The organism is Paenibacillus sp. DS2015, from assembly GCF_050433705.1.
Taxonomy (GTDB): Bacteria; Bacillota; Bacilli; order Paenibacillales; family Paenibacillaceae; genus Paenibacillus_AQ.
In genome coordinates, this window is record NZ_JBNPWS010000037.1 from 1 (window position 1) to 48,574 (window position 48,574).

At 41.5% G+C, this 48,574-nt stretch carries 45 protein-coding genes, 1 tRNA gene, 1 other RNA gene and 2 riboswitches; of the genes, 33 read left to right on the forward strand and 14 right to left on the reverse strand.

From position 1 onward, the window contains the following. The first annotated feature begins 406 nt into the window (after positions 1–406). The 9 genes from guaB (at position 407) to J2T13_RS22670 (ending at position 8,841) form a co-directional block, all read left to right on the forward strand. Positions 407–1,864: an IMP dehydrogenase gene (gene guaB / locus J2T13_RS22630; RefSeq protein ID WP_429374633.1), complete on the forward strand. Its 1,458-nt coding sequence runs from the start codon at positions 407–409 to the stop codon at positions 1,862–1,864. A gap of 269 nt (positions 1,865–2,133) precedes the next feature. Next, positions 2,134–3,486, forward strand: coding sequence for a D-alanyl-D-alanine carboxypeptidase family protein (locus tag J2T13_RS22635; protein ID WP_429374691.1), 1,353 nt, complete (start codon positions 2,134–2,136; stop codon positions 3,484–3,486). A 104-nt stretch (positions 3,487–3,590) separates the two neighbouring features. Next, a complete protein-coding gene (pdxS, locus tag J2T13_RS22640; RefSeq protein ID WP_429374634.1) occupies positions 3,591–4,469 on the forward strand; it encodes a pyridoxal 5'-phosphate synthase lyase subunit PdxS in 879 nt (292 codons plus the stop codon). A gap of 22 nt (positions 4,470–4,491) precedes the next feature. Beyond that, positions 4,492–5,070, forward strand: coding sequence for a pyridoxal 5'-phosphate synthase glutaminase subunit PdxT (gene pdxT, locus J2T13_RS22645; RefSeq protein WP_429374635.1), 579 nt, complete (start codon positions 4,492–4,494; stop codon positions 5,068–5,070). Between the two features lie 191 nt (positions 5,071–5,261). Then, positions 5,262–6,545, forward strand: coding sequence for a serine--tRNA ligase (serS, locus tag J2T13_RS22650; protein WP_429374636.1), 1,284 nt, complete (start codon positions 5,262–5,264; stop codon positions 6,543–6,545). 82 nt (positions 6,546–6,627) lie between these two features. Further along, a tRNA-Ser gene (locus J2T13_RS22655) sits at positions 6,628–6,716 on the forward strand. A gap of 235 nt (positions 6,717–6,951) precedes the next feature. Continuing rightward, the gene (locus J2T13_RS22660) at positions 6,952–7,296 is read left to right on the forward strand and encodes a hypothetical protein (RefSeq protein WP_429374637.1); all 345 of its coding nucleotides are present in this window, start codon (positions 6,952–6,954) and stop codon (positions 7,294–7,296) included. Positions 7,297–7,365: 69 nt separating this feature from the next. After that, the gene (locus J2T13_RS22665; RefSeq protein ID WP_429374693.1) at positions 7,366–7,524 is read left to right on the forward strand and encodes a small acid-soluble spore protein P; all 159 of its coding nucleotides are present in this window, start codon (positions 7,366–7,368) and stop codon (positions 7,522–7,524) included. A 234-nt stretch (positions 7,525–7,758) separates the two neighbouring features. Next, the gene (locus J2T13_RS22670) at positions 7,759–8,841 is read left to right on the forward strand and encodes a hypothetical protein (RefSeq protein ID WP_429374638.1); all 1,083 of its coding nucleotides are present in this window, start codon (positions 7,759–7,761) and stop codon (positions 8,839–8,841) included. Positions 8,842–8,885: 44 nt separating this feature from the next. Here J2T13_RS22670 and J2T13_RS22675 read toward each other — a convergent pair whose 3' ends face one another. Together J2T13_RS22675 and tadA are read right to left on the reverse strand one after the other, a co-directional pair. Then, positions 8,886–9,470, reverse strand: coding sequence for a GNAT family N-acetyltransferase (locus J2T13_RS22675; RefSeq protein WP_429374639.1), 585 nt, complete (start codon positions 9,468–9,470; stop codon positions 8,886–8,888). Between the two features lie 32 nt (positions 9,471–9,502). Further along, complete coding sequence (gene tadA / locus J2T13_RS22680; protein ID WP_429374640.1) at positions 9,503–9,961, reverse strand: tRNA adenosine(34) deaminase TadA; 459 nt, start codon at positions 9,959–9,961, stop codon at positions 9,503–9,505. A gap of 359 nt (positions 9,962–10,320) precedes the next feature. On the opposite strand from tadA, the gene J2T13_RS22685 reads away from it, so the two are divergent. Next, positions 10,321–12,600, forward strand: coding sequence for an ATP-binding protein (locus J2T13_RS22685; RefSeq protein ID WP_429374641.1), 2,280 nt, complete (start codon positions 10,321–10,323; stop codon positions 12,598–12,600). 40 nt (positions 12,601–12,640) lie between these two features. Then, positions 12,641–13,342, forward strand: a complete 702-nt coding sequence (locus J2T13_RS22690) for a pseudouridine synthase (protein ID WP_429374642.1) — start codon at positions 12,641–12,643, stop codon at positions 13,340–13,342. A 114-nt stretch (positions 13,343–13,456) separates the two neighbouring features. On the opposite strand, the gene motB is transcribed toward J2T13_RS22690, so the two are convergent. Together motB and motA are read right to left on the reverse strand one after the other, a co-directional pair. Continuing rightward, complete coding sequence (gene motB / locus J2T13_RS22695; RefSeq protein WP_429374643.1) at positions 13,457–14,299, reverse strand: flagellar motor protein MotB; 843 nt, start codon at positions 14,297–14,299, stop codon at positions 13,457–13,459. Then, positions 14,268–15,065, reverse strand: coding sequence for a flagellar motor stator protein MotA (gene motA, locus J2T13_RS22700; protein ID WP_429374644.1), 798 nt, complete (start codon positions 15,063–15,065; stop codon positions 14,268–14,270). The genes motB and motA overlap by 32 nt, the downstream gene beginning before the upstream one ends. Before the next feature lie 193 nt (positions 15,066–15,258). On the opposite strand from motA, the gene J2T13_RS22705 reads away from it, so the two are divergent. Both J2T13_RS22705 and J2T13_RS22710 read left to right on the forward strand, forming a co-directional pair. Then, entirely contained in the window at positions 15,259–15,552 is a 294-nt protein-coding gene (locus J2T13_RS22705) for a hypothetical protein (protein ID WP_429374694.1), read from the forward strand. 148 nt (positions 15,553–15,700) lie between these two features. Then, on the forward strand, positions 15,701–16,009 hold the full coding sequence (locus J2T13_RS22710) for a 4a-hydroxytetrahydrobiopterin dehydratase (RefSeq protein ID WP_429374645.1): 309 nt from the start codon (positions 15,701–15,703) through the stop codon (positions 16,007–16,009). Between the two features lie 89 nt (positions 16,010–16,098). Here J2T13_RS22710 and J2T13_RS22715 read toward each other — a convergent pair whose 3' ends face one another. From J2T13_RS22715 to J2T13_RS22740, 6 genes are all read right to left on the reverse strand, one after another. After that, on the reverse strand, positions 16,099–16,455 hold the full coding sequence (locus tag J2T13_RS22715; protein WP_429374646.1) for a c-type cytochrome: 357 nt from the start codon (positions 16,453–16,455) through the stop codon (positions 16,099–16,101). 146 nt (positions 16,456–16,601) lie between these two features. After that, positions 16,602–17,096, reverse strand: a complete 495-nt coding sequence (locus J2T13_RS22720) for a GNAT family N-acetyltransferase (RefSeq protein WP_429374647.1) — start codon at positions 17,094–17,096, stop codon at positions 16,602–16,604. 249 nt (positions 17,097–17,345) lie between these two features. After that, positions 17,346–17,813, reverse strand: coding sequence for a C40 family peptidase (locus tag J2T13_RS22725; RefSeq protein ID WP_429374648.1), 468 nt, complete (start codon positions 17,811–17,813; stop codon positions 17,346–17,348). A gap of 3 nt (positions 17,814–17,816) precedes the next feature. Continuing rightward, positions 17,817–17,955, reverse strand: a riboswitch (cyclic di-AMP (ydaO/yuaA leader). Positions 17,956–18,219: 264 nt separating this feature from the next. After that, positions 18,220–18,687 carry a C40 family peptidase gene (locus tag J2T13_RS22730; RefSeq protein WP_429374649.1) on the reverse strand — a complete coding sequence of 156 codons (468 nt, stop codon included), beginning with the start codon at positions 18,685–18,687 and terminating at the stop codon, positions 18,220–18,222. 4 nt (positions 18,688–18,691) lie between these two features. Then, positions 18,692–18,830: riboswitch (cyclic di-AMP (ydaO/yuaA leader) on the reverse strand. Positions 18,831–19,084: 254 nt separating this feature from the next. Then, a complete protein-coding gene (locus tag J2T13_RS22735; RefSeq protein ID WP_429374650.1) occupies positions 19,085–19,906 on the reverse strand; it encodes a hypothetical protein in 822 nt (273 codons plus the stop codon). 11 nt (positions 19,907–19,917) lie between these two features. After that, entirely contained in the window at positions 19,918–21,900 is a 1,983-nt protein-coding gene (locus J2T13_RS22740; RefSeq protein WP_429374651.1) for a M1 family metallopeptidase, read from the reverse strand. A gap of 148 nt (positions 21,901–22,048) precedes the next feature. Between J2T13_RS22740 and J2T13_RS22745 the strand changes: the two genes are divergently transcribed. Next, a complete protein-coding gene (locus J2T13_RS22745) occupies positions 22,049–22,555 on the forward strand; it encodes a YwhD family protein (RefSeq protein WP_429374652.1) in 507 nt (168 codons plus the stop codon). A 164-nt stretch (positions 22,556–22,719) separates the two neighbouring features. Here J2T13_RS22745 and J2T13_RS22750 read toward each other — a convergent pair whose 3' ends face one another. The 3 genes from J2T13_RS22750 to J2T13_RS22760 all read right to left on the reverse strand — a co-directional run bounded on the left by J2T13_RS22750 (position 22,720) and on the right by J2T13_RS22760 (position 27,595). After that, positions 22,720–24,936, reverse strand: a complete 2,217-nt coding sequence (locus J2T13_RS22750; protein ID WP_429374654.1) for a heavy metal translocating P-type ATPase — start codon at positions 24,934–24,936, stop codon at positions 22,720–22,722. After that, the gene (locus J2T13_RS22755; RefSeq protein WP_429374656.1) at positions 24,923–25,327 is read right to left on the reverse strand and encodes an ArsR/SmtB family transcription factor; all 405 of its coding nucleotides are present in this window, start codon (positions 25,325–25,327) and stop codon (positions 24,923–24,925) included. The genes J2T13_RS22750 and J2T13_RS22755 overlap by 14 nt, the downstream gene beginning before the upstream one ends. Before the next feature lie 219 nt (positions 25,328–25,546). Further along, positions 25,547–27,595, reverse strand: coding sequence for a transglycosylase domain-containing protein (locus tag J2T13_RS22760; RefSeq protein WP_429374658.1), 2,049 nt, complete (start codon positions 27,593–27,595; stop codon positions 25,547–25,549). A 215-nt stretch (positions 27,596–27,810) separates the two neighbouring features. On the opposite strand from J2T13_RS22760, the gene speE reads away from it, so the two are divergent. The 5 genes from speE (at position 27,811) to argS (ending at position 33,242) form a co-directional block, all read left to right on the forward strand. After that, the gene (gene speE / locus J2T13_RS22765; RefSeq protein WP_429374660.1) at positions 27,811–28,638 is read left to right on the forward strand and encodes a polyamine aminopropyltransferase; all 828 of its coding nucleotides are present in this window, start codon (positions 27,811–27,813) and stop codon (positions 28,636–28,638) included. 17 nt (positions 28,639–28,655) lie between these two features. Continuing rightward, complete coding sequence (gene speB / locus J2T13_RS22770) at positions 28,656–29,525, forward strand: agmatinase (protein ID WP_429374662.1); 870 nt, start codon at positions 28,656–28,658, stop codon at positions 29,523–29,525. 190 nt (positions 29,526–29,715) lie between these two features. Next, positions 29,716–30,882 carry a WD40/YVTN/BNR-like repeat-containing protein gene (locus tag J2T13_RS22775; protein ID WP_429374663.1) on the forward strand — a complete coding sequence of 389 codons (1,167 nt, stop codon included), beginning with the start codon at positions 29,716–29,718 and terminating at the stop codon, positions 30,880–30,882. A gap of 258 nt (positions 30,883–31,140) precedes the next feature. Next, entirely contained in the window at positions 31,141–31,566 is a 426-nt protein-coding gene (locus J2T13_RS22780) for a DUF1934 domain-containing protein (protein ID WP_429374665.1), read from the forward strand. Further along, positions 31,563–33,242, forward strand: coding sequence for an arginine--tRNA ligase (gene argS, locus J2T13_RS22785; protein WP_429374667.1), 1,680 nt, complete (start codon positions 31,563–31,565; stop codon positions 33,240–33,242). The genes J2T13_RS22780 and argS overlap by 4 nt, the downstream gene beginning before the upstream one ends. 57 nt (positions 33,243–33,299) lie before the next feature. Here argS and J2T13_RS22790 read toward each other — a convergent pair whose 3' ends face one another. Next, positions 33,300–34,505: a S8 family peptidase gene (locus tag J2T13_RS22790; protein ID WP_429374669.1), complete on the reverse strand. Its 1,206-nt coding sequence runs from the start codon at positions 34,503–34,505 to the stop codon at positions 33,300–33,302. Between the two features lie 376 nt (positions 34,506–34,881). Between J2T13_RS22790 and rpoE the strand changes: the two genes are divergently transcribed. The 14 genes from rpoE (at position 34,882) to J2T13_RS22860 (ending at position 48,073) form a co-directional block, all read left to right on the forward strand. Beyond that, the gene (gene rpoE / locus J2T13_RS22795) at positions 34,882–35,442 is read left to right on the forward strand and encodes a DNA-directed RNA polymerase subunit delta (protein ID WP_429374671.1); all 561 of its coding nucleotides are present in this window, start codon (positions 34,882–34,884) and stop codon (positions 35,440–35,442) included. Between the two features lie 315 nt (positions 35,443–35,757). Continuing rightward, on the forward strand, positions 35,758–37,359 hold the full coding sequence (locus J2T13_RS22800; RefSeq protein WP_429374672.1) for a CTP synthase: 1,602 nt from the start codon (positions 35,758–35,760) through the stop codon (positions 37,357–37,359). 177 nt (positions 37,360–37,536) lie between these two features. Next, positions 37,537–37,911 carry a response regulator gene (locus tag J2T13_RS22805; RefSeq protein WP_429374674.1) on the forward strand — a complete coding sequence of 125 codons (375 nt, stop codon included), beginning with the start codon at positions 37,537–37,539 and terminating at the stop codon, positions 37,909–37,911. A gap of 310 nt (positions 37,912–38,221) precedes the next feature. Continuing rightward, entirely contained in the window at positions 38,222–39,076 is an 855-nt protein-coding gene (gene fba / locus J2T13_RS22810) for a class II fructose-1,6-bisphosphate aldolase (protein WP_429374676.1), read from the forward strand. A gap of 192 nt (positions 39,077–39,268) precedes the next feature. Beyond that, positions 39,269–40,522 (forward strand): UDP-N-acetylglucosamine 1-carboxyvinyltransferase, encoded by a 1,254-nt coding sequence (locus J2T13_RS22815; RefSeq protein WP_429374678.1) that lies wholly within the window; start codon positions 39,269–39,271, stop codon positions 40,520–40,522. Positions 40,523–40,700: 178 nt separating this feature from the next. Then, complete coding sequence (gene rho / locus J2T13_RS22820) at positions 40,701–42,065, forward strand: transcription termination factor Rho (RefSeq protein WP_429374679.1); 1,365 nt, start codon at positions 40,701–40,703, stop codon at positions 42,063–42,065. Between the two features lie 61 nt (positions 42,066–42,126). Beyond that, a complete protein-coding gene (locus tag J2T13_RS22825) occupies positions 42,127–43,401 on the forward strand; it encodes a radical SAM protein (RefSeq protein ID WP_429374681.1) in 1,275 nt (424 codons plus the stop codon). A 108-nt stretch (positions 43,402–43,509) separates the two neighbouring features. After that, the gene (rpmE, locus tag J2T13_RS22830) at positions 43,510–43,707 is read left to right on the forward strand and encodes a 50S ribosomal protein L31 (RefSeq protein ID WP_044879259.1); all 198 of its coding nucleotides are present in this window, start codon (positions 43,510–43,512) and stop codon (positions 43,705–43,707) included. Between the two features lie 226 nt (positions 43,708–43,933). Continuing rightward, an RNA gene (ffs, locus tag J2T13_RS22835) (signal recognition particle sRNA large type) lies at positions 43,934–44,201 on the forward strand. 274 nt (positions 44,202–44,475) lie between these two features. Further along, positions 44,476–46,245 (forward strand): DNA polymerase III subunit gamma/tau, encoded by a 1,770-nt coding sequence (gene dnaX / locus J2T13_RS22840; protein ID WP_429374683.1) that lies wholly within the window; start codon positions 44,476–44,478, stop codon positions 46,243–46,245. Between the two features lie 59 nt (positions 46,246–46,304). After that, complete coding sequence (locus tag J2T13_RS22845) at positions 46,305–46,616, forward strand: YbaB/EbfC family nucleoid-associated protein (RefSeq protein ID WP_429374685.1); 312 nt, start codon at positions 46,305–46,307, stop codon at positions 46,614–46,616. Between the two features lie 27 nt (positions 46,617–46,643). Beyond that, a complete protein-coding gene (gene recR, locus J2T13_RS22850) occupies positions 46,644–47,243 on the forward strand; it encodes a recombination mediator RecR (protein WP_429374687.1) in 600 nt (199 codons plus the stop codon). A 275-nt stretch (positions 47,244–47,518) separates the two neighbouring features. Then, on the forward strand, positions 47,519–47,797 hold the full coding sequence (locus J2T13_RS22855; protein ID WP_429374688.1) for a hypothetical protein: 279 nt from the start codon (positions 47,519–47,521) through the stop codon (positions 47,795–47,797). Positions 47,798–47,812: 15 nt separating this feature from the next. Next, on the forward strand, positions 47,813–48,073 hold the full coding sequence (locus J2T13_RS22860) for a pro-sigmaK processing inhibitor BofA family protein (protein ID WP_429374690.1): 261 nt from the start codon (positions 47,813–47,815) through the stop codon (positions 48,071–48,073). Positions 48,074–48,574: the final 501 nt, after the last annotated feature.

The window sequence follows — 48,574 nt, forward strand, 5'->3', positions numbered from 1 at the left end:
CCCTCCAGCGCCGATGGTACTTGGACCGCAGGGTCCTGGGAGAGTAGGACGTCGCCAAGCAAAAACCACTGTTGATTTTATCGACAGTGGTTTTTTATGTATAACTTTATAGGCTTTGTGTTATTGATTATACCGATTTAATAGGTAATTAGTATAAGTTGTCTATAAATGATTAGAGTTTTTAATATAAGTTAATTTCAGAAAATTAATACCTGTCCTCTCAGAGAGGACAATGTCTACAATGCATTAAAAAGATACGTTGTGGGACATTACTAGGGTGAATTTCTTGACAGCCCTAACCCCCTTTGCTAAGATGGCAATAATATATTTTCAGAAAATGAATTTTCAACCTTGATTTATAAGGTTTTTATCCGTTTTAATAAGAACAAGAGGAGGTTCATCTAAGGTGCGGGAAGACAAGTTTGGTAAGGAAGGTTTTACTTTTGACGATGTATTGTTGGTGCCACGTAAGTCTGAGGTGCTTCCTAAGGAAGTGGAAGTGTCCACAAGACTCAGTAAGCATGTTAAGTTGAATATTCCACTGATTAGTGCGGGTATGGATACTGTAACTGAGGCTGCTCTAGCGATCGCTATCGCAAGAGAAGGTGGCATTGGTATTATTCACAAGAATATGTCTATAGAACAGCAGGCAGAGGAAGTCGACCGTGTTAAGCGTTCTGAGAGTGGAGTGATTACGAACCCTTTCTCTTTATCTGCGGATCACTTAGTATCAGATGCTGAGCAATTAATGGGTAAATACCGGATTTCTGGTGTGCCCATAGTGGACGAGCACAATAAACTCGTAGGAATTCTAACAAATCGCGATCTTCGTTTCATACATGATTACAGTATTAAAATTAGCGAAGTTATGACGCATGATAATTTAGTCACAGCTTCAGTAGGTACAACTTTGCAGGAAGCTGAGGTTCTTTTACAACAACATAAGATTGAGAAATTGCCTTTAGTGGATTCTAACAATATTCTTAAGGGGCTTATCACCATTAAGGATATAGAGAAGGCGATACAGTTCCCAAACGCTGCTAAGGATGCTCAAGGGCGTTTATTGGTAGGTGCGGCAATTGGTATATCTAAAGATACTACAGAACGAACTGAAGCTCTAGTTCAAGCAGGTGTTGATGTCATTACTGTTGACTCCGCTCATGGGCACCATATCAATATCATTGATGCAGTTCGAGAACTACGTGGGCGTTATCCTGAACTGACCATTATTGCAGGTAATGTGGCTACAGGCGAAGCAACTCGTGAGTTGATCGAAGCTGGTGCTTCTGTAGTTAAGGTGGGAATTGGACCCGGTTCAATTTGTACTACGCGAGTGATTGCAGGTATTGGCGTACCTCAAATTACAGCTATTTATGATTGTGCTAAAGTAGCCGCTGAATATGGTATTCCAGTCATTGCAGATGGGGGTATTAAATATTCAGGGGAGATTACGAAGGCTATAGCTGCTGGGGCTCATGCAGTGATGTTGGGTAGCTTGTTTGCAGGTACGGAGGAGAGCCCAGGAGAATCCGAAATTTATCAAGGTCGACGCTTTAAGGTATACCGGGGTATGGGTTCTATTAGTGCTATGAAACAGGGAAGTAAAGATCGATATTTCCAAGATGATGACAAAAAATTAGTTCCTGAAGGAATCGAAGGACGAGTGGCTTACATCGGTCCGCTCTCTGACACTATTCATCAATTGATCGGCGGCCTTCGTTCAGGTATGGGCTATTGTGGAACGGGTTCATTAGAAGAGCTTCGTAACGATACGCAGTTTATTCACATCACAGGTGCTGGGCTTCGTGAGAGTCATCCCCATGACGTTCAGATCACGAAGGAAGCACCAAACTACTCATTATAATAGCGAACTGATTTATAAGAGGATATAAGCTACAAGGATAAGGAATGAACCTGTGATTTATGGATGGGGTTTCTTAACATTATCTGCTTAATTCCAAATAATATCTGTTTAAATGATAATTTTCTTAGACAGACTGAACGAATTTCGTTCAGTCTGTCTTTTTTTGCTGAATGCCCTGTGTTAGAATAGAACAAGCAATGATTAATATAGGATAGAGGGGAGTTTACAATTCTTTGAAAGTTAAGAAGGTAAGAACAAGTAGACGTCAAATGGTTAAGAAGAGTATAGCTTCGGTTATGCTATTAAATATGCTTTGTTTATCTGCATTACCCGTTACTACTGCTGTGTTGGCGGAGGGTGAAGCAACGACCACGGAAGCTACGAAAGCCCCTGTTACTGCAAAGGCTGTCAAGATTCCAGAAGTTAAATCTTTAGGGTTAGAAGTGGAATCAGCTGTATTAATTGAACCAACCACGGGTAAAGTTCTGCTATCTGTAAATGCTGATAAGCCTCTTCCACCTGCGAGTATGACCAAGATGATGACAGAGTATATTGTGGCTGAACAGGTTAAGACGGGCGTTATTAAATGGGATGATATCGTAACAGTTAAAGAAAATGCAAAGCAAACAGGGGGTTCTCGTATCTTTTTGGCAGTAGGTGATCAACATACTGTGGAGGAATTATACATAGCTATGGCTGTTGGTTCGGCGAATGATGCATCCGTGGCGTTAGCAGAATATGTAGCGGGTTCTGAGCAGGAGTTCGTTAAAATGATGAATGATACTGCCAAGAAGATGGGTATGAAGACAGCCCATTTTATTAACTCAACAGGGCTGGATCGTGCTGATATGCCGGAAAACTTCAAACCTGACGAAGATGGGGAAGATTTAATGTCCGCTATGGATGCTGCCATACTCGCTAAATTCATAGTTCAAGATCATCCTGATTTCGCTAGATTTACATCCATACAATCGTATAAGTTCCGTGAGCGCGATAAGAATCCAATTATCAACTATAACTGGATGCTTGAGGCGAACAAGGATATTACGAACTTCAAGGCTTATGCCTATCCGGGGTTAGATGGGATGAAGACGGGACACACCAATAATGCGGGTAACTGTTTCACGGGTACAGCTGTGAGAGATGATATGCGATTAATTAGTGTAGTTATGGGAACTTCTTCAGAGTCAGCCCGTTTCAAAGAGACGAAGAAAGTGCTGGACTTTGGATTTAATAATTTTGAAGTCCAACAAGTGATTGCACCGAAGACAATTGTTGAAGGAACGGAAACGGTAGCTATAAAGAAAGGTGTCGAAACAAGCGTCTCCGTTGTAACAGAGCAAGATATAAGCTTCGTGGTTCCTAAAGGGGCAGATACGACTACGGTTACCTCTAAAGTGAGTATCGATGATGAGTCTAAGCTTGTAGCGCCACTGAAACAGGGATCTAAGGTGGGTACAGTTACTTATACTTATAAAGTTAAAGGTTTAGATGATCAGAAGAAAACAGTGAATCTGGTAACTGCTGAAGAGGTAGAAAAAGGCGGATGGTTCCGCTTGTTATTCCGTGCTATCAAAGATTTGTTCGTCGACTTATTTGACGGAATCAAGAATCTTTTTTAATATCAAGATAGAAGAAATTTACACTTAGTTAATTGTGTTACCACCCCAACGTTTACCATATGTAAATTGAAGGGGTGGATTGAGATACATTCAGGAGGGTAAACATGGAAACAGGAACATCGCGCGTAAAAAGAGGTATGGCAGAAATGCAAAAAGGTGGCGTCATTATGGACGTCATGAATGCGGAACAAGCTAAAATTGCAGAAGCTGCAGGTGCAACAGCAGTTATGGCTTTAGAAAGAGTGCCTTCTGATATTCGGGCGGCGGGTGGAGTAGCTCGTATGGCTGACCCAACGATTGTGGAACAAGTCATGAAAGTGGTTAGTATCCCTGTTATGGCGAAATCCCGTATAGGGCATTTTGTAGAAGCTAAAGTTTTGGAATCTCTCGGTGTTGATTACCTAGATGAGAGTGAAGTACTGACACCTGCTGATGAAGTATTCCATATTGATAAATGGGATTTCACCGTTCCTTTTGTGTGTGGGGCTAAAGATTTAGGTGAAGCATTGCGTCGTATCGGCGAAGGAGCATCCATGATTCGTACTAAGGGTGAACCAGGAACGGGTAATATCGTTGAGGCTGTACGCCATATGCGTCATATTAAGAGTCAAATTCGCAAAGTACAAAGTATGTCAAAGGACGAGCTATATGCCGAAGCTAAGAACCTCGGTGTAGCACATGATTTACTACTTGATATACATTTGAATGGGAAGTTACCTGTTGTTAACTTCGCAGCAGGTGGAGTAGCCACGCCTTCCGACGCTGCACTAATGATGCATTTGGGTGCTGATGGTGTGTTTGTTGGATCTGGTATTTTTAAATCAGAAAATCCAGAAAAATTCGCTCGTGCGATTGTAGCTGCTACAACACATTACCAAGATTATAAATTGATTGCAGAAGTATCTAAGAACCTAGGTGCTGCAATGAAGGGCATCGAGATTTCATCTCTGTCTCCCTCCGAACGGATGCAGGATCGCGGCTGATAAGAGAGAAGGGTATAGGCATATGAAGATTGGGGTACTGGCACTTCAAGGTGCTGTAACAGAACATATCCGAAGTGTAACCCTTGCAGGAGCTGAAGGGGTTGCAATTAAACGAATAGAAGAGCTGAATGACATTGAAGGACTTATTATTCCTGGTGGAGAAAGTACGACGATTGGCAAGCTGATGCGAAAGTATGGCTTTATTGAAGCTATTCGAGAGTTCTCAGCTGCGGGTAAACCTATTTTCGGTACATGCGCAGGGCTTATTGTACTTGCGACAACGATTGAAGGTCAGGAAGAGGCTCATCTGGAGTTGATGGATATTACCGTGGCTAGAAATGCTTTCGGACGTCAACGTGAGAGTTTCGAGACGGACTTGAAGATTGAAGGAATTGATGAGAAAGTTCGAGCTGTATTTATTCGGGCCCCTCTTATTCGAGAAGTGGGTAGTCAGGTAGAAGTTCTTTCTACTTATCAAGATGAAATTGTTACGGCAAGACAGGGCAATTTATTAGTCTCTTCATTCCACCCAGAGTTAACCGATGATTACCGTCTACATCAGTATTTTGTGGAAATGGTAAGAGAGAAACAAGCATCTTAGATTAAAAATTACAAATTTGTAAATGGAAACACCTTGACCAGTTGTGGATATTAGCAGTAGCTCCATTAGGGAATACTGCTAATGCCAGAGAATTCTGCTCCGGAAAGCGGATCACTTTACGAAGTGGATATACATTCCGGTGTTGTTTCTCAGACAAAGGGTCGAGGTTGTTTTGTGAGGAGGACATGCTTATGTTAGATGTGAAGATATTACGAAGTGACTACGAAAGAGTGGAAGAAGCCCTGAAAAATCGAGGGAAATCACTTGATCTTATCGCTGAGTTCCCTAAGTTGGATACACGTCGTAGAGAGTTGCTGCAGGAAAGCGAAGGACTAAAAAGCCGCAGAAACACCGTCTCGGGTGAAGTAGCCAAACGTAAAAAAAATGGTGAAGATGCGGAAGCCTTAATACTTGAAATGCGTGATGTATCCGATCGTATCAAAGGACTAGATGAGGAAGTTCGCGAGCTTGAAGTCTCAATTAACGATTTAACGATGTCCATTCCTAACATTCCACATGCGTCTGTGCCTTTGGGTAAATCAGAGGCTGATAATGTGGAGATTCGCCGTTGGTCTGAACCGAACAAGTTTACGTTCACACCGAAGGCACATTGGGATATCGCGCAGGAACTTGGAATTCTTGATTTTGAAGCTGCAGCTAAAGTTACGGGATCACGGTTTACGTTCTACAAAGGGTTAGGAGCACGATTAGAACGAGCTCTGATCAACTTTATGATGGATCTGCATAGTAGTGAGCATGGTTATGAGGAAATGCTTCCTCCATACATTGTAAATGGTGATAGTTTGCGTGGAACAGGTCAACTTCCTAAGTTCGAAGAGGATTTGTTTAAGTTAAAAGATACCGATTATTATCTTATTCCGACAGCTGAAGTACCGGTAACCAATTATTATCGTGACGAGATTCTGAGTGCTGAAGATCTTCCGAAGCATTTCGTAGCCTACAGTTCATGTTTCCGTTCGGAAGCTGGATCAGCAGGTCGTGATACACGTGGGCTTATTCGTCAACATCAATTTAATAAGGTTGAGCTTGTGAAGTTGGTTCATCCTGAATCTTCTTATGAAGAGCTAGAGAAAATGACGGCAAATGCTGAGCGGATTCTACAGCTTTTGAAGCTTCCTTACCGAGTATTAGCACTTAGTACAGGAGATATGGGATTCTCTGCTGCCAAGACGTATGATCTTGAAGTCTGGTTACCAGAAAGTGAAGCATACCGAGAAATTTCATCTTGTTCGAATACAGAGGATTTTCAAGCGCGTCGGGCGAATATAAGGTTCCGTCCTGAATCGAAAGCGAAGCCAGAGTTCGTGCATACATTGAACGGTTCTGCCTTAGCAGTGGGTCGTACCTTCGCAGCGATCCTAGAAAATTATCAACAGGAAGATGGAAGTGTCATCATTCCAGACGTTCTTCAACCTTACATGGGAAATATGAAAATAATTTCTTTGAAAAAATAGTTGCTTATGGTCTGAATATATGGTAAGATAATTTCTGTTGCACACCACTGATATGTAATGGGTGGTAACAGATATACTACCTGGAGAGGTACCGAAGCGGTCATAACGGGGCGGTCTTGAAAACCGTTAGGGCGCAAGTCCACGTGGGTTCGAATCCCACCCTCTCCGCCATAATAACTTAAATAAGTAGCCATTCTCATCACTGAGAATGGCTTTTTTGTTTTTTGAGATATTAGAAATTTTTTGAGATATTAGGAAGTAGAGATCTATAATTCGCGTTATATCGAAGAGCTTCACCTTGGAGTGACGAAGTCGTCTATTCTTTAAGCATAATGAATTGAATAATTTAGGATTGTATAAAAAGGTTCTGACCTTTGCAAAATATAGTGAAGGGGAGGTGTTCCTTGTGAACCCAAATATTGAAGTTAATCAGCATGATCTAGTGAATGCATGGCAAGCTAAACTTCCACTTCTGTTGGACCCATTAGATAAGGCTGAAGTAAGGGCTGATGAGGCCAACCAAAACAGCCTTAGAATCCATATTGATACCGCAGGTAGGCAAATGTACTCCTTTGACTTCGAGTGCGCTTATATGGATCCTAGAGAGGTCCGTGTTGATCTAGTCGATGTTGAGCGGGATGGTCGTGCGGTGGATGAGTATACAGAGGTCATTCAGGACTTAGCAGGGGGATATACACGCCAATTACACGAGTGTGCGCAAATGTTACATGGACTGACCAATCCTAATTAGGTGCTTGAAGCAAGTTGTTAGGTAAGGCGATTTAGTGATTCTACTATAAAAGAGAGATAGGTGACCATGGTGAGTAAACCGAAGACAATCCCTGTACCTGAAGTACAAGCAGAAGAGCAGAAGCGTCACCGGAAGGAAGATGATTCCTCGGGAATGCAAGAACCACTCTCAGGATCTAAGAAAGTGAAACAACATAATCATGTGAGCCATTTAAACAAGCAGGGTTAAGAAATTGATGAATAATAGCAGTGAAAGAGAGAACATCTTAGAATATTAAGGTGTTCTCTTTTTTGTATTTGGAACCTTTTAGTTTATATATACGTATAAAAGGGTGGAACAACCATCATTTATAAGGTGAAAATTACCGATAATTGTTTCAAACCCTTCAAATTTTGGGTAAGAACGGAAGGTATGTATACTTTTTATGGATATGGGGAACTGATTTCGAGAGGAGAGAACAAGATGAACAAGAAATACACAGCGCTGGTATTATCGCTATTCTTAACTTTAACAGTGGTACTATCTGCATGTAGTAGTAAGCAGGAACCGAAAGAGGCGATGCAAAGCGCTACGGAGAATGCGATGAAGATGACATCTTACCAAATGAAGAGTAAGGTTGTTATTGAGGATTTAAAAATAAGTGCACCTAATTTAGTGGGGGACTCCAGCGCTGAAGCTGCCATGAGCATGCTTAAGAATGCCGAATTAACGGTAGATGGGATCTATCAAAGTGAACCGATGCAGACGGAGCTTACTTTGGGTCTTAATTTAAAAGGTGATATGGCCATGACATTTACCGTTCCTATGGTTATGACTAAAGAGAAACTATATATTAAGGTTCCGCGCATACCCATGCTTCCGATACCTGAGAACATTATTGGTAAATATATCGAGATAGACCTTAAGGAATTGGCAGAGCAGGGGGGTACAGTTCTTAATCCTGACTCCATGGATACAGATAAAACACAGAAACTAACTAACGAAGTTTCAACTGCGCTATTCGCTGAATATGAGCAAGCTAAATATTTCAAAGATATTGCAGTAAAGGATGCTAACTTACCAGAAGGCGTTGATGCTAAACAAGTAGCTCAATTCTACATTACAAATGACAATGTTAAAGAAGCTATTACAATCTTTGTGAATAAAGCATTGCCTAATATTCTTGATATTATGGATAAAGAGGAATACCGTAGTATGTTAGGTCTAACAGCTGATGATATTCAAACAGCTAAGGATGAGTTGAAAGCTGGAAACCAAGATGAGCTTAGTAAGGGCTTGGAAGAATTAAAGGATTACTTGAAAATCAACACGTTCACTGTGAATACGGGGATTAATAAGAAAGACTTTCCCGCTTACCAAGGGTTGGATATGAATATTGAATTTAATGATCCAGAAACGAATCAAAATGTTGCGTTAGCGTTGAAAGCTAGCAATCAATACAGTAACATCAATGAGAAACAAACATTTATAATTGGCATTCCTAGTGGTGCAGATGTGATAACCATGGATGAACTTCAACAAGAACTGAATGGGGAGACCTACTAATCTTAATTGCTGCAAAGAACAAACAAGACCCGCCTAGTTAAACACTAGGCGGGTCTTGTTTGTTCTGAATGAAGATGCGTATATTCCTCTTCAAGGATGGCAAAGGTTTCATGATCTTGCCATTGATTATTTATTCGTAATACACGTCGGGCAGTACCTTCACGCTGAAATCCAGACTTCTCTAATACACGACGTGAGGGCTGATTCATTGGAAGAATGACAGCTTGTATTCGATGAAGTCTAAGTGCCTCAAAAGCATATTGAAGAGCTAATCCTAGAGCGGCTGTCATATAGCCTTGTCCCTGATAGCCAAGATCTATGAAATAACCAACATCGGCGTATTGGCCAACACCACGAACCACATTCGATATTGTAACCTGACCAATGAGCTTCGAATCAGATGTGAATATGCCAAACATGTAAGCTCGGTCAAGCAGCCTATCCTCTTCGCGGTTTAGAATAAGTTGTCTTTGTTCATGAATGGTGTAGAATTCTTCACTCTGTTTAGGCTCAAAGGATTCATATGCTCTACGAGTATTCAAGCGTATTGCCAATAAATCTTCAACATTTGATACCTGCAATAAGCGGATAAATATATCGTGAGCTGTATCATATAAAGTATAAGCCATGTATAGGCCTCCTTAACTATGTGGATATAGAATTATCTTCGTCTTAGTCCACGGAAGAATTCAGTTAGTAACATAGAGCATTCTTCTTGAAGGACGCCAGTAATTAACTCCGTTCTATGATTAAACCGGGGTTCTTGCAAAAGATTCATGAGTGTTCCCGCACATCCTGCTTTTGGATCCGTCGTTCCATAGATGACCTGTGGAATACGTGATTGCACAATAGCGCCAGCGCACATGGGACATGGCTCTAAAGTCACATACAATTTGCAGTCTAGCAGTCTCCAGGAATTTAGTTGCTGGCTAGCTTCTCGAATGGCTACCATTTCAGCGTGAGCTGTCGCATCCATTGTCGTTTCACGTAAATTATAACCTCGTCCGATTACTTCTTCCCCAAGGACAATAACGGCTCCTATAGGCACTTCTCCTAATTGTTCTGCCTGTTTAGCTTGGGCGATGGCTTCTCGCATCCAATATTCATGCTGATCACTCACGATTTAATAGATCCTCCTTGATAACTAAGCATTTATTCAACGAACAAATATTCGGTTGTTAACATGATGTGCATAACTTTGTGGATAACTTTAATTTTGTTCACAATGTTATGCACAAATTAACAGGCAATATTGTTTATATGTGCATAACTATTGGATAATTGTACACATTTCATTTATTTATTGTAATAAATGAAGGTTGAGTAATCAATTATTCTTTTGATCATGGAAAATGTATGAAACAACATCGAAACGCCTTTTCAAATTAAAGGGATAGGGTTATGATGAAACATATAGGATATATATTCCATTGATACCAAGACCCCTTGTTGCCAATGCCCAAGAGGTGAGTTGTAGCTTTGTCCATCAAAACTAAATTAACCCTCATCATGTCCAGTTCCGTACTGGTTATTTTGTTGTTGAATCTTACACTTAATCTCTACACTACTCAAGAGAACTTACTGCAGGATACAGAGACCAAAATGTTGATGACTACAGAGCAGATCGCAGTTGCAGTTAAACAAAGTCAGTATAGTGCTAATTATATTGAGCGAAAAATTGAAGATGTTCTGTATATGGCTGCACATATGGCCGCTCAAACCTTAGACCCAGATATTAATAATATAACAAATGAGGAACTCGTCAGACTCAGTCAAGAGCTCGGTGTATCCCATATCTCATTGTTGGTTAGGGATGGGACTGACATTACTATAGCCAAATCATCAGATACCCTAGGGATTGAGCAACCAACTAAAGAGTCGGGTTTATGGAAACAGACATTATTTCAGTTGCTAAATAAGCAACAAGTAACCACACAGGAAGGTCATAAGCGTGATTATTTTTGGACGGGACCGTTTGAATATTCTTCATCCAGTCCAGAATTAATGGATAAGTGGGGATTCTTCTATGATGGTGAGCGTAACTATATCATAGATCCTTATATTAGAAGTACAGAGATAAATGATTATACTAAAATTATAAGTCCAAATGAAGTCGTAAAGGAAACATTACATATTAATCCACAAATTTTAGAGATTACTGGCATTAATCCTGAAACTTTCCGTAACAACAATATTCTTCTTGATAGACCTGACAGTCATGATTTGAAATTACTTAATGGATCTATTCGCTTTGGTACTTACTCTTACAATAGTCTGGAACAGGACCAGCAGGCCATTGCTGAGGTTATCCGAACCAAGGAAAAAGTTATTTTTGATAAAAAGATTAAGGGTGTCAAAGTGATCAAGAGTTTCGTGCCTATTATGACAACAAGTCAGGATCTTTATATTATTAGTGTGGTCATGGATTATGCTACTATTTCCTCTGTGACGAAAGATCAATTGATCAGTAATATATGGATATCGTTAATTTTGCTCTGTATCGTGATCTTGTGTAGCCACATCATAGCAGGTATTATTACTAGTCCAATCCAGCACATGTTAAAGAAAGTAAACGATGTAAGTGATGGACGGTTTAATACATCTTTAGCGGTAAAGGGTAATGACGAGTTAGGATTATTAGCAAATCGCATTAATGCAATGACTCATAATATAAATCATAATACCGAGAAACTTAAGCAAATGGTCGAAGAAAATCGCTCGGTGAAAGAGCATTTAGAATCGATTATCAATCAGACGGCAGATGCCATTCATATGTTAGATCTTTGTGAGAACGTTATGCAGGTGAATAAGGCTTTCGAAGAGCTATATGGGTGGAAGAATGAAGAAGTTGTTGGGCGTGCGTTATGTTTTGTTCCTGACTTTTTAGAGAAAGAAGAAGAACAGAGACTGAAGCAAATGATTAACGGTGTACAACTACCACCCATAGAAACTATTCGCTTAAAGAAAGATGGTTCTACAGTTGAGGTTAGTATAAGTACATCACCTGTTCGAAATGTGGAGGGGGATATTGTTTCCCTTATTAGTGTATCTAGGGATATGACGGAGCGTAATCGAATGGAGGAGCTATTGCGACGTTCTGAAAAGCTGACAACGGTAGGGCAGTTAGCTGCAGGTGTAGCCCATGAGATTCGAAATCCACTTACGACCTTGCGAGGATTCATGCAGCTTCAGCAAGAGAGTATGAAGCTTAATCCACAACATATTGATATTATGTTGTCTGAGCTAGATCGCATTAATCTGATCGTAAGTGAGTTCTTAATTTTAGCTAAACCTCAGGCGGTGCAATTTCAAGAAAAAGATGTTCGGTACATCCTAGGAGATGTGGTATCCTTATTGGATAGCCAAGCTCATTTGATGGGTATTGAATTCAAATATGAATTTACTGATAAACCCACTATGGTGCATTGTGAGGTAAATCAACTGAAGCAAGTATTTATTAATGTATTAAAGAATGCGATGGAGGCTATGCCACAAGGGGGTATGATTACCCTACATTTATTCTTATCCGGAGTCCAACATGTTGGGATCGCGATTAAGGATGAAGGAGTAGGCATACCGGAGGATATGATGCCAATGCTTGGAGAGCCCTTCTTCTCTAATAAAGAGAGTGGGACAGGACTTGGCCTCATGGTAAGTCAGCGCATTATTCAAGCCCATAAGGGAATGATGGAAGTGAAGAGTGAACTAGATAAAGGAACTCAAATTACGATACTACTTCCCTCAGCTATATGTACTTAAGTCATTCTAAATAAACTCAATGTAGAGGTGGATAAGATTCGTGCGGATAAATAAATTTATTAGTGAGACAGGATTTTGCTCGCGTCGCGAAGCAGATAAGCTCGTAGATGCTGGAAAAGTAACAATTAATGGTGAGTTAGCTATATTAGGCAGTCAAGCCGAGCTAGGTGATGACGTTCGTATTAGTGGACAACCTTTGGATGCTAAGAAAGGACATATTTATATTGCTCTCAATAAACCGATAGGCATAACTTGTACTACGGAGCGGCACATTCCAGGGAATATTATCGATTTTGTGAATCATCCGGAACGGATCTTTCCGATAGGCCGTCTAGATAAAGATTCAGAAGGTCTAATACTGCTAACGAATGATGGAGACATCGTGAATCAGATCTTACGATCAGAGGGTAAGCATGAGAAAGAATATATTGTAACGGTAGACAGTGTTATTACACCCTCTTTTCTAAGAGGAATGTCTACAGGTGTGAAAGTATTAGGAGAACTGACATTGCCCTGTGAAGTAACACAGTTGTCAGAGTTCGTATTTCGTATCATTCTTACTGAAGGCAAGAACAGACAGATTAGAAGGATGTGTAGCGCATTCGGATACGAGGTAAGAGCATTAGAGCGTGTACGGATCATGAATATACGTACTGGTGATCACCCGGTGGGTACTTGGTGGGAGTTAACACCAGAGGATAAGCAGGAGCTGGGTAGTCTACTTCAATATGATTTACAATGATAAGCAAAACGAGCCTTAGAAGTCATTCTAAAGGCTCGTTTTTTTTATTGATTATTTTCTTGGGGTGAGAAATTATACCTTGTAGACATCTTCTCTATAGAAGCGTTCCGTCGATTAATCCTTAGCTCCTGTGATGTTCAGAAGCTTATTATTATCTTGGTACTTACGAATAAGAGATACTTCAACGCGTCTGTTCTTAGCACGATTTATCGGTGTCTTATTATCTACAATGGGATGGTATTCTCCATAACCAACAGGTGTAAACTTCTTAGGATCGAGATTCGTATTCAACAGTAATACTTTCATGAATTGTAATGCCCGGTCAGAGCTAAGATCCCAGTTAGATTCATAGAAATTATTATAGATCGGAATGTTATCGGTATGACCTGAGACAACGATATCATAGTCAGGGAACTCTTGTAGCATACTAGATATGACCTTACCTAGTTGTCTAGATTCAGGCTTAACCGTAGCGCTTCCTGAAGCAAAGAGTGCTGTATCACTGATCGTAATCATTAATTGAGATTGATTAAGTTTCGTATTGAGCTGGTTACTCAAGCCATTACTCTGTATATATTGATCAATTTGTTTCTTCAGCTTTTCTAAGTCTAGCTGCTCCTGCTGTTTAAGGGCAGCAGCTTGTTGTTCACTTTTGGAATTGTTAGGTTTGGTGTCTTTAGATGACGATGGCATATCCTCAGCAGGACTATCGCGTGGTGTTGCTGATTTATAATCTAGCACACCAGTCCCACCACTCAAGGCGATGCTGAATGCTTGGCTCATCTCCTCGAACTTCTTGGCATCCGTCGCACTCATTGCATAAAGAGTAATAAAGAGAGCTAGAAGTAGAGTGAGAAGGTCAGCATATGGAAGTAGCCAGGATTCATCTGCATGTTCCTCATGCTCATGTCTTCGACCCTTCTTACTACTCACCTGAATCACCAGCCTTACCTTCATTATTCAGTTCTAAACGCTCTGAAGGTGTTAAGAAGACAGATAACTTTTGGCTGATCGCGATAGTGGAGACACCTGATTGAATAGACAATAACCCTTCTACCATCATAAGTCTGAGGTCCACCTCGTTCTTAGATAGACGTTTAAGTTTGTTAGAGATCGGGTGGCATATTACATAACCTGTGAAAATACCGAGCATTGTAGCGATAAATGCAGCACTAATAGCATGAGCTAGCTCACCCATATCATTCATGTGGCTCAAGGCTGAGATTAGACCGATAACAGCGCCGAGTACCCCAAGAGAAGGTGCATACATACCTGCTTGTGAGAAGATTAGGGAACCGACTTTGTGGCGATCTTCTGTTGCGTTGATGTCCTCCATCAGTACATCACGCACAAATTCTTGATCGTTGCCATCGATGATCATACGCATACCATTACGTAAGAAATTATCATCAATCTCCTCGACTTTGGATTCTAGTGCAAGCAATCCTTCACGACGAGTAATGGAAGCCCACTCCATAAAGAGAGTAATCATTTCTTTTCTCTCCATTAATTGTTGTTTTACAAAAATCATTTTTAACAATTTAGGGATTCTTTTGAGTTCAGACATTGGAAACCCAATAAACAGTGTGGCTGCTGTACCACCCAATATAATGAGATATGCAGCTGGAACAAGTAAACTCGTAAGTGATGCTCCTTTTAGGAACATACCCACTACCACAGAAATAATACCGAGAATTAAACCAATAATTGTTGAAATTTCCATTATACACCTCATCCATGAGAAATAGAATTGAATCCTTTCATGCTGTCAATTGGAAATAAAGAAGATGGACTGTCGCACAAGAGACGCATTATATTGTTTATCGACAGAAATGACTTTTTTTTTTAGGCATATTTTCTAGTATAATGAAATGAGTGGTAAATGTAATATAAAGATAGCAAATGGAGGCGTAAATGTGGGTGTAAAACATGGAAGAAATTATGATGATATTTTGCAGGAATTCTCAACAGCAGTAAGCCAAATCACAGATTGTTACGAGTTTTTTGAAATGGAGCATGATGAGTGGGAACAGCTTCCTGAGGAGGGGAAGAAAGAGGTCCTTGAGGCACTAGCAGAAGACTTATTTTACGGATTGGGTACAGATTCTATGATAAACGTTGGAAGTGGTGTGGTGATCTATGATTGTGATATCCACAGAATTAATGTTCTGATAGGCAAAGAGGAAATAACTTTTGTTTCTTTGATTTAATTCCTCATAGCTAATTCTATATAAATTCATAAAGAATGCAGGTATGTATGAATAAATAGTTATACGAATATAATGTCAGAAGGTTATTTCTGTAATCGTCGAGCAAACTTAGGTAGGGCGAAGTTAGTCGGAAGCGGAGGGAATATAAATGGCTTATGTGAAGGAAGAAATTGAAGCCCAATTAAGTACATTAGATGGATGGAAGCTGGAAGAGGAGCGTTGGATTGCACGCAAATACGTTTTCTCAAGTTTTATGAAGGGCATTGCATTTGTGGACGAAGTTGCGACGATTTCCGAAGCGTTTGATCATCATCCCTCAATTCATATTGATTATACAACGGTTATGTTACGTCTCACCTCCTGGAGTGAAGGCGAACTAACGGCTCTCGATTTCAAAACTGCGCAACAATATAATGAATCATTTGAGAAAATGTGTGGTAATGAAAGAGTGAAATAAGAAGAACAGAGGAAAAGATAGTTATATATAGAAGAAACGGGCATCATTCCTATTGGAGTGATGCCCGTTTCTTCTATGAATGTTAGCGATTACTTCTTCTCGGATAACCAAAGAGCAACGTTAGCAATTTCTTCATCTTTTAATTGATCTTTGAAAGCCGGCATTATTCCGCTACCTTTAGAAACGATATTGTAAATCTGTTCCGCGGATAGTGTAGCTCCGATGTTCTGTAAATTCGGTCCTACCGAACCTTGCAGTTGATCGCCATGACAGCTAATACAGTTGGCTTTAACCAATGTTTCAGCTGCACCCGCATCTAATGTCACCACAGGCATGGCTGGTTTCTCTTCTTCTGCTATTTCTTCTTTACCTGGTAGTGTGAACATAAGTACCAGAGCTATAGCACACGCGGCGAAAAACAAACCGCTCATGATCCATTTTTGCATACTTATTCGTCCCTTCTTTCTATGTAAACTAATGTATTTATTATAACGGAACAAATCCTTAGAGCATAGCGTTTGTGACAAAAAAGAAACAATTATCTTCTTGATTATACCAAACAACTCACGGATTAGTGCTATTTGTCATATAATTAGTCATTATTTAGTTGATAAACCATGCAGTAAAAGTCTTTAATACCTTCAGGAGTAAGTCGTTCATAACAATCCGTAATAATAAAATTCGCTTTGATATAGGCTTGAATAGCACGTTTATTCCAAGTGAGCACCTCTAAATCAATCTCGTCGTGGGGCTCGCGTAACAATGCAGCGTGAACAATGGATAGTACAAAAGATTTACCCTTTCCCTGACCACATAAATCAGGGTGCATACAGATTCCTAATCGGGTCACTCCTTCTAGTGGAAATAACTGTGCGAATCCGCAAAGATCTCCGGATTCATTCATTACTGAGAGATATTGAGTTGCGCGTAGGAGAGGGTCTCCAAACTCAATACCAAGTAGCTCCATTTGTTCCCATGGTAACCATCCATATATATTGTAAGGAGGAGCGAACTTCCATTCGCAAATAGATTTGGCATGGCTAATTTCCATAGGAAGCACAATAAATGGGTAATCTTTATGGCTCATGAGTAGAATCTCCTTTGTTATATGGGTAGGCAGGGTTATCATCATGAAAATACTTGTGATATATACATATTTACAATTGAAGATGTGGTGGATGTTTAATTCTTAGGTAGCGGGGTAATAAAGATTAAGCTTAAATTTTATAGTATGTTTGGATCAGCACTAAATGATGCACATAAAACTAGACAGAAAAACCCGAGAATTGAGATTTAGAGAAATCTCAATTCTCGGGCGTAGGGTCAAATGAATGGTTTAATCAATGGCAACGGCATTGTATGTATCAGTACTCATAATTCTCTTAGCACCAACGTATTTAGAAACGTAGTAGCTCTCGCTAAGTGAATTAATAATTACCCCTCTAGAAGAAGAAGAGTGTGCAAATTTACCATTTCCAACATAAATTCCGACGTGTGAAACGCCTCTTCCATTCGTATTAAAGAATACTAGATCGCCTTCGCGTAAATCATCACGGGCTACAGAAGTACCCATGTTGTATTGGGAACCGGATTGATGAGGTAAGTTAATACCTAATTTATCAAAAATATACATTGTAAACCCGGAGCAATCGAAGCCGTTTGTGCTGACTCCAGCTTCTTTATAACTAGTTCCAATTGTTGGAGCAATCGCTTTATCCAATTTAGAATCTGCGAAAGCGCTTCCTGTTCCAATAGTAAATAATAATGCCAAACCCATAACTGAAGATACTAATTTCTTATTCAACAATATGACTCCTCCTGGTGCCTGCGAGGTTAGCTTAAGGATTCGGTTGAAGGTCCCCTATGATCCCTTTGATGCAAGATCAATTCACCCACTACTGGTTCCCCCGCTTCCCGAGTTTACGGGAATTCGGCTGATTTGTTAACACTATAATTGATAGAACGTATACATCAATGATAAGTTGTTACAATACTTATTACAAAGTTGTTACTAAAATCTAACTGGGACTATTGTAACAAAGGATTAGTAGTTTGGCAATTGTTTCTATGAATATTATTAAAAAAATTTATGGATTAGTTACAAAAATTGAAACCTTTTTGTAATTTATTACGTTATTGTATGTAATAAAAGAAAAAACCCACAACTGAGACTTCGGCAAAAGTCTCAGTTGTGAGCCTAATTATAAAGGTTAGTTATACGCAGTGGCTTGATACTTAGCTGTACTCATAACACGTTTGGCACCCACGTAGCGGTTGGCATAATAGCTTTGACTAAGAGGGCTAATCATGACACCACGTGATGAAGAGGCATGTGCAAATTTACCATTTCCAACAAATATCCCAACATGGGACACACCTCTTCCGGAGGTATTAAAGAAAACAAGGTCTCCAGATCTCAGCTGATTACGCGATACAGAGGTACCCATCTGATATTGCGATGCAGACTGACGAGGGAGATTTACACCTAATTTCTGAAAGACATATCTGGTAAAACCAGAGCAGTCAAATCCGTTTGTAGTGGTACCCGCGGTTTTATAACTAACTCCGATAGTGGGTTGAATGGCTGTGTTCAATTTCGAGTCTGCAAATACGCTTCCAGTTCCAATAGTTAATGCGAGTGCCACGCTCAATGCTGCAGCGGATAATTTCTTCTTCAATTACATTTTCCCCTTCCAATGCCTGCGAGGTTAGCTTAAGGATTCGGTTGAAGGTCCCCTATGATCCCTCTAATGCGAGATCAATTCACCCATTTAATGGATCCCCCGCTTCCTGGTGCCAAGGAATTTGGCCTTTATCGTGCACCTGAAAGTAATGAAATGGCGGTCGTCTACAATAATAGTGTCATAAAGATTACAAAGTTGTTACTAAAACCAACTGGGATCATTTTAACAGAGGATCTAAGGTTTAGCAAACGGTTAAAGCAAAAAAAGATAGAAAAACCCCCCCTTATTTCACGAAAAAAGGGGGGGTTTTTCCTATATCAAGGGATTGGAGTGATGACAAAAATTTAATAACTATTTTTTCATATATTCTTAAAAATAGTTTTTTGTGAAGTCATCGGAACTTCTTGTTATACCATAAATCAAATTGCGCAGTGATTCCCCATAATTTAAACAGACAGGAAATGAAATGATAGGCCTGTTGGATAATAAGACCAATTAATCCGGTCCACCAGAGGGACATACCTGTGAATAGGCTGAACAGTAATATGCAACTGAGGCCTAGAATGAGAGATATACCCATAACAGATAGCGTGTATCGAAGACAGATTCGAATGGAGGACAGGATTCCGGCGCGACCGGTTACTCCGAACTGAACATAGAGAATCAATTGATGGATAATATATCGGTATACATACCAAGCGAGCATGTAGGGCACGGCTTGAATCCATATGGATGGAGATAGAAATCCAGTAAGACCAATATCATATAATTTAGGAATGACCCAGTAAGCTGGAATCAATACAAGTCCGATCTCTATCCAATAGAGTAGCGCCATCGGCTTCCAAAGTTGTTGAATACCTTTGAAAAAGAAAAGCCCAGGCTCTCCAACTCTTTCTTTATGAAGACCGTAAAGGATTCCTGCATGAATAAGTGGTGTAAGTATCATTCGTAAGAGTAGCATACCTAATAAGATCCAAAGATAGGAATGGACAGTTTCATTGTTGGTTAGACTCAGTTGTCCTTCTACATAGAAAAGAATCTTACTCAACTCATTCGGTGGTGGGTCAGGATAGCGTAGGAATAAAGGGACTACCGCCGATTGAACCAAACGGTATAGAAAATACCCACAGATTAACTGGTATAAAAATAGAATGATTACAACGTAAAATTGGTCTTTAACACTTTTCCAGCCATTGGCGATATTGTTCCTCACCAGCTCTCACCTCACCAGGACAGACTTCCAAGCCATGTTTCCACTAGCTTGGTGATGCTTATGTTTAAGCGTGATACAATCTTGTGGTCGTCATCTACCTTCATATAGTTGTTAATATGGTTATTCTCAAGTACAAGGGTGTATTCAGGATCGATCATGGCCCATGCCAGAGGAGATTTGTATTGTAGCTTGAACTGAATATGATCTCCATTCCCTGTCCATACCTTATGGATAGAGTGACCATCGGCAAAGCGGAAGAGTATCGGTATATTAGGGTACTGACCATCTTGCCGATCTACGGTGACGACAGATTCATAAAGAGGTCCTGTTGCCTTCTTTTTCTCTACAGTAATTTTGTTTATGGCGAAATCGGTCATTTGGCTACCGTATACATATTGGTTGAAATAGGATTGCCACGAAGTATGAGTAACCTGTTCTAAGACTCTTTGGAAGTCTAGGGTTGCAGGATGACCGAAACGGTACTTTATCGCATATGTTTTCATGATTTTGTCCATGGTTGGTGTTCCTACTTGCTGCTCAATTCCCTTCAATACAAGCTTACCGCGGTAATAAGCATTCTTGGCGTAGTGTTCTGGGGATTCGTATTTCCAGGATTCTTGGTTGAGTGGAGCAGGAGCAGAGATAATGGCGGCTTGAATGGCAAGATTAGGAATGACACCATATTCTTGTTCCATGAGTTTATCTTCTGCATAAGATGTGAATCCCTCATCTAACCAAGCTTCTTCGAACTCGTTACTTGCAATCATTCCATAGAAATACTGATGACCAATCTCGTGGATAACGGTTCGCTCTAGTTCGTAGCCAGGAGAGTCATTCTTGGCTCCGAAGGCTGTAATAAGTGTTGGATATTCCATACCGCCTGCCCCGTTACCAGCTTCAGGCGGGACTACAATGGATAAGGTTGAATAGGGATAGGACCCATACCATTTACTGAAATACTTTAGAGCAGCCTCAGCCGCATAGAAGTACCTCTCCTTCATATCTTCATGGGCTGGATCTAAGTACAATTTAATTCGTACCCCAGGTACCTCTGGAGAGGAGAAGGGCTTCTCAGCAACGATGAAATTAGGTGAGGCCGACCAAGCGAAATCATGTACATCATCAGCATAAAATTGATAAACTTTCATGTTACCTTTAAGTTTGGCAGTTTGGGTCGGAAATCCAGTAGCGGCCACAATGTAATTTTTGGGTACGTGAATTTTAACATTGTAGATACCAAAATCAGCGTAGAATTCAGAATTGCCATGGTATTGATGAAGATTCCAACCTTCAGTAGCACGACCACGCATACCTTGGGGTTCATATACGCTGATTTTAGGAAACCATTGTCCTGCCATGACGAAGTCATCCGCAATCCCCATACGTGCGAATATTTTAGGAAGCTTTACTTCGAAATTCAAATTAAGTGTGATACTTTCTCCACCCTTGATGGGTCTTGGAAGTCGAACTCTAATGAGACTGGAGTCTTTGCTATTGCCATCGTCTGGTTGTACATACTGAATACGGTGCATGAGCGATAGGCCATCTGCTGTCTGAATGTTGGTAAGGTTCATAGCACCGTACCCGTCTGCTGGCATCGTATCGCCCCTAAGCTTGCCGCCAGATTCTTTCATAAAGGTGGTTTCTTTTGACGAGAAGGCATTAGGGTACAGGTGGAAATAGAGCTCAGTTACAATGTTTTTACCAGGATGAGTCCAAGTGAGTGTCTCCGTACCCTTTAGTAGCTTTTCCTCAGGATTAAGGGAGACATCGATATGGTACTCCACAATACGTTTGCTAAGGACTTCGGCAGTAGGTTGCTGTACACTTTCCTTTGGGGGTGGGGTAGCTGCGACTGTAGGCTTGCCCTTATTGGGCGCATACACAGACTCTAATTGGGGCGAGTCCACGAGAAGGGTCGACCACAAGGTACCACTGAGGAGCAATAGAGATACAATAATAACTACAATTATTTTAGTGCGGGCTGGAGCCATACATGAATACCTCCCGTTGACAAGCATCTACAGCATGTATATGTTTGCAATTCGCTGATTATTAGTTAAAATAAAATGAATAACCATTACGAATAGTAGGAGACAGAAATGTACGATCAAATTTCTGTTTTGTGGGAGGTCAAAGGGAATGGATAATAACGAACAAAGTGGCAAGAAACAAATTGCCCTTAATATTGTAAGTAGTAAAAGTAAACACACCGGTTTTGGAGCAGGTTCTATTGACCTAAACAGTGTATCGCCGGTCATTATTGACCAGGGTGAAGCCAAGGTGGATATGGGCGCTATTCATGCTAAGAGTAAGGTAGAGAAGGGCATTAAGTTTTCTACTAATCGCGAGGATGTACCGAATGGCCGTATAGTGTGGGTAGTGTGGGTAGCGGTGGACCGCACAGCAGAAGGGCAGCTCTATGGAGGGGCTACAGCGTGCGAGATGTGGATTGATACGGAAGCTCGCAGAGGTTATAAAATTCTAGCGGATCACGTCAACAAGCTGGATGCGGCCTTGAAGCGCAAAATTGTATTAGATGAATTGAATGCAGAAGATAAGACAGCTCTCAAAAACTTGCTGATTTCTCGTAATGAAGAATGGTGGGAAGCTTCCTCTGATGATCTGAAAAAGGCACTAGAGGGTTAATTAATCATAGTTGAGAGTATACACTTTCTCATATTCCATCGATATACGAGGAAAAAAGAAGCTCTCAAAGGGCGGGAAGGGCGGCTTGTCGCCTATCCTTGGATATATAAAAAGCCTCAGTGTCCACGTTGTAAGTGGATACTGAGGCTTTTTATAATTCTGATCTAAGTTAATTTATCTTTTCCTAGTAGGATGGACATCCCTAGCAAGGTAACGATAATGGTTGCACCCATATCGGATAATACTGCGATCCAAAGGGTGAGTAATCCTGGAATTGTGAGCAGAAGGGCTATGGCCTTCAATGTCAGTGAGATACCAATATTCCAGCCAATCACTCGATTGACTCGTCTAGCCAAATGGATGGCATTCGGAAGCTTTCCTAAGTGATCCTGCATAAGAACAATGTCGGCGGTCTCAATAGCGCTATCTGTTCCTTTGCCCATGGCAATCCCTAATTGGGCAGTGGCAAGTGCGGGCGCATCATTAATGCCGTCACCCACCATAGCAACTCTATAGCGAGAGGAGAGCTCTTTGATCTGATCTACTTTTTGTTCAGGAAGTAGCCCCGCAAAGTAATCTGTAACTCCGGCTTGGGAGGCAATGTTTCGAGCAGATTGCTCGTGGTCTCCTGTGAGCATAACGGTATGTGTAATACCGGCTTGGTGAAGTTGCTTAATAACATCCTTTGTCTCGTGACGAATTTCATCGGCTAATCCGAATATTCCGAGTACATGGGTCTGATCCGCAGTAATCACTAGGGTATAACCTTGTTCTTTTAATCTAGTTATATCACGATGTACTTGGTCTAACCGTTGTGGATCTGCGGGCGAGATATGTGTCAGGATGTCTTCACTACCCATCCATGACTTGGTTCCGTTGACCTCACCCTGTATTCCTGATCCAGGTAAAGTAGTAAGTTCGCTAGCTTCGGGGAAACGACTAGTCCCACGCTGGCTGAGAATATGATCTACGACCGCTTTGGCAAGCGGGTGAAGGGAAGATTGCTCCAATGAACCCGCTACGTCATAGAACCGTTCTCTGTCATAGACGACTTCCTCTATGACAGAGGGTGTGCCTTGTGTGAGTGTCCCAGTCTTGTCGAAGGCGATGGCTTCTAACTTACCTAATTGCTCTAAGTGGACGCCACCCTTGATTAGAATGCCATTACGTGCACTACGTGTCATCCCACTTACTAAGGCTATTGGAGAGGAGAGTACTAGTGCACAAGGACATCCGACGATAAGAATAGCAAGTCCTTGGTATACCCACTTCATCCAAGGTTCTCCCATGAACAGTGGAGGTACAACGATAACGATGAGAGCGATGAGCATAATAGCCGGTGTATAATATTTAGCGAACTTATCAATGAATAGTTCTGTTGGTGTTTTACTGTCTTGAGCTTCTTGTACTAAGTGCATGATTCTAGCTAAAGAAGAATCCTGATAAGCCTTATCAATTTCTATGGTCAGTAAACCTTCTGCGTTCACACTACCCCCATACACAGGATCACCCTGCTTTTTACTAACAGGGATGGACTCTCCGGTAATAGCTGCTTCATTAACTGCACTAGTTCCTTCATGAACGAACCCATCTGAGGGGATTTTCTCACCGGCGCGGACTTGGACCATGTCACCTGCACGCAAGCTTGAGATGGGCACCGTAACCGTTTCTCCATTGCGTATTAGGGTTGCATCCTTGGGAGCCGACGCGAGGAGAGCCTCCATCGATTTGCGAGCACGCCCCATACCATAACCTTCAAGTATTTCATTTAAGCCGAATAAGATAGCTACAAGTGTAGCTTCTTGCCACTCACCGATAACAACGGCTCCGGTTAGAGCAACCGTCATCAGTGTATCCATATTGAATTTGAAGCGAATAAGGTTGTTAAGTCCGCGCCAGAATGTGGAGTATCCGCTAAATATGATCGCTATAATGTAGGAGATAATGATTACCGGCTGTAATACGATTCCACTCAGAATGAAAGTTGAAAGATAGAGGACTGCCGCAATGCCAAGCAGCCATTTCATAAGATGATTTCCTTCATGACTATGATCGTGACCGTGGTCATGCCCGTGATCATGATCGTGTGCGTGCTCTGAGGCATCTGTGTGATGATGACTAGACTTGGCATGGCTATCGTTGGTCTTGATAAGATGTGCCCCATCCCTTTTCAAAATATGCTCGACACGTACTATGTCGACTTCAGGATGAAGAGTTAGTCTACTGTTGGCATAACTTAGGCGAGCATCTGCGCCGTGCTCAAGCTTATTAATTTGCTCTTGTATTTCTCGAGTACAGTTGGCACAGGACAACCCTTGTACAGGATATTCCACATGAGATAACGCTTCGTTAGCACTACTACTTTTGCTATTTGTGCTCATCGTTCATCTTCTCCCTCTGATGTTCTAAAGTCATCCGAATTAGAACTCTGATATGATCATCCTTCAAAGAATAAAAGACATTCTTTCCATCCTTACGCGACATGGTAATGTCTAAGTTTTTTAATGTACGTAAATGATGAGAGGTGGCTGCCATGCTACTTCCCAATACGGCTGCCACATCACATACACATAGTTCAACCGCCTGATCTAGCATATAAGCAATTTTCATACGTGTAGGATCGGATAAAGCCTTGAACATATCCACCATACCTAGAATTTCTTCTTCATTGATGTCGTTCTGAAGCTGGACTGTCTTAAGAGCATCTATGGAGGTTACTTCACAGACCTCATCGTCATGACTCTGATCTTTGGTTGTATTTATGTTAGACATATCATAGCGACCCCTTCACTAATAGTAATACTTACTATATTCAAACGATGGTTTGATTGTTAAATTTAATATACCCTAAAAAAAACCAACAATCAAGTATTGGTTTGAATGTTCAGAGGTGAATGATATTTTGGAGGTTGGAAAAGCCAGGGGGAAAAGAAAGAGCAGCCTGAACTACGGATCTAGTTCTAGACTGCTCCGTGATTCGGAGGGGGGTCATTAATCCATCCACCACTGCTTAAGATTGGACCACCACGAGCGATCTTCTGGAATGAGCTTCTCCTTGGCAGGTTGCTGTTCATTGCCATGGAGCGTGCAGTACGCTGTTGGTTCCGTTCCGGAAACAAATACCTGCAATATTTTCTCAGGACAATCTGCTGTAGCAAGTAGCCCTGATTCGGGGTTGATGTAGGCGCTAACGACTTGACTTGGAATGGGAAAAATCTTGGGTGGGACGTTCTCTAGTGCTTTCTCCGTAAATTGAGCAAAAATAGGTGCAGCCCGTCGCCCATCACTATCCTCAATATCACGGCCCTTATCGTAGCCTACCCATACAGCTGTTGCCAGTTCTGGTGTGAAACCTACGAGCCAAGCATCTGTATTTGTCGTGCCTGTCTTGCCTGCCACAGGACGTTTGATAAGGGAAGATACGCGGTTACCTGTTCCGCCATTCGCAAACACGCTTTCCATTAGATGTGTCAATACATAGGTAGCAGCAGGGTCCACTACGGCTTTACCTTGAACGGCTTCTGCCTCATATATCAATTCTCCTGTGGAATCCGTCACCTTGAGCACAGCTACAGGAGCCATACGCATACCGCCATTACTAATGACACCAAAAGCAGATGCCATCTCAAGTGGACTGACGGGAGAGGTACCCAATGCCAGTGAAGGCACTGCTTGAAGCGGGCTATCAATACCCATTTTATGCGCTAAATCTATGACCTGTTCTGGTCCTACCGTCATCATCGTATTGACTGCATAAATATTGTCCGAGGCGGCGATAGCTTGCTGCATATTTATCTCACCAAGATATTTCTCACCGAAGTTACTTGGCTGATATGTTTTGCGATTATTATCGTAGTGGAACAAGGTAGGCTCACTCTTGAATGTAGTGAGCACAGACATTTTTTTCAAAGTTAAGGCTGTCAGGTACATGATAGGCTTGAACGCTGACCCAGGTTGTCGCGTTGTGGCTAGTGTATGATTATAAGGATTGGTCTGATAATTTGTACCGCCCACCATGGCTTTTATATATCCGGTTCGAGGATCTATAGAGATCAGAGCTGTCTCCAATTCACTGTCTGGGTCCATGCCAGAAGCTACGGCCTCTTCCGCGGCTTGCTGAGCATGAGTATCTAACGTTGTGTAGATGTTCAATCCACCATGATCGAGTTGTTCTTCACTGATTCCTAGTTCGTTTATAGCTAAATTCCGTACATAATCACGAAAATAGGGTGCCGTCACGATAGTCTTGTGTTCTCCTTGAGGTTTGATGACTAATTTTTGGCGTGTTGCTTGATTTGATTCTTGCTTTGTAATGCTCTTAGTCTCGACCATGGTGGATAGTACAATACGCTGTCTTTTGATAGCACTATCCATATGATTGTATGGGGAGTAATAAGTAGGTCCCTTAGGGATTCCCGCTAGTAGGGTGCTCTCTGCAAGGTCCAAGTCCTTAGCGGATTTTCCGAAATACATGCGGGAAGCCGCTTCAATACCGTAGGCACCATGACCGTAATAAATTTCGTTAAGATACATTTGTAGAATTTCATCTTTACTGTATTTCATCTCCAGTTGCGCCGTATACATGGCTTCTTTTATTTTACGTGACCATGTTTTTTCGTGGCTTAAATATAAATTCCGGGCTAACTGTTGTGTGAGTGTACTCGCTCCCTGAGAACGATTCATTTTCTGAAGGTTGACTAGAATAGCTCGGCCCATTCCTTCGACATCAAATCCTAAATGGTCATAAAATTTCCGATCCTCCACGGCAAGAGTGGCATCTATTAGAAATGGAGAAATCTCATCTAAAGTCACAGGTTCATAGCTACGCCCACTTGTGGAGAAGGTGGCCATAATGGTACCTTGGCTGTCTAGTATTCGAGAATTACGATCCGTATCAGCTACAGGCAGATTCGTGTTATATAAATAACCAAGGGAAATAGCGCCAACTAGAAGAACAAGGACAGTCATGCCGAACAATAACTTAATCATCATCATGAATTTTCTTTTGCGCTTAGGTTGCTTAGGAGATTGTTGCGACATGACACGTGTGCTCCCTTTCATTTCCTTTTCTTTTCATTATGGGATGAGTTTGGCGTAGATATTCATTTTACCTACGATATGATTTTCTTATCGGCAACGATATGTCGAAAAATGGTTGCATTTTTACCTTAATTTAATATAATCATCTTTGTTTGGTACAATAGACAGAAGTGTGATGGCTGACATGAAATATAAAACGAAGGTAGGTAGATACGATGGAATTATGGTTCACAGAGAAACAAACTCCTGTATTCGGAATAACAGCAAAAATTAAGCAAACTTACGTGACAGAGAAAACAGAATTTCAAGATTTAGCGATGGTTGAAACAGAAGAATTCGGAAACATGCTTGTTCTGGATGGCATGGTTATGACAACGGAGAAAGATGAATTTGTATATCATGAAATGGTAGCTCATCCTGCATTGAATACACATCCTAATCCTAAGCATGTGCTAGTTGTCGGCGGTGGAGATGGTGGCGTTATTCGTGAAGTCATCAAACACCCAGGAGTAGAGAAAGCCGTACTGGTCGAAATCGATGGTAAAGTTATTGAATACTCTAAGAAATATTTGCCTTCTATTGCAGGTGCACTTGAAGATCCTCGTGTTGAGGTATTGGTAAATGACGGATATATGCACATCATCAATCAAAAGAACGCATATGACGTTATTATGGTGGATTCAACAGAACCTGTAGGTCCTGCTGCGCCGTTGTTTGAACGTGGATTCTATCAAGGTATCTTTGAAGCGTTGAAAGAAGATGGAATCTTCGTTGCTCAAACGGACAATCCTTGGTTCAAAGCAGATCTCATTCAACAAGTAAATCGTGATGTGAAAGAAATCTTCCCTATCGTTCGTGTGTATGCTGCGAATATTCCGACTTACCCAAGTGGACTCTGGACATTTACAATGGGTAGTAAAGTATATGATCCTCTCGAAGTAGACGAAGCATCTATTCCTGAGTTAGATACAAAGTATTACACGTCACGTCTGCATAAAGCAGCCTTTGTGTTGCCGAAATTCGTGGAAGATCTTACGAAATAGGAGGCTATGAACAGAAGATGAAATTGGATCAAGCATACTCAGGGAACGTATTTATTTGTAGTTCAGAAGATTATGAAGGTTCCAAGGCTGTCATTTATGGTATGCCTATGGATTACACCGTTAGCTTTCGCCCGGGTTCCCGTTTTGGCCCGTCACATATTCGCCAAGCCTCAGTAGGTCTTGAAGAATATAGCCCTTATCTGGATAAAAGTATTGAGGATATCACCTACTTCGACGCGGGTGATTTGTTAATGCCTTTCGGTAATGCAGGACGGAGCTTGGATGTCATTAGTGAATATGTTGGGAAGTTATTGGCTGACGATAAATTTCCAATTGGTCTTGGTGGAGAACATCTCGTGTCTTGGCCTGTTATTCAGCAGGTATACGCCAAGTATCCAGATCTGATCCTAATTCATATTGATGCACATGCTGACCTAAGAGAGCATTATGAAGGTGAACCCCTTTCACACTCTACACCTGTACGTAAAGCAGCAGCGCTCATGGGAGGAAGTAATATTTATCAGTTCGGTATTCGCTCTGGTTCAAGAGAGGAATTTCAATTCGGATTCCAGAATATTAACTTCCATCCCTATGAAGTAGCAGCGCCTCTGAAGGAAGCTCTACCTAAAATGGGGAATCGCCCCGTTTATGTTACGATTGATATTGACGTGTTGGATCCTTCGGCAGCGCCGGGTACGGGTACGGCAGAAGCTGGTGGCATTACTTCTAAGGAATTGTTGGAGGCTGTGCACCTTATATCTAATTCTGAAGTGAATGTTGTGGGCTGTGACTTAGTTGAAGTAGCGCCCATCTATGATCCTACAGAACAAACACAGATTGTAGCAGCTAAATTAATTCGTGAGATGTTACTTGGCTTCGTGAAATAATTTCATCCATAAAATAACACCTTCAAAACAATAGTTTAGGAAGCCTTGTGCTCCAGAATATTGTTTTTGATAGGTGTTTTTCTATACATACAGGACGTAGTAGGAAGATATAGACGTGAAACTTTGTTCCTGCGACGTAGTGTTAGTAATCCCAAATAAGGGTAATGTAATAATACAAGGAGGGACGACTATGTTCATTACATTTATTAAACGTTCTGCGCTATTGTGGATCGCTATAGCTTTAGTGTTTCCAGGAGTTTATTTGGTTTCCTCCTCCAAGGCAACAGCAGCAACAGCACCTTGTGGAAGTGGGGATCATGGTCTTCTAGGTGATTTACAGAAGCAGCATGCTGGTGAAAGTGAGAACCCTCTTCAGTTTGCGGACATTCAATTCTTAAATGAGAATACAGGGCGAGCTGCTGGTAATGGTTTTATGATTGGAACATCAGATGCAGGGTGTCATTGGCAGGAGTTAAATTCAGGAGAGTGGGATTTTACTCAAATCGATTTCCCGAATAACAAAGACGGATGGGCGCTCGCATCTATGCCTACAAAGCAGACGAAGGTTCTAATCCAAACTTCGGATGGAGGATCTCATTGGAGCAAAGTTTCTACAGGGAGTGTGAGTTTCGCTCGCATGGATCGTATCAGTGAAACCGTAGGGTTCGGATACACCCGAACGTCTGCGTACAAGACTTTAGATGCAGGGAGTCGCTTTGTTAAGATTTCTACGCCAGCCAATAGTCGGTATATGTCTTTTAATGATGTGAATCATGGATGGGCGCTCGTAGTGATCCCGGGTGGCGGCTATAAGGTAATGAAGACCATAGACGGCGGTAAGAATTGGTCTAACAAGCTAAATGTAGCTGCTGAAAGTAACACTGGGGGAGAGATTTATAGTAATGGCAAGCAAGTGTGGGCGTTGTTGTACGGTGAATACGGGATGTCACAGGTGTCCTATTCTCTTTATAGCAGTATAGACGGTGGTGGACATTGGAATCACGTGATCAGTCAGTCTACAGCGGGTGGAGGTCCGGCACCTGGTGGTGGGAAGGCTGTTGTAGACAAAGGTCCAGCACAGTCTGGCGGACATCCTAGTAATATGCAGTTAATTGATGGAAATACAGCATTCTTAGGTGCCGGTTCACCAGCGGGAGAAGTTGTATCCGTAGGACGCACGTATGATGGAGGTAAGACATGGAGGAATATGACCCCATCCATTAGTGGATACGATGCTCGGATTTCCTTTACAGATCGTAAGCGGGGTTGGATGACAGCAACAGGCGATACCAAGTCAGCTATCTACATGACCCGTGATGGTGGATTAAGCTGGAACCGTAAATTCACTTTACAATAAGCGATTACTTAGTATCATTAGTTAAGGTAGCATAGACGGATGGCTATTCGAAGCCGAGTAGGTATCTGTCTATTTTTTAATCGTTTAGAGTATATACTTTTTCTTATATTTTCACTGGTGAATGAGTGCAGTTGCATGGGGACAACGAAGTCGTTTGTTCTTACATAACCATAATCCATCCATTATTTTATTTGAATTGAATGAGGGAACTGGATATAGTAGTACAATAGAATGTATAGATTGGAGATTGTTTCACGTATGCCAGATATGATGAAGGCCGTAATACAGCTACGTAGTCACCATGAAGGAGAAGAAGTGGTGCAGGATATGTTGGCTGAGGTATTTGCCAAAGACTCGGTGCTGTATGTAAAGTACGAGGAACTCGAGGCAGGTCCACGGGGTGGCTCCATAAGAACAACAATTAAGATTACACCTGATGTAGTGAAAATCATCCGACATGGTGAAGTAGAGTCAGAGCAGTCCTATCAACTTGATACGACGTTGCCTGGCTTTTATCGCTCTCCGTATACCACTTTTAACCTCTCTACGTACACGCATGAGATGAAAATGGATATTCAAGGAGGGATAGGGCATGTAAGTTGGTCATATGATTTATATGTCTATGATGATTTATCTGGAGTCTTTACCATTAGTTTATATATACAGGAGGAACCGAAATTATGATACAGAACCCATTAGAACAGATTAACCAGTTGGTATCAGAGGTTATTGTTGATGCTATTATTCAAGCTGGGATAGTGACAAAAGAAGAGATTCCTGCAATTACCCTTGAAGTACCCAAAGATAAGGTCCATGGCGATTTAGCTAGTAACGTTGCCATGCAATTGACTAAAATTGCGAAGAAGAATCCACGTCAGATTGCAGAAGAAATCATACAACACTTGGATCTTAATAAAGCTTTTATAGAGAAGGCAGAAATTGCGGGTCCGGGATTTATTAACTTTACTTTGATGAAAAAGTACTTATATCCTGTCATTCAACAGGTCCAGGAGCATGGCGATGATTATGGACGGATCAACGTGGGTCAAGGTAAGAGAGTTCAAGTGGAGTTCGTAAGCGCTAACCCCACAGGAAGTCTACACCTTGGACATGCTCGTGGCGCAGCAGTAGGAGATGCACTCTGTAACTTGCTTGATATGGCCGGATACCAAGTTACTCGCGAATATTATATTAATGATGCAGGTAATCAGGTTGTTAATCTGTGCAAATCAATAGAAGTTCGTTATATGCAGGAGCTGGGACAGAATGTTGAGATGCCTGAGGATGGCTATCATGGAGAAGATATCAAAGGATTCGCTAAAGATTTAGTTGAACAAAAAGGTGATTCTCTGCTCTCGATGGAGCCAGAAGAGAGAGTCGCATTCTTCCGTGTATATGGGCTTGAGAAGGAATTGGATAAAATAAAGCGGGACCTTTCACGATTTAGAGTACATTTTGACGAATGGTTTAGCGAAACTTCTTTGTATGAGAACGGACAGGTCGTTGCCTCTCTGGATGAATTGAAGACAAGGGGAGAAGTCTACGATCAAGATGAAGCTACGTGGCTACGTACATCTCAGTATGGAGATGACAAGGACCGCGTATTGGTGAAGAATGACGGAACCTATACTTATTTAATGCCAGATATCGCCTATCATCGTAATAAGTACAGTCGTGGCTTTGATCAGATGATCAATATATTGGGTGCCGACCATCATGGGTATATCCCCCGCCTGAAAGCGGCTATGGAAGCACTCGGGAATGATCCAGATAAATTAACCGTATTGATCGCACAGATGGTTAGCTTATTTCAAGATGGCCAAAAAGTAAAAATGTCTAAACGTACAGGAAAAGCGGTTACGATGGTAGATCTGATGGATGAAGTAGGTATTGATGCGATTCGTTACTTCTTTACGATGCGGAGTATGGATTCTCATTTAGACTTCGACATGGATTTAGCTATTTCAACATCTAACGAGAACCCTGTATTCTATGTACAATACGCACACGCGCGGATTTGTAGCATATTCCGTCAGGCAGAAGAACAGAACATTAAGTTATTGCCACTCTCTGAAATCGATCTAAGTACGTTAACAGCTGAGCGTGAATACGACCTTCTTCGCAAAATAGGTGAACTACCAGAGGAGATTGCTACAGCGGTACTTCACTATGCGCCACACCGGATGGTACGCTATGTATACGATCTGTCTTCCATGTTCCACAGTTACTATAAGGCAGAGCGAGTGATTACTGAAGATCCTGCACAGACGCAAGCTCGGTTAGTATTACTTAACACAGTGCGTACGGTGATCCGTAATGTATTAAGAATCATTGGCGTGAATTCACCAGAGAAAATGTAACTGTAATTGTGCCAGTCTGTATCTATTAATTATTATGATGAAACCGCCCTTTCCACTTCAGGAGGGACGGTTTTTTTGTGGTTTTAGGCTGGCTGTTATTGGTTCCGAGGCACCGGCGTTAGCTTTCATACCTTCTTTTAGCAAGCGGGGTGCATTCACTTCGCCACAGTCTCGATCTAGTCGTTGTCCCTTTCTAACCCGGAGGGGGGTGGCTGTACGGCGTAACAATGTCTTGAGTTCACTAGGATGTAAATTTCGATTTTGTGATAGTAATAGCGCAATGGCTCCGCTAACGTGTGAAGTTGCCATCGAGGTGCCGCTCATTTCATGATATTTACCTCGAATCCAAGAGGATATAATTTTGTCACCAGGTGCATAGATATCAATATATTGTCCACGATTACTGAAACTGGCAATTCGGCGATTATGATCCGTTGCTCCAACAGAAATGGTCTGTGAATAACGAGCGGGGTAATCAATACTCCGTCGTTTACTGTCATTTCCTGATGAAGCAATAATTGAAATACCCGCATGGTATGCTTTATTAACAATTTCTTGTAGGGCTCTACTACGTGTCTTCATTCCAAAACTCATATTAATGATATCGACATGATTCCTCACACACCAATCAATACCGAGAATAATGTCGGATACGTAGGCTGAGCCGTTGTGATCAAAAGCCTTGACTGGATAAATAGTAGCTCGAGGAGCTACGCCGATCATACCGACCGTACTATTAGCTGCAGCTATGGTACCTGCGATATGAGTGCCGTGTCCATTGTCATCTAAGGGCATCATATTCCGATTAAGTAAATTGATACCTCTGGCAAGGGAATGGCGTAGATCAGGGTGATAATAATCAGCGCCCGTATCTATGACACCGATTTTGATATTGTATCCTGTAGATGTTGACCATACCTTGGGCGCTTGGATTTGTTTGACTCCATAAGGAATGCCGGGACTGCTCTCAAGGGTACTTGGTAGCGCATGAACCTTTAGCTGGATATCATCTTCAACGAGCAGTGTATCTTTGTATTTGTTTATCAACTCACTTTGAGACGGTAGAGGAGCGATGATAGCTTTAATTAATTGAGACGACTGCACGTTCGGAATCGTAATACCACTTGACTTAAGTGCATGTAATTCCCGTTGGTAAGCATTAAATAGTTGAGGATTATGAAAGGTAAGGATACGCCTTTCTAATGCCGAGGCGGGATGTTCAGACTCTTCAAGTAGCATTTGAATAAAACCGGTGTAGTCCATATTGGGCAGCCCCCCTCTTGATGAACCATGCTAATACTGAGATATTGTATGAAGGGGTAACCATGTATGAGTGGGAACTTGCCTTTTTTTTACTAAATAGGCGCTGGGTTGTTGTCAAAGTGAAGCCGCGTACATAATATATGAAGAGACCGGATGGCTCTTACTACAACTCTCTAAGGAAGACTTCCTTAGGGAGATGGATACAGTCAGAAGACAGGATTTTTGCCTGTCTTTTTTTTATTTTTTTATAAAATATCAGTTTTGGGATTAAAACTTGCATTTTAATCCCAAATAGGTTTTACTTATCTGAGTTAAGGGATATATTGATCTAAAATGCGTGTTAAATCGAACATTGCATGAGAGGAAGTGTTCATAAGTGAGTACCCCAATCCAACTAAAAATTGATCCAGAAAGAATTAAGGAAATGCCGATGGTTGATCTGGCTTTTGCCATCCTAAAGACGGTTAATACGCCTTACTATTATCTAGATTTGATGGCAGAGGTAGCCAAACAGCGTGGTTTAACCGAGAAACAAATGAATGATACCATTGCACAGTTATATACGGAGATTAACATCGATGGCCGGTTCGCCTGCGTCGGAACCAATCTCTGGGGTTTGAAACGTTGGTATCCTGCTGATCGGTCTGAAGATCCAATTGCTAACGCCAAGCGTCCACGTATCATTAATGATGATGACGACGACTTGGAAGATGATGACTTCACGGACGAAGAGACTTACAGTGGTGATGACAGTGAGGATTTCGACAGAATTGATGAAGACCATGACGACATTTATAGTGATGACGACAGCGAGGAAGAGGCTGAAGAAGAAGTTATCTTAGAAGATGCCGATTTAGATGAAGATGACGACGATTCGTCAGACGAAGATGAGGAATCGGATGAAGAATTCGATGAATCAGGTAAGAGTAAGGACTAGAAGGCTCCAACAAAGTTGCAGGCAAATTATCTAGAGATATGTTTAGCTAGTTCCTGACTTGACAGAGTACAAGGCACGGAGTAAACTATTGCATGGGCTTATGATTGAACGAAGAATATTTATTGAAATGATAAAAAGTGCCCCCGTACTACGGGTGTCACTTTTTTGTTTTTTTAGATAAAGATTGAGTGCCACGGCATTGCAGTTGGAGTGGCATATCGGATTTGCATGTTACTGTAAGTAATTGGTTTCTGAGGCTGAGAAAAGATCATAGATTGCATGAATTTCGGGACTATAATTAGGAGGGTTTTTACAGTGACAAAGTACATTTTTGTAACCGGCGGTGTTGTATCTTCTCTTGGTAAAGGGATTACCGCCGCTTCTCTTGGCAGGTTGCTCAAGAATAGAGGATTAAAGGTAACAATTCAGAAATTTGACCCTTATTTGAATGTGGATCCAGGAACCATGAGTCCATATCAGCACGGCGAAGTTTTTGTAACGGACGATGGCGCTGAGACAGATCTTGATTTAGGTCACTACGAACGGTTTATTGATATTAATTTATCCAAGAATAGCAACGTAACAACAGGTAAAGTATATTCCTCAGTTATCAGCAAAGAACGTCGTGGCGACTATCTAGGCGGTACAGTTCAAGTTATTCCACATATCACCAACGAAATTAAAGAACGTGTATTCCGTGCAGGTCGTGAAGCGGGATCTGATGTTGTTATTACGGAGATCGGTGGTACGGTTGGAGATATCGAAAGCTTGCCATTCCTTGAAGCTATTCGTCAAATCAAGAGTGAAATTGGCCGTGAGAACGTGATGTATATTCATGTTACGTTAATCCCTTATCTCCAAGCTGCTGGTGAAGTGAAAACAAAACCAACACAGCATAGTGTTAAGGAACTACGGAGTATTGGTATTCAGCCTAATGTCATTGTTTGTCGTACTGAATATGAGCTTTCAGCAGACATGAAGGCCAAAATTGCCCTATTCTGTGATATTGATCTGGATGCAGTTGTGGAATGTCGCGATGCAGCTACGCTTTATGAAGTTCCACTTAATCTTCGTGACGAAGGGCTAGACGAAATTGTAGTGAACCATTTGAAGCTAACTACGCCTAAACCTGACATGACAGAGTGGGAAAGTCTTGTAGATCGAATTAAGAAACTTGAGAAAACAGTGGAAATCGCCATTGTTGGTAAATATGTTGCCCTTCATGATGCTTATCTTAGTGTTGTAGAATCCCTTTCTCATGCAGGCTTCGATGCTAATGTTGAAGTGAAGATTCGTTGGGTTAATGCAGAAGAGATTACGAGTGACAACGTAAAGGACATGCTTCATGGTGTAGGTGGTATTCTTGTACCAGGTGGATTTGGAGATCGTGGTATAGAAGGTAAAATCACAGCTATTCGTTATGCTCGTGAAAATAACGTGCCTTTCTTCGGTATTTGTCTGGGTATGCAAGTATCTGTTATTGAATTTGCTCGTTCCCTTGTAGGTCTTAAGGGAGCTAACAGCTCGGAGATCAACCCAGCAACAGAGTATCCTGTTATTGATCTATTGCCAGAACAAAAGGATATCGAAGATCTAGGTGGCACGATGCGTCTTGGATTATATCCTTGTAAACTGCACCCGGAATCTCTAGCTATGTCATGTTATAATGATGAATTGGTGTATGAAAGACACCGTCATCGCTATGAATTTAATAATGAGTATCGTGAAGTTATCGAACAAGCAGGCTTAAAAATCTCTGGGACCTCTCCTGATGGTCGTCTAGTTGAGATTGTGGAGCTTCCAGGGCATCCATGGTTCTTATCTGTACAGTTCCATCCGGAGTTCATCTCTCGTCCGAACCGTCCACAGCCTTTGTTCCGTGAATTTGTAAAGGCTTCTGTGAAACATCAAGGATAATATTTAATAAATAGAAGTAAGGTCTCCGGTTAAGGAGGCCTTTTTTTGTTAACATAGTCTGAATTTAGCAGGAATTAGATATTATAAAGCGAATACATAAATTGGTTAACTTGATATAAATCAAGAAATGTTTGTAATAAGTTTAATGGCGGGATGATTCTTAGGGGGGTGAAACGATTGGATAAGAAAAAAGTTTTGATCGTTGATGATCAAAATGGTATACGCATTCTATTAATGGAAGTCTTTAGTAGCGAAGGTTACGATATGTTTCAGGCTGCAAACGGCAGATTGGCTTTAGAAGTAGTACAGAATAATTCTCCCGATCTAGTTTTACTTGATATGAAAATTCCAGGTATGGATGGCCTTGAGATTCTTAAACATATTAAAGAAATTAATGCAGAGATTAAAGTTATTATGATGACTGCATATGGTGAGCTTGACATGATCAAAGAGGCGACCGAACTAGGTGCGCTTATGCACTTCACGAAACCTTTTGATATTGATGAGATGAGAGTAGCGGTAAATACCCAATTAAGGAATAATACAGTATAGAAGTACCAACAATAAATAATTCATAAATATTGTGCTGAGGTTCATGATCGAAAGGTCAGAATTAAGCTGTGTTATCTGACACAGCTATTCTCCTACAAGATAATATATATTATCTAAGTGGCATCTAACTCTAAGTTAGGACCATAAGAAACGCAGGACTGAGACTTATCCAATATGGACAAGCTGCAGTTCTAGTTTTACGTAGATGCATGTTTAGTTTTCAGGACATGATGTGGTATAATGAAAATTGTGTGAGATGTCGGATTTGGTTTGCAGAAAAATAACAACATTTCTTAGGAGGATTGAAACCATGCCATTAGTATCTATGAAAGACATGTTAAACAAAGCACTTGAAGGTAAATATGCAGTGGGTCAATATAACATCAATAACTTGGAGTGGACACAAGCGATTCTAGGTGCCGCAGAACAAGAGAAGTCACCAGTAATCCTTGGGGTATCTGAAGGAGCAGCACGCCATATGGGCGGGTTCTACACTGTTGTGAAGATGGTTGAAGGTCTATTGCATGATATGAAAATTACAGTTCCTGTTGCTATTCATCTTGACCATGGTTCCAGTTTTGATAAATGTAAAGAAGCAATCGATGCAGGATTTACATCCGTTATGATCGACGGTTCCCATCATCCAATTGATGAGAATATTGAAATGACTAAGAAAGTCGTTGAATATGCTCATGCTAAAGGCGTTTCCGTTGAAGCTGAAGTAGGGACTGTTGGCGGACAAGAAGACGACGTTATCGGTGGAATTATGTATGCTGATTTGGAAGAGTGTGTACGTATCGTTAAAGAAACAGGCATCGATACGCTAGCTCCTGCACTTGGTTCCGTTCATGGACCTTACCTTGGTGAGCCTAACCTAGGATTCAAAGAAATGGAAGAAATTCGTGACGCTACGAATATCCCAATGGTTCTTCATGGCGGTACAGGTATTCCAACAAGTGATATCAATAAAGCAATCTCATTAGGTACTTCCAAAATCAATGTAAATACTGAGAATCAAATCGTATTTGCAAAAGCTGTTCGTGAAGTGCTTGCTGCGAAACCAGATGCATATGATCCACGTACGTTCATCGTACCAGGCCGTGACGCGATCAAAGAAACCGTTATTGGTAAAATCCGTGAATTCGGTTCTAACAACAAAGCGTAAATACTTTCTATAATGCACTTAAGTAAGATCTTATTCTAAGTGAGTTTGGACGTATTACTTAGGGTATTAAGTTAAACAGTTTGTTATGGAGAGTGCACCGCTTAGCCGGTGTCTTTCCATTTTTATTATAAACCCAACAGCATGTATTGTTATTTAATTTGCTGCAAAATACTTAGGGGGACCCTTGATCTTATGGAAAAATTGATGATCACTGGCGGACGACCGCTACATGGCACGGTATCCATCAGCGGTGCTAAAAATAGCGCCATTGCCTTGATTCCTGCGGCTATATTGGCAGAATCGGAAGTTATTCTGGATAATTTACCGCTCTTGAGTGATGTAGCTGTGTATGCCGAAATACTAGAGGAGCTTGGTGCTAGTGTTTCATGGGAAGGTAGCCAGATGAGAATTGACCCTTCCTCTATCAAATCAATCCCCATGCCAAATGGTCCTGTTAAGAAGCTAAGGGCTTCTTACTACATGATGGGTGCCATGCTTGGCAGATTCAATGAAGCAGTGATTGGCCTACCGGGAGGCTGTAATTTTGAACCCCGACCTATCGATCAGCACATTAAAGGCTTTGAAGCGCTAGGCGCAACAGTAACGAATGAACATGGTTCTATTCACTTACACGCTAAAGAACTACGGGGAGCTAAAATATACTTAGATGTATCTAGCGTAGGGGCAACCATTAATATAATGCTAGCTGCCGCCCGTGCCATAGGTTCCACTACCATCGAAAATGCGGCCAAAGAGCCTGAGATCATAGATGTAGCAACACTCCTTAATTCCATGGGAGCCGTAATCAAAGGCGCCGGTACGGAAACCATTCGTATCGAGGGTGTCTCTGAACTTCATGGCTGCCGCCACTCCATTATTCCCGATCGTATTCAAGCAGGTACGTATATGATTGCAGCTGCTGCTACCCGTGGTGATGTGATCATTGACAATGTTATCCCCAAACACATGGAAGCTATGACAGCTAAATTGCTCGAAATGGGCGTTCATATTGAAGAGCTTGATGAAGGCATTCGTGTTATTGGACGTGACAAATATGAGCATGTAGATGTAAAAGCGTTGATTTACCCAGGATTCCCTACCGATTTACAATCTCCAATGACGAGTCTGCTGACACAGGCTGAGGGGGTTAGTGTGCTTAGTGATTTTGTATATAGTAATCGATTTAAGCATGTCCCCGAATTGATACGGATGGGGGCTAAAATTCGTGTAGAAGGACGATCTGCGATTATTGAGAAAAGTAAGCTCAATGCCGCTAAAGTAAAAGCTACGGATCTGCGTGCAGGAGCAGCGCTTGTCATTGCTGCACTTACAGTTGAAGAAGGAATTACTGAAGTTTCTGGCGTAGAATACATTGATCGTGGGTATGACCATTTGGTTACTAATCTTCGCCGTTTAGGGGCAGATGTGTGGCGTGAGACTGAATAAAGTCACAACCTTATGCTGAGGGAAATGCAATCCTCCAATCATTTATTCTATTGATCTTGGATAAATTTGCATATTTCCTTCTGAATAGGGTAATGCTATCCTAATAAGGATTTTTCATAGACTAATAGATTATGACATATGATATATGGACTTATAAAATTGAATAGGTGGTTATTACATGGATCTACAAATTTCCGACTTGGAAGAAATGAAGCTGACTGATCTGTATAAGCTTGCGAAGCAATACCAGATCCCGTACTATGGTCAACTGAAGAAAAGAGAATTAATTTTTGCTATTCTGCGAGCACAAGCAGAGCAGAGCGGATTGATGTTCATGGAAGGTGTGCTAGAAATACTTTCTGAAGGTTATGGTTTTTTAAGACCCATTAACTACTTACCGAGCACACAAGATATTTATATCTCGGCCTCGCAAATTCGTAAATTTGATTTAAGGACTGGAGATCTAGTATCTGGTAAATGTAGGACTCCGAAAGAAAATGAACGGTACTTTGGATTACTTCAGGTTAATGCCGTCAACGGAGAAAGTCCTCAGACTGCAGCGGAAAGGTTGCATTTTCCAGCGCTAACTCCTCTTTACCCACAAAAGAAACTTATACTCGAGACATCCCCTAACCATTTGTCCGCACGTATTATGGATTTACTCGCACCTGTAGGTTTGGGACAACGTGGATTAATCGTAGCACCTCCAAAAGCCGGAAAAACGCTCCTCCTAAAAGAAATTGCCAATAGCATCTCTACCAATAATCCTGAAATCACACTGTTTGTACTCCTGATCGATGAACGACCTGAGGAAGTAACCGATATGCAACGGTCTGTAAAAGGTGAAGTTGTTGCTTCTACATTCGATGAATTGCCAGAGAATCATATTAAAGTGGCAGAGTTGGTACTAGAACGTGCATTAAGATTGGTTGAACATAAAAAAGATGTGGTTATCCTAATGGATAGCATTACTCGTCTTGCTCGTGCATACAACCTCGTAATTCCACCTTCAGGACGTACGCTTAGTGGTGGTATTGATCCAGCGGCATTTCATCGTCCTAAACGGTTCTTCGGTGCTGCGCGTAATGTGGAAGAAGGCGGTAGCTTAACCATACTCGCAACTGCGCTGGTAGATACAGGATCACGCATGGATGATATCATTTATGAAGAGTTTAAAGGTACGGGGAATATGGAACTGCATCTGGACCGCAAGTTGGCTGAACGTCGTATATTCCCTGCGATTGATATTCGTCGCTCGGGAACTCGTCGTGAGGAAGTGTTGTTGACTAAGGAAGAACTGGATACGATCTGGGCAATCCGTAAAAATATGAATGATTCTGCAGAATTTGTAGATGGATTCCTGAAGAAACTACGTAATAGTAAGACTAATGAGGAATTTATTGCCTCCTTCGACGTACCTGCCAAATCAGGAAATAATAATAGTGGCAACAACGGAAGCAGTCAAAGCAGTAACCAAAGCAGTAACCAAAGCACGACTCGCAGACCAACCCGTTCATCGACTGCTTCTGCAACGACATCCTAAGAAGAAATTATTGAATGTCCTATTGGGACAAATATAGCTTATTGATAAAGAGGGGAACACCATGTACCTGGTATACGCAGATGAACAAGGAAATGTATTTGATCACCCCTCCCACTACGGGCTTGCCCGTAGTGGGGATATGATTGTTGAATTACTCGATGACGAGCTCATTCCATTACCAGAAGGCGCTACTTTGGTAGGATTACCGAGTACGCGAGCCATTGGTATGGACCCTGATACAGGGGAGATGATGTCATTGCCGAATAATGCCCAAGCGGTGGGTGCGCTTCTTCCACAAGGATATACAAGATTGGGTCTTCCGGGTTATGTGAAGACAGACAAGGCCTATAAGTTACCCTTGTTTGGCTATTCGGCTGTAGTATGGAAGGAAAATCAGTTCTATGTAGCGGCTGAACTAACAGATGATCCGGAGAAGTGGAATCCGATTAATTGTGATCCAGAAGAGCTGGCTGTCGGCGTAAAACGGTTGACTGAGAAATATCCTGATAATAGACTTTATACCCATTTAACGAATTGCGCATTAGGATATGAATGTCTTACTTCCTCAAATACATTTTTGAATCGGTGGGAGGGTGGCGTTCCTGTCTCACATTCTTGTAATGCGGGTTGCTTCGGTTGTATTTCTGAACAGCCGGATGACAGTGGCTTTGTATCACCGCAGACCCGTATGGACTTCCGTCCAAGAGTAGATGAACTGGTTGAGGTGATGTTAGAGCATCTGACAACACCGGAATCCATCATTAGTTTTGGGCAAGGCTGTGAAGGGGAACCATCTACGCAGGCTAAGATTATTATAGATGCCATTCGTGAAGTTAGGTCCATCACGGATATGGGATATATTAATATCAATACAAATGCCGGATTAAATGACCATATGCGTGGAATTGTGGATGCCGGATTAGATTTAATGCGCGTTAGTACAATTAGTGCATTAGATACTCATTACGATGCATACTACAAGCCTAGAGGATATAATCTTGTGAACGTTGAGAAATCTCTGCGTTACGCTACAGATCAAGGCGTATATACCTCCATTAACTATTTGATTTTTCCAGGCGTGACCGATCGCGAGGAAGAAATTGAAGCCATGGTAGAATTCTGTAGAAGAACGGGACTTAAGCTAATTCAAATGCGGAATCTTAATATTGACCCCGAGAGTTATTTGGAACTCATTCCTCCTGCTCAAGGTGAAATATTGGGAATGAAGCAGATGCTTGAAATATTCCGGGCAGAACTGCCGGAAGTTGTCATTGGTTCTTTTACACATGTGCCCCCAGCGGATATGGTTCGTAAGAAGAAGATTATTACCATATAAACGATAACTCATTATGATTGCTTATTGACAATCATCCTGCTATAATCGAAGTATATGTCCAATTACTCTGTGTACACATGAGACACAGGGCGGAAAGAGGTGAAAGTCATGCAAGAATCAATCCAACCGAAATATCACGTGACTACTGTAAGCTGTGCTTGTGGCAATACATTTGAAACAGGTTCTGTTAAAGAAAATCTACGTGTAGAAGTTTGCTCCAACTGTCATCCGTTCTATACAGGAAAACAAAAATTCCTGGATGCTGGTGGTCGTGTTGATAAATTTAAGAAAAAATACGGAGTTTAATCCGATTATTAGCTGCTTTGCGGCTTAAGGTTAAATCGTCGTGCAGTCCCCTACTCTTTAGAGAGATAGGGGATTTTTTCTTTAACCTTGACCTAACAGGTTAGTAATTGTTGAAAATTATAGATTGTTTGGCATGTTTTTTTTTCAAACCAAACTTGCTATAACTGAGTGTGTGGAGAACAATGGGAGTTGATTTTTGCTCTGCTGTGCGATATACTTATTCTCGCCGTGCTAGACGGGGAGGTAGCGGTGCCCTGTAACTCGCAATCCGCTGTAGCGAGGTTGAATTCCTGTTAGAGGTTTTGTCGATGTGAGGTCTTGGTCCCTGTGTGCTATGTTGACGGTTGGGTCCTTCGCAATGAGTGCTTGTGAACCTGGTCAGGTCCGGAAGGAAGCAGCCATAAGCAAAACACTCCTGTGCCGAAGGGAAGCCTAGCCCGAGTAGCTACGCAGGTTTACCGCTCGGATCGCAATTATCAATAACAGGTGCACGGTACTTATTTATAACTTAGAATGTTCTATTTGCATCTTTGTCCTTATGGCAAAGGTGCTTTTGCTTTTTAAGAGGCAGAGGATAGAAGGTGTAGTAGTCATATGCTATCTTATAGTCCATCCTGTAAACGTACAGAAAATAAAGGATACTTAATTGTATTTTCTTTTTTTTATTTAGGATATAGGTGAATTGAAGTTTTGCTAAACAGTGGAATATAGTATAATGATGAGGCGACGACATGTCATGAAGTGGAAGTTGAAAGAGGGTAACGCAAAGTGGAACATATAGCGCTGTACCGTGCATGGCGACCGCAGTCTTTTCAAGACGTAGTGGGACAACGGCATATCATTCAAACGCTGCAGAACGCGATACGTGAACAGCGGGTTTCTCATGCCTACCTGTTCAGTGGTCCACGTGGAACCGGGAAGACGAGTGCTGCGAAGATTTTAGCAAAAGCCGTAAACTGTGAGCGGGGACCGGCTACGGAACCTTGTAATGAATGTGAGTCTTGTCGCCGTATAACGGCAGGATCTGTCATGGATGTGCAAGAAATTGATGCCGCGTCTAACCGCGGTGTAGAAGAAATTCGTGATTTGCGTGAGAAAGTTAAATATGCACCCACGGAAGTCAGACAAAAGGTTTATATTATCGATGAAGTGCATATGCTGACCACAGAAGCATTCAATGCCTTACTGAAGACGTTAGAGGAACCGCCTTCTCATGTTATGTTTATTCTTGCGACGACTGAACCTCATAAGCTGCCAGCTACCATTATTTCACGTTGTCAGCGTTTTGATTTTCGAAGAGTGTCGTTGGATGAGCAGACTGAGCGACTGCGTCATATTTGCGATAAAGAAGGCATTAAAGCAGATGATGATGCACTTCAATATATCGCTAGGCTTTCCGATGGCGGAATGCGGGATGCGCTCAGTGTATTGGACCAGATTTCATCCTTCACGGGCGATGATGTAACGTATCAACAGGTACTAAATATGACCGGAGGAATTGCTTCCGAACAGTTCGGAAGCCTAGCACAGGGTCTGCTTAATGAAGATATAGGCTTAGTGCTACAAATGGTGGAAGATTTCATGCAGGAAGGTAAAAGTGCAGATAAATGCGTGGAGAACCTACTGTATTATTTCCGAGATCTACTATTAATTAAAATGGTCCCCCACGCGGACAAGCTGACGGACAGGGTATTGAATCCGGAAGAATATAAGGAAATGGCAGATGCATTTTCGCGTGAACAGTTATTTCAAATGATTGATATTCTGAATCACTATCAAAGTGAGATGAAATATGCTTCACAGCCGCAGACGTTATTTGAAGTAGCTCTGCTTAAGCTTTGTAATATACCGCAAGGTAATATTCAGCATGAACAGTCTCATCATACCAGTGCTACCCGTGTTCCTTCTCAAGCCGCCTTGCCTGCTGATTCAGGAGAACTCAATCTTTTGAGACAGCAAGTGGCAACTCTGGAGAAGAAACTTGAGAAATTTATCAAGGCAGGTGGAACCGGAACGAGTACTCGTGATTCCGGAGGAAGCTCTAGATCTTCTGGAGGTGGGATGCCAGCACCACGTGCATCTTCTGTAGCTAAGCTACCTCCTCAGTTAAATGAATATTTACTCCAGAGGAATAGTGAGTCGTTTGCAACGATTCAAAAACAATGGGGTCCTGTTCTTCAAGGGGTTAAAGAAGAGAAGGTTACTGTTCATGCTTGGTTTATGGATGGGGAGCCTGCTTCTGTACTAGATGATTCTATTCTGGTAGCCTTTAAGAATAATATTCACAGAGAGACTACCGAGAAGCCTGCGAATAAGCAGGTCATAGAGCATGTTCTGGAAGCGAAGCTTGGTAAAGCTTATCATTTGGTGACGATTATGCAGCGAGATTGGATGACTGCTCTCGAAGGGTCAACACAACAGGCCAAGGAAGAATTGAAGCTGGAGCATGAACATGAGGACGGTAGTCCCAAATCAGAGCCATGGATTGATGAGGCGCTTCAACTTTTTGGTGAAGACCTCGTAGTTATAAAAGAATAGAAATCACGTATAGCATTTGAACAACCGCTATAGGTGAGTCTACAAAGGAGAGATAACGAATGAATAATATGAACCAAATGATGAAGCAAGTGAAGAAAATGCAAGAGCAAATGTTGAAGGCACAAGAAGAGTTAGTGACTAAGACGGTAGAAGGAAGCTCTGGTGGTGGCGTGGTAACTGCAGAAGTAAATGGACACAAAAAATTGTTATCCATTACAATTAAGCCGGAAGCGGTTGATCCGGAAGATGTAGAAATGCTGCAGGATCTGGTGATGACAGCGGTAAATGACGCCCTGACTAAAGCAGATGAGCTTGCCAACGATGACATGGGTAAATTCACAGGTGGAATGAAAATCCCAGGCCTGTTCTAATCTCACAGCAGAAGGAGCTCTTCAGTATTGTATTATCCCGAACCCATTGCAAAGCTGATTGAATCATTTACACGGCTACCGGGTATTGGTCCGAAGACAGCTAGTCGTCTAGCTTTTCATGTTCTTACGATGAAGGAAGACAATGTTATTGACTTTGCTAAAGCACTCGTTAGTGTTAAGCGCAATCTTCATTACTGTTCTGTCTGTTGTAATATTACCGATACCGACCCTTGTCGGATGTGTCAGGATAAGACGCGGGATCCGTCCGTGATTTGTATTGTTCAAGACCCCAAGGATCTTGTAGCCATGGAACGTACCAAAGAGTTTAATGGATATTACCATGTTCTTCAGGGTGCAATCTCTCCTATGGAGGGTATTGGTCCTGATGATATACGGTTAAAGGAATTATTGAATAGACTTAGTGATGAACGTGTTAAGGAGCTTATTCTGGCGACTAATGCTAATATCGAAGGAGAAGCAACGGCGATGTATATTTCCAGGCTGATTCGACCTTTTGATATAATAGTGACCCGTATTGCCCATGGGCTACCTGTAGGTGGCGATTTGGAATATGCGGATGAAGTTACCTTATCCAAGGCGCTAGAAGGAAGGCGCGAGCTGCGCTGATGCTATACAACTAAATAAGCTGTTTGAGAGAGGGGTCCCTAGGTAGGGGCCCCGTTTTTTTGTGGGAAAGTAGAAGTATGTCATTTCCATTTCATTAATTTGAGGAAGAGAGGTCCTTGTTCCTTGGGGGACGTCGAAGTTTATATTTCATATTAAGCCAGGGTACATGTGATGAAAGATGTGTACCATCATATTTATTCGATTTGATAGTTCTAAGTTTGTCCTTTTCTCGATATGTATAAAAGTGGAAGCGAGAGATGAGGGAGGAATTATTAATGGGATGGCTGTCAAGAACATGGAGTAGTTGGTTTAAAAGTGAGACCATAAAAGATGAGCAAGAAAAAAGAGCTGTGTATTCAGAGGTCCTACGATCACGAGCAAGATGGGAGGAGGCGATGATGTATTTTGAGGAGGCATCAGGTACGGATGAGGTTGATTATGCTATTCATATGCTTGAAGCCGCAGAGATCAAATACCAAATGTATTTGAAGCAAGCGAAGAAAATAGGGTTGGATCGTTCCCAAATTTACGATGCCAGAGAGTCGGCCGTTTAACAAGGAGGATGGAAGATGAAACTGATTATGATGAGTGTGTTCGTTATATCCATAGTGCTCTTATTATTTATCGTGTTTAAGAAGAAGTTAGGATTTAAATGGTTGAGTATACTGGGAATACATATGGTTCTTGCGGCAGTAGGAATATACGGAGTTAATTTTTCAGGTATCATTCCCAATATCTATATCCCATTAAATCCTGTAACAATAGGAACGGTAGTGTTATTGGGGTTGCCCGGGGTAGCACTATTGGCCGGTTTAAAGATGACTCTTTAAAAGAGTAGTTCAAAAATGTATCTAAGGTATCTATGGATCAAGAAGTAGTGCGAGAGCAATCTACGGTACCGAGAGAATGACACGAGAGAGTGATATCCCCTGAAAGTCCGATTCTAATAGGTATGCCTGCACTCTGATATTCACTCTTCGATCTTGAACTTACCTTCCCAGTGCTGAATAGCCGAGTTTTTATAGACATACTATATAGGAGATAAGATAATTTTAATATTGTTATTGACGGTATTCGTGTTGATGTGTTACATTATTAATCGCCCCTTTGAAAAGGCGTCCAAGCTTACCGAAAGGTAATCAGAAATTAAAAAATGTTTTTGAAAAAAATGCTTGACGAATGAATGGGTCGCATGATAAGATATAGTAGTTGTCGCCGAGAACAACTGATGACAATGAAAGAGTAATTGATCTTTGAAAACTGAACAACGAGTGAGTAAAGATTTCACGAAAGTGAGATCAAAACAAATGAGAAATCATTTGGTAGAGAAT

Excerpts from the sequence above, each read along its gene's own strand:
- motB (WP_429374643.1), bottom strand. The coding sequence starts at position 14,299 with ATGAAGGTAAGGCTGGTGATTCAGGTGAGTAGTAAGAAGGGTCGAAGA.
- J2T13_RS22710 (WP_429374645.1), top strand. The coding sequence starts at position 15,701 with ATGGCTTATGTGAAGGAAGAAATTGAAGCCCAATTAAGTACATTAGAT.
- serS (WP_429374636.1), top strand. The coding sequence starts at position 5,262 with ATGTTAGATGTGAAGATATTACGAAGTGACTACGAAAGAGTGGAAGAA.
- J2T13_RS22755 (WP_429374656.1), bottom strand. The coding sequence starts at position 25,327 with ATGTCTAACATAAATACAACCAAAGATCAGAGTCATGACGATGAGGTC.
- J2T13_RS22715 (WP_429374646.1), bottom strand. The coding sequence starts at position 16,455 with ATGCAAAAATGGATCATGAGCGGTTTGTTTTTCGCCGCGTGTGCTATA.
- pdxS (WP_429374634.1), top strand. The coding sequence starts at position 3,591 with ATGGAAACAGGAACATCGCGCGTAAAAAGAGGTATGGCAGAAATGCAA.
- J2T13_RS22675 (WP_429374639.1), bottom strand. The coding sequence starts at position 9,470 with ATGGCTTATACTTTATATGATACAGCTCACGATATATTTATCCGCTTA.
- argS (WP_429374667.1), top strand. The coding sequence starts at position 31,563 with ATGATACAGAACCCATTAGAACAGATTAACCAGTTGGTATCAGAGGTT.
- J2T13_RS22855 (WP_429374688.1), top strand. The coding sequence starts at position 47,519 with ATGGGATGGCTGTCAAGAACATGGAGTAGTTGGTTTAAAAGTGAGACC.
- rpmE (WP_044879259.1), top strand. The coding sequence starts at position 43,510 with ATGCAAGAATCAATCCAACCGAAATATCACGTGACTACTGTAAGCTGT.
- rho (WP_429374679.1), top strand. The coding sequence starts at position 40,701 with ATGGATCTACAAATTTCCGACTTGGAAGAAATGAAGCTGACTGATCTG.
- J2T13_RS22670 (WP_429374638.1), top strand. The coding sequence starts at position 7,759 with ATGAACAAGAAATACACAGCGCTGGTATTATCGCTATTCTTAACTTTA.
- J2T13_RS22780 (WP_429374665.1), top strand. The coding sequence starts at position 31,141 with ATGCCAGATATGATGAAGGCCGTAATACAGCTACGTAGTCACCATGAA.
- J2T13_RS22790 (WP_429374669.1), bottom strand. The coding sequence starts at position 34,505 with ATGGACTACACCGGTTTTATTCAAATGCTACTTGAAGAGTCTGAACAT.
- motA (WP_429374644.1), bottom strand. The coding sequence starts at position 15,065 with ATGGAAATTTCAACAATTATTGGTTTAATTCTCGGTATTATTTCTGTG.
- J2T13_RS22760 (WP_429374658.1), bottom strand. The coding sequence starts at position 27,595 with ATGTCGCAACAATCTCCTAAGCAACCTAAGCGCAAAAGAAAATTCATG.
- J2T13_RS22745 (WP_429374652.1), top strand. The coding sequence starts at position 22,049 with ATGGATAATAACGAACAAAGTGGCAAGAAACAAATTGCCCTTAATATT.
- J2T13_RS22860 (WP_429374690.1), top strand. The coding sequence starts at position 47,813 with ATGAAACTGATTATGATGAGTGTGTTCGTTATATCCATAGTGCTCTTA.
- speB (WP_429374662.1), top strand. The coding sequence starts at position 28,656 with ATGAAATTGGATCAAGCATACTCAGGGAACGTATTTATTTGTAGTTCA.
- speE (WP_429374660.1), top strand. The coding sequence starts at position 27,811 with ATGGAATTATGGTTCACAGAGAAACAAACTCCTGTATTCGGAATAACA.
- J2T13_RS22750 (WP_429374654.1), bottom strand. The coding sequence starts at position 24,936 with ATGAGCACAAATAGCAAAAGTAGTAGTGCTAACGAAGCGTTATCTCAT.
- J2T13_RS22635 (WP_429374691.1), top strand. The coding sequence starts at position 2,134 with ATGGTTAAGAAGAGTATAGCTTCGGTTATGCTATTAAATATGCTTTGT.
- fba (WP_429374676.1), top strand. The coding sequence starts at position 38,222 with ATGCCATTAGTATCTATGAAAGACATGTTAAACAAAGCACTTGAAGGT.
- J2T13_RS22740 (WP_429374651.1), bottom strand. The coding sequence starts at position 21,900 with ATGGCTCCAGCCCGCACTAAAATAATTGTAGTTATTATTGTATCTCTA.
- J2T13_RS22720 (WP_429374647.1), bottom strand. The coding sequence starts at position 17,096 with ATGAGCCATAAAGATTACCCATTTATTGTGCTTCCTATGGAAATTAGC.
- pdxT (WP_429374635.1), top strand. The coding sequence starts at position 4,492 with ATGAAGATTGGGGTACTGGCACTTCAAGGTGCTGTAACAGAACATATC.
- J2T13_RS22825 (WP_429374681.1), top strand. The coding sequence starts at position 42,127 with ATGTACCTGGTATACGCAGATGAACAAGGAAATGTATTTGATCACCCC.
- J2T13_RS22845 (WP_429374685.1), top strand. The coding sequence starts at position 46,305 with ATGAATAATATGAACCAAATGATGAAGCAAGTGAAGAAAATGCAAGAG.
- J2T13_RS22775 (WP_429374663.1), top strand. The coding sequence starts at position 29,716 with ATGTTCATTACATTTATTAAACGTTCTGCGCTATTGTGGATCGCTATA.
- J2T13_RS22815 (WP_429374678.1), top strand. The coding sequence starts at position 39,269 with ATGGAAAAATTGATGATCACTGGCGGACGACCGCTACATGGCACGGTA.